The 54,112-nt window shown below is 62.3% G+C and carries 61 protein-coding genes and 1 pseudogene (1 of these 62 only partly in view); 34 read left to right on the top strand and 28 right to left on the bottom strand.

Translation table 11 applies throughout. The features are described 5' to 3' along the window. The first annotated feature begins 144 nt into the window (after positions 1-144). Positions 145-834, top strand: a complete 690-nt coding sequence (locus REH34_RS21855; RefSeq protein ID WP_226503335.1) for a crotonase/enoyl-CoA hydratase family protein — start codon at positions 145-147, stop codon at positions 832-834. On the opposite strand, the gene REH34_RS21850 is transcribed toward REH34_RS21855, so the two are convergent. Then, a complete protein-coding gene (locus REH34_RS21850; protein ID WP_311972134.1) occupies positions 803-1,624 on the bottom strand; it encodes an SDR family oxidoreductase in 822 nt (273 codons plus the stop codon). The genes REH34_RS21855 and REH34_RS21850 overlap by 32 nt on opposite strands. 280 nt (positions 1,625-1,904) lie before the next feature. Here REH34_RS21850 and REH34_RS21845 point away from each other — a divergent pair, with 280 nt between their 5' ends. Continuing rightward, positions 1,905-2,057, top strand: a complete 153-nt coding sequence (locus REH34_RS21845; protein ID WP_226503334.1) for a DUF3309 family protein — start codon at positions 1,905-1,907, stop codon at positions 2,055-2,057. 59 nt (positions 2,058-2,116) lie between these two features. Here the strand turns inward: REH34_RS21845 and REH34_RS21840 are convergent, their stop codons facing one another. The 3 genes from REH34_RS21840 to REH34_RS21830 all read right to left on the bottom strand — a co-directional run bounded on the left by REH34_RS21840 (position 2,117) and on the right by REH34_RS21830 (position 5,107). Continuing rightward, positions 2,117-3,787, bottom strand: a complete 1,671-nt coding sequence (locus REH34_RS21840; RefSeq protein WP_311969139.1) for a cation acetate symporter — start codon at positions 3,785-3,787, stop codon at positions 2,117-2,119. Further along, the gene (locus REH34_RS21835; RefSeq protein WP_226503332.1) at positions 3,784-4,095 is read right to left on the bottom strand and encodes a DUF485 domain-containing protein; all 312 of its coding nucleotides are present in this window, start codon (positions 4,093-4,095) and stop codon (positions 3,784-3,786) included. Before REH34_RS21835 ends, REH34_RS21840 begins: the two co-directional genes overlap by 4 nt. 154 nt (positions 4,096-4,249) lie before the next feature. Continuing rightward, complete coding sequence (locus REH34_RS21830; RefSeq protein WP_311969138.1) at positions 4,250-5,107, bottom strand: glycine betaine ABC transporter substrate-binding protein; 858 nt, start codon at positions 5,105-5,107, stop codon at positions 4,250-4,252. 116 nt (positions 5,108-5,223) lie between these two features. On the opposite strand from REH34_RS21830, the gene REH34_RS21825 reads away from it, so the two are divergent. Further along, positions 5,224-5,391 (top strand): hypothetical protein, encoded by a 168-nt coding sequence (locus REH34_RS21825; RefSeq protein ID WP_226503330.1) that lies wholly within the window; start codon positions 5,224-5,226, stop codon positions 5,389-5,391. A gap of 31 nt (positions 5,392-5,422) precedes the next feature. Then, positions 5,423-6,994, top strand: a complete 1,572-nt coding sequence (locus REH34_RS21820; protein WP_311969136.1) for a glycosyl hydrolase family 17 protein — start codon at positions 5,423-5,425, stop codon at positions 6,992-6,994. A gap of 145 nt (positions 6,995-7,139) precedes the next feature. Here REH34_RS21820 and REH34_RS21815 read toward each other — a convergent pair whose 3' ends face one another. Next, a complete protein-coding gene (locus tag REH34_RS21815) occupies positions 7,140-7,496 on the bottom strand; it encodes a hypothetical protein (protein WP_226503328.1) in 357 nt (118 codons plus the stop codon). A 241-nt stretch (positions 7,497-7,737) separates the two neighbouring features. Here REH34_RS21815 and REH34_RS21810 point away from each other — a divergent pair, with 241 nt between their 5' ends. Together REH34_RS21810 and REH34_RS21805 are read left to right on the top strand one after the other, a co-directional pair. Beyond that, a complete protein-coding gene (locus tag REH34_RS21810) occupies positions 7,738-9,036 on the top strand; it encodes a serine/threonine protein kinase (RefSeq protein ID WP_226503327.1) in 1,299 nt (432 codons plus the stop codon). Then, a complete protein-coding gene (locus tag REH34_RS21805; protein ID WP_226503326.1) occupies positions 9,029-9,805 on the top strand; it encodes a VacJ family lipoprotein in 777 nt (258 codons plus the stop codon). Before REH34_RS21810 ends, REH34_RS21805 begins: the two co-directional genes overlap by 8 nt. A 157-nt stretch (positions 9,806-9,962) precedes the next feature. Here the strand turns inward: REH34_RS21805 and REH34_RS21800 are convergent, their stop codons facing one another. After that, positions 9,963-10,898: a lipid A biosynthesis lauroyl acyltransferase gene (locus tag REH34_RS21800; RefSeq protein WP_226503325.1), complete on the bottom strand. Its 936-nt coding sequence runs from the start codon at positions 10,896-10,898 to the stop codon at positions 9,963-9,965. 123 nt (positions 10,899-11,021) lie between these two features. Between REH34_RS21800 and minC the strand changes: the two genes are divergently transcribed. The 6 genes from minC to REH34_RS21770 all read left to right on the top strand — a co-directional run bounded on the left by minC (position 11,022) and on the right by REH34_RS21770 (position 17,448). Next, positions 11,022-11,744: a septum site-determining protein MinC gene (minC, locus tag REH34_RS21795; protein ID WP_226503324.1), complete on the top strand. Its 723-nt coding sequence runs from the start codon at positions 11,022-11,024 to the stop codon at positions 11,742-11,744. Between the two features lie 148 nt (positions 11,745-11,892). Continuing rightward, on the top strand, positions 11,893-12,708 hold the full coding sequence (minD, locus tag REH34_RS21790) for a septum site-determining protein MinD (RefSeq protein ID WP_226503323.1): 816 nt from the start codon (positions 11,893-11,895) through the stop codon (positions 12,706-12,708). Beyond that, positions 12,705-12,959, top strand: coding sequence for a cell division topological specificity factor MinE (gene minE, locus REH34_RS21785; protein WP_226503322.1), 255 nt, complete (start codon positions 12,705-12,707; stop codon positions 12,957-12,959). The genes minD and minE overlap by 4 nt, the downstream gene beginning before the upstream one ends. Positions 12,960-13,058: 99 nt before the next feature. Continuing rightward, positions 13,059-13,694 (top strand): RluA family pseudouridine synthase, encoded by a 636-nt coding sequence (locus tag REH34_RS21780; protein ID WP_226503321.1) that lies wholly within the window; start codon positions 13,059-13,061, stop codon positions 13,692-13,694. A gap of 161 nt (positions 13,695-13,855) precedes the next feature. After that, on the top strand, positions 13,856-15,145 hold the full coding sequence (locus tag REH34_RS21775; protein WP_311969135.1) for a M18 family aminopeptidase: 1,290 nt from the start codon (positions 13,856-13,858) through the stop codon (positions 15,143-15,145). Between the two features lie 128 nt (positions 15,146-15,273). Further along, positions 15,274-17,448 carry a mechanosensitive ion channel family protein gene (locus REH34_RS21770; RefSeq protein ID WP_311969134.1) on the top strand — a complete coding sequence of 725 codons (2,175 nt, stop codon included), beginning with the start codon at positions 15,274-15,276 and terminating at the stop codon, positions 17,446-17,448. A gap of 128 nt (positions 17,449-17,576) precedes the next feature. On the opposite strand, the gene REH34_RS21765 is transcribed toward REH34_RS21770, so the two are convergent. Further along, complete coding sequence (locus REH34_RS21765; RefSeq protein WP_226503318.1) at positions 17,577-18,290, bottom strand: UTRA domain-containing protein; 714 nt, start codon at positions 18,288-18,290, stop codon at positions 17,577-17,579. Between the two features lie 318 nt (positions 18,291-18,608). Here REH34_RS21765 and REH34_RS21760 point away from each other — a divergent pair, with 318 nt between their 5' ends. The 6 genes from REH34_RS21760 (at position 18,609) to REH34_RS21735 (ending at position 23,973) form a co-directional block, all read left to right on the top strand. Further along, positions 18,609-19,676 carry an ABC transporter substrate-binding protein gene (locus REH34_RS21760; protein ID WP_311969133.1) on the top strand — a complete coding sequence of 356 codons (1,068 nt, stop codon included), beginning with the start codon at positions 18,609-18,611 and terminating at the stop codon, positions 19,674-19,676. Between the two features lie 125 nt (positions 19,677-19,801). Continuing rightward, positions 19,802-20,608, top strand: coding sequence for an alkaline phosphatase family protein (locus REH34_RS21755; RefSeq protein WP_311969132.1), 807 nt, complete (start codon positions 19,802-19,804; stop codon positions 20,606-20,608). After that, complete coding sequence (locus tag REH34_RS21750; protein WP_226503315.1) at positions 20,605-21,444, top strand: ABC transporter permease subunit; 840 nt, start codon at positions 20,605-20,607, stop codon at positions 21,442-21,444. The genes REH34_RS21755 and REH34_RS21750 overlap by 4 nt, the downstream gene beginning before the upstream one ends. Then, the gene (locus REH34_RS21745) at positions 21,431-22,231 is read left to right on the top strand and encodes an ABC transporter permease (RefSeq protein WP_311969131.1); all 801 of its coding nucleotides are present in this window, start codon (positions 21,431-21,433) and stop codon (positions 22,229-22,231) included. Before REH34_RS21750 ends, REH34_RS21745 begins: the two co-directional genes overlap by 14 nt. Then, positions 22,228-23,217 carry an ABC transporter ATP-binding protein gene (locus tag REH34_RS21740; protein ID WP_226503313.1) on the top strand — a complete coding sequence of 330 codons (990 nt, stop codon included), beginning with the start codon at positions 22,228-22,230 and terminating at the stop codon, positions 23,215-23,217. Before REH34_RS21745 ends, REH34_RS21740 begins: the two co-directional genes overlap by 4 nt. A gap of 102 nt (positions 23,218-23,319) precedes the next feature. Continuing rightward, positions 23,320-23,973: an HAD family phosphatase gene (locus REH34_RS21735; RefSeq protein ID WP_226503312.1), complete on the top strand. Its 654-nt coding sequence runs from the start codon at positions 23,320-23,322 to the stop codon at positions 23,971-23,973. An 87-nt stretch (positions 23,974-24,060) separates the two neighbouring features. Here the strand turns inward: REH34_RS21735 and REH34_RS21730 are convergent, their stop codons facing one another. Then, entirely contained in the window at positions 24,061-24,654 is a 594-nt protein-coding gene (locus tag REH34_RS21730; protein ID WP_311969130.1) for a DTW domain-containing protein, read from the bottom strand. 262 nt (positions 24,655-24,916) lie between these two features. On the opposite strand from REH34_RS21730, the gene REH34_RS21725 reads away from it, so the two are divergent. The 3 genes from REH34_RS21725 to REH34_RS21715 all read left to right on the top strand — a co-directional run bounded on the left by REH34_RS21725 (position 24,917) and on the right by REH34_RS21715 (position 26,290). Then, positions 24,917-25,282 (top strand): YajD family HNH nuclease, encoded by a 366-nt coding sequence (locus REH34_RS21725; protein ID WP_226503310.1) that lies wholly within the window; start codon positions 24,917-24,919, stop codon positions 25,280-25,282. An 89-nt stretch (positions 25,283-25,371) separates the two neighbouring features. After that, positions 25,372-25,842 carry an RNA methyltransferase gene (locus tag REH34_RS21720; RefSeq protein WP_226503309.1) on the top strand — a complete coding sequence of 157 codons (471 nt, stop codon included), beginning with the start codon at positions 25,372-25,374 and terminating at the stop codon, positions 25,840-25,842. Between the two features lie 76 nt (positions 25,843-25,918). Beyond that, positions 25,919-26,290 carry a DUF2892 domain-containing protein gene (locus REH34_RS21715; protein ID WP_226503308.1) on the top strand — a complete coding sequence of 124 codons (372 nt, stop codon included), beginning with the start codon at positions 25,919-25,921 and terminating at the stop codon, positions 26,288-26,290. A 71-nt stretch (positions 26,291-26,361) separates the two neighbouring features. On the opposite strand, the gene REH34_RS21710 is transcribed toward REH34_RS21715, so the two are convergent. Beyond that, positions 26,362-26,811, bottom strand: coding sequence for a YcgN family cysteine cluster protein (locus REH34_RS21710; RefSeq protein ID WP_226503307.1), 450 nt, complete (start codon positions 26,809-26,811; stop codon positions 26,362-26,364). Positions 26,812-27,117: 306 nt separating this feature from the next. On the opposite strand from REH34_RS21710, the gene REH34_RS21705 reads away from it, so the two are divergent. Continuing rightward, positions 27,118-27,711, top strand: a complete 594-nt coding sequence (locus REH34_RS21705) for a nitroreductase family protein (protein WP_226503306.1) — start codon at positions 27,118-27,120, stop codon at positions 27,709-27,711. Positions 27,712-27,833: 122 nt separating this feature from the next. On the opposite strand, the gene REH34_RS21700 is transcribed toward REH34_RS21705, so the two are convergent. The 5 genes from REH34_RS21700 to REH34_RS21680 all read right to left on the bottom strand — a co-directional run bounded on the left by REH34_RS21700 (position 27,834) and on the right by REH34_RS21680 (position 31,591). Beyond that, complete coding sequence (locus tag REH34_RS21700; protein ID WP_311969129.1) at positions 27,834-28,766, bottom strand: D-2-hydroxyacid dehydrogenase; 933 nt, start codon at positions 28,764-28,766, stop codon at positions 27,834-27,836. A gap of 200 nt (positions 28,767-28,966) precedes the next feature. Beyond that, positions 28,967-29,260, bottom strand: a complete 294-nt coding sequence (locus REH34_RS21695; protein WP_226503304.1) for a YcgL domain-containing protein — start codon at positions 29,258-29,260, stop codon at positions 28,967-28,969. Then, positions 29,257-30,390, bottom strand: a complete 1,134-nt coding sequence (gene rnd, locus REH34_RS21690) for a ribonuclease D (protein WP_226503303.1) — start codon at positions 30,388-30,390, stop codon at positions 29,257-29,259. The genes REH34_RS21695 and rnd overlap by 4 nt, the downstream gene beginning before the upstream one ends. 71 nt (positions 30,391-30,461) lie before the next feature. Further along, a complete protein-coding gene (locus tag REH34_RS21685) occupies positions 30,462-31,082 on the bottom strand; it encodes a hypothetical protein (RefSeq protein WP_226503302.1) in 621 nt (206 codons plus the stop codon). A gap of 143 nt (positions 31,083-31,225) precedes the next feature. Continuing rightward, the gene (locus tag REH34_RS21680) at positions 31,226-31,591 is read right to left on the bottom strand and encodes a 5-carboxymethyl-2-hydroxymuconate Delta-isomerase (protein WP_226503301.1); all 366 of its coding nucleotides are present in this window, start codon (positions 31,589-31,591) and stop codon (positions 31,226-31,228) included. Between the two features lie 162 nt (positions 31,592-31,753). Here REH34_RS21680 and REH34_RS21675 point away from each other — a divergent pair, with 162 nt between their 5' ends. After that, positions 31,754-32,011: a DUF465 domain-containing protein gene (locus REH34_RS21675; protein WP_311969128.1), complete on the top strand. Its 258-nt coding sequence runs from the start codon at positions 31,754-31,756 to the stop codon at positions 32,009-32,011. A 120-nt stretch (positions 32,012-32,131) separates the two neighbouring features. On the opposite strand, the gene REH34_RS21670 is transcribed toward REH34_RS21675, so the two are convergent. The 7 genes from REH34_RS21670 to rutR all read right to left on the bottom strand — a co-directional run bounded on the left by REH34_RS21670 (position 32,132) and on the right by rutR (position 39,252). Beyond that, complete coding sequence (locus REH34_RS21670; protein WP_311969127.1) at positions 32,132-33,058, bottom strand: ABC transporter permease; 927 nt, start codon at positions 33,056-33,058, stop codon at positions 32,132-32,134. After that, entirely contained in the window at positions 33,058-34,194 is a 1,137-nt protein-coding gene (locus REH34_RS21665) for an ABC transporter permease (protein ID WP_409373346.1), read from the bottom strand. The genes REH34_RS21670 and REH34_RS21665 overlap by 1 nt, the downstream gene beginning before the upstream one ends. A 7-nt stretch (positions 34,195-34,201) precedes the next feature. Next, positions 34,202-35,716, bottom strand: a complete 1,515-nt coding sequence (locus REH34_RS21660) for an ABC transporter ATP-binding protein (protein ID WP_311969126.1) — start codon at positions 35,714-35,716, stop codon at positions 34,202-34,204. Then, entirely contained in the window at positions 35,713-36,804 is a 1,092-nt protein-coding gene (locus tag REH34_RS21655; protein WP_409373157.1) for a BMP family ABC transporter substrate-binding protein, read from the bottom strand. Before REH34_RS21655 ends, REH34_RS21660 begins: the two co-directional genes overlap by 4 nt. Before the next feature lie 46 nt (positions 36,805-36,850). Then, on the bottom strand, positions 36,851-37,237 hold the full coding sequence (locus REH34_RS21650) for a VOC family protein (RefSeq protein ID WP_226503296.1): 387 nt from the start codon (positions 37,235-37,237) through the stop codon (positions 36,851-36,853). Continuing rightward, positions 37,237-38,250 (bottom strand): 2-oxoglutarate and iron-dependent oxygenase domain-containing protein, encoded by a 1,014-nt coding sequence (locus REH34_RS21645; protein ID WP_311969125.1) that lies wholly within the window; start codon positions 38,248-38,250, stop codon positions 37,237-37,239. Before REH34_RS21645 ends, REH34_RS21650 begins: the two co-directional genes overlap by 1 nt. A 243-nt stretch (positions 38,251-38,493) precedes the next feature. Next, positions 38,494-39,252 (bottom strand): HTH-type transcriptional regulator RutR, encoded by a 759-nt coding sequence (gene rutR, locus REH34_RS21640; protein ID WP_409373345.1) that lies wholly within the window; start codon positions 39,250-39,252, stop codon positions 38,494-38,496. A gap of 372 nt (positions 39,253-39,624) precedes the next feature. Between rutR and rutA the strand changes: the two genes are divergently transcribed. The 10 genes from rutA to hutH all read left to right on the top strand — a co-directional run bounded on the left by rutA (position 39,625) and on the right by hutH (position 48,324). Beyond that, entirely contained in the window at positions 39,625-40,707 is a 1,083-nt protein-coding gene (gene rutA / locus REH34_RS21635; protein WP_311969124.1) for a pyrimidine utilization protein A, read from the top strand. Continuing rightward, the gene (rutB, locus tag REH34_RS21630) at positions 40,707-41,432 is read left to right on the top strand and encodes a pyrimidine utilization protein B (RefSeq protein WP_311972131.1); all 726 of its coding nucleotides are present in this window, start codon (positions 40,707-40,709) and stop codon (positions 41,430-41,432) included. The genes rutA and rutB overlap by 1 nt, the downstream gene beginning before the upstream one ends. An 18-nt stretch (positions 41,433-41,450) precedes the next feature. Then, positions 41,451-41,834 (top strand): pyrimidine utilization protein C, encoded by a 384-nt coding sequence (gene rutC, locus REH34_RS21625; protein ID WP_226503293.1) that lies wholly within the window; start codon positions 41,451-41,453, stop codon positions 41,832-41,834. A 51-nt stretch (positions 41,835-41,885) separates the two neighbouring features. Next, positions 41,886-42,665: a pyrimidine utilization protein D gene (rutD, locus tag REH34_RS21620; RefSeq protein WP_311969123.1), complete on the top strand. Its 780-nt coding sequence runs from the start codon at positions 41,886-41,888 to the stop codon at positions 42,663-42,665. Positions 42,666-42,678: 13 nt separating this feature from the next. Continuing rightward, positions 42,679-43,203, top strand: coding sequence for an NADH-dependent FMN reductase RutF (gene rutF / locus REH34_RS21615; RefSeq protein ID WP_311969122.1), 525 nt, complete (start codon positions 42,679-42,681; stop codon positions 43,201-43,203). A 304-nt stretch (positions 43,204-43,507) separates the two neighbouring features. Next, positions 43,508-44,371, top strand: a complete 864-nt coding sequence (locus tag REH34_RS21610) for a transporter substrate-binding domain-containing protein (protein WP_226503290.1) — start codon at positions 43,508-43,510, stop codon at positions 44,369-44,371. A gap of 95 nt (positions 44,372-44,466) precedes the next feature. Then, positions 44,467-45,183, top strand: a complete 717-nt coding sequence (locus tag REH34_RS21605; protein ID WP_226503289.1) for an ABC transporter permease — start codon at positions 44,467-44,469, stop codon at positions 45,181-45,183. Positions 45,184-45,198: 15 nt separating this feature from the next. Beyond that, positions 45,199-45,942: an ABC transporter permease gene (locus REH34_RS21600; protein ID WP_311969121.1), complete on the top strand. Its 744-nt coding sequence runs from the start codon at positions 45,199-45,201 to the stop codon at positions 45,940-45,942. Positions 45,943-45,958: 16 nt separating this feature from the next. Beyond that, entirely contained in the window at positions 45,959-46,750 is a 792-nt protein-coding gene (locus REH34_RS21595; RefSeq protein ID WP_226503287.1) for an ABC transporter ATP-binding protein, read from the top strand. Beyond that, positions 46,747-48,324 (top strand): histidine ammonia-lyase, encoded by a 1,578-nt coding sequence (hutH, locus tag REH34_RS21590; RefSeq protein ID WP_311969120.1) that lies wholly within the window; start codon positions 46,747-46,749, stop codon positions 48,322-48,324. The genes REH34_RS21595 and hutH overlap by 4 nt, the downstream gene beginning before the upstream one ends. A gap of 21 nt (positions 48,325-48,345) precedes the next feature. Here the strand turns inward: hutH and REH34_RS21585 are convergent, their stop codons facing one another. From REH34_RS21585 to REH34_RS21565, 5 genes and pseudogenes are all read right to left on the bottom strand, one after another. Next, positions 48,346-48,489 (bottom strand): hypothetical protein, encoded by a 144-nt coding sequence (locus REH34_RS21585; RefSeq protein WP_311969119.1) that lies wholly within the window; start codon positions 48,487-48,489, stop codon positions 48,346-48,348. Further along, the gene (locus REH34_RS21580) at positions 48,482-48,673 is read right to left on the bottom strand and encodes a hypothetical protein (protein ID WP_311969118.1); all 192 of its coding nucleotides are present in this window, start codon (positions 48,671-48,673) and stop codon (positions 48,482-48,484) included. Before REH34_RS21580 ends, REH34_RS21585 begins: the two co-directional genes overlap by 8 nt. A 119-nt stretch (positions 48,674-48,792) precedes the next feature. Further along, positions 48,793-49,410 carry a flavin reductase family protein gene (locus REH34_RS21575; protein ID WP_311969117.1) on the bottom strand — a complete coding sequence of 206 codons (618 nt, stop codon included), beginning with the start codon at positions 49,408-49,410 and terminating at the stop codon, positions 48,793-48,795. A gap of 176 nt (positions 49,411-49,586) precedes the next feature. Next, positions 49,587-49,799 carry a hypothetical protein gene (locus tag REH34_RS21570; protein ID WP_226503282.1) on the bottom strand — a complete coding sequence of 71 codons (213 nt, stop codon included), beginning with the start codon at positions 49,797-49,799 and terminating at the stop codon, positions 49,587-49,589. Positions 49,800-50,013: 214 nt separating this feature from the next. Further along, positions 50,014-50,190, bottom strand: a pseudogene (locus tag REH34_RS21565) (DUF6021 family protein); the annotation flags it as partial. Between the two features lie 470 nt (positions 50,191-50,660). Between REH34_RS21565 and REH34_RS21560 the strand changes: the two are divergent. Continuing rightward, on the top strand, positions 50,661-51,365 hold the full coding sequence (locus REH34_RS21560; RefSeq protein ID WP_226503281.1) for a hypothetical protein: 705 nt from the start codon (positions 50,661-50,663) through the stop codon (positions 51,363-51,365). A gap of 39 nt (positions 51,366-51,404) precedes the next feature. Here the strand turns inward: REH34_RS21560 and REH34_RS21555 are convergent, their stop codons facing one another. Beyond that, positions 51,405-52,988 carry a lactate dehydrogenase gene (locus REH34_RS21555; protein ID WP_311969116.1) on the bottom strand — a complete coding sequence of 528 codons (1,584 nt, stop codon included), beginning with the start codon at positions 52,986-52,988 and terminating at the stop codon, positions 51,405-51,407. A gap of 157 nt (positions 52,989-53,145) precedes the next feature. Continuing rightward, positions 53,146-54,112: the end of a M10 family metallopeptidase C-terminal domain-containing protein gene (locus REH34_RS21550; protein WP_311969115.1), read on the bottom strand. 1,574 nt of this gene lie beyond the right edge of the window; the window shows 967 of its 2,541 coding nt (coding positions 1,575-2,541); its start codon lies beyond the right edge, outside the window; its stop codon occupies positions 53,146-53,148.

Raw genomic sequence — 54,112 nt, 5'->3', positions numbered from 1 at the left:
GGTTAATACAGATTGGCCTCCTGCCGGGATTTCCCGACACACGCAGGCTAATCCACGAGCGTGACCGCCCAGTCAGTCACGGCGCTTTACGCCAGGCCATTGCGTGGGTAACGTCTGCTGCACTTCATAACAAGGAATCGCGTCATGAGCGAGCTGATCGACTACCGTCTCGAAGACGGCATTGCCACCCTGAGCCTGCATAACGGCAAGGTCAACGCGCTGTCGCCTGAAGTCATCGCCGCCTTTAACCAGGCGCTCGATCAGGCCGAGCAGGACAAAGCTGTGGTGATCGTCACCGGCCAGCCGGGCATTCTGTCGGGCGGTTACGACCTCAAGGTAATGACCAGCGGCCCGCAGCAGGCTCTGGATCTGGTCACCTCGGGCTCGACACTGGCGCGGCGCCTGCTGGCCCACCCCTATCCGGTGATCATCGCCTGCTCCGGCCATGCCGTGGCCAAGGGCGCCTTCCTGCTGCTGTCCGGCGATTACCGCATCGGTGTCGAAGGCCCGTTCCAGATCGGCCTCAACGAAGTGATGATCGGCATGACCATGCACCACGCCGGCATCGAACTGGCCCGCGATCGTCTGCGTCGCTCGGCCTTCCAGCGCGCCGTCATCAACGCCGAGATGTTCGATCCGGCAGCGGCGCTGAATGCCGGATTCTTCGACAAAGTGGTCAAGCCCGAGGCGCTGATGGAAGAAGCGCTGAAAGCGGCGCACCAACTGAAAAAAATCAACATGACGGCGCACCGCAACACCAAGCTCAAGGTCCGCAAGAAACTGCTCGACGGCCTGCAAGAGGCTATTCGGCTGGACCAGCAACTGGGCTTCTAGCGCGCATGCGCGTCGCCATGGTCGCCATCTCGTCATAAAGCGCCTGGGGCTGGCGCTGCTTGAGCTGCCACGCGGCGCGCCCTTGCTCGTGGGGCAGGATCATGAACGCACCGCGGGCAACCTCGGCATACATGTAATCCGCGATGTCCGCCGCCGAGATCGGCGAACTCTCCAGCAACTTGGCCACCTGCGCCTTCATCGTCGGCGTCGGCCCGCGGAACGAATCCAGCAGCGCTGTCTGGAAGAACGACGGGCAGACCACGTGCACGCCCACCTGGGCATCGCGCAACTCCACCAGCAGGCTCTCCGACAACGCCACCACCCCGGCCTTGGCGACGTTGTAGTTGCTCATGCCCGGCCCCTGCATCAGGGCCGCCATGGAGGCGATATTGATGATGCGCCCGTGGCTGCGTTCCAGCAGCGGCAGGAAGGCCTTGCAACCCTTGACCACGCCCATGAGGTTGATCGACAGCTGCCAGTCCCAGTCTTCGAGCGACAGCTCGGCAAAAAAACCGCCCGACGCCACGCCCGCATTGTTGACCAGCACATCGATGCCGCCGAGTTGCTGCTCGCAGCGCTGCGCCAGCGCCACCAACTGGCTGTAGTCGCGCACATCGCAATACTGAGCAAACCCGTCTCCGCCAACGGCGCGGACCTGAACCAGAGTTTCCTGCAACCCCGCTTCGTTCAGGTCGCACAGCGCCAGCTGCCAACCCTCACGGCCCCAGCGCAGGGCGATCTCGCGTCCCAGCCCGGAGCCGGCCCCAGTGATCATCATGCGCATGGGCAGCGCCCTCTTCTTCACTGACTGATGAGTCGAGACTAGCTGCCCGCATGCCGTGGCGAAGCCACTATCAACGGCCTGAATATCCCTCATGTCAGGCGGCGATGCGCCTGAAAGCTGCGCGGGCAGACCCCACCCTCACCGAGTGCGAGGGGGAGACGAACGTCTGCAAAAATATCGTGCAGTAATAAAATGACTTTTTTTCACAGACCAGAGTCGGAGTTGGTAAGCGGTCATGAATGTCCCGACCGACGAACATAACTACAGTCCAAATAAGGAAGTCGCCATGGGCACCATACTTATCGTCATCCTCATCCTGCTGCTGGTGGGCGGTCTGCCTGTGTTCCCGCACTCCAGAAGTTGGGGCTACGGGCCATCGGGTATCATCGGTACCGTCTTGATCATCCTGCTGATCCTGGTATTGCTCGGGAAGATATAGGGTTCAGGCACAATGAAAAAGGCAGCCATCTGGCTGCCTTTTTCATACCTGCGATGTGCTTAGTGAGAAAACGCTCCACTCGCGCCCAGACCTGTCTGCGAACGGACGAACTGCGGGTAGAACTTGGCCCGCTCCTCGTCAGCGGCAGTGGATTTGTCGGTGATCGAGAAGAACCAGATGCCGACAAAGGCAATGATCATCGAGAACAGCGCCGGGTACTCGTAGGGGAAGATCGCCTTGGCGTGACCCAGGATCGACACCCAGATGGTCGGCCCGAGGATCATCAGGCCCACGGCACTGATCAGGCCCATCCAGCCACCGATCATGGCACCCCGCGTGGTGAGCTTCTTCCAATACATCGAGAGCAGCAGCACAGGGAAGTTGCAGCTGGCGGCGATGGAGAACGCCAGGCCGACCATGAACGCGATGTTCTGGCTCTCGAACAGAATACCCAGGCCGATCGCCAGCACCGCGAGAGCGATGGTGGTGATCTTCGAGACGCGGATTTCATCCTTGTCGTTGGCCTTGCCCTTCTTGATCACGCTGGCGTAGAGGTCATGGGACACCGCCGAGGCACCGGCCAGCGTCAGGCCCGCGACGACCGCAAGGATGGTAGCGAAGGCCACCGCCGAGATAAAGCCGAGGAACAGGCTGCCACCCACGGCGTCAGCCAGGTGTATCGCCGCCATGTTGTTGCCGCCCAGCAAGGCGCCCGCAGCATCCTTGAATGCCGGATTGGTGCTGACCAGCAAGATCGCGCCGAAACCGATGATGAAGGTCAGGATGTAGAAGTAGCCAATGAAACCGGTGGCGTAGAGCACGCTCTTGCGCGCTTCCTTGGCGTCGCTGACGGTGAAGAAGCGCATCAGGATATGCGGCAGGCCGGCAGTACCGAACATCAAGGCCAGGCCCAGCGAAAACGCCGAGATCGGATCCTTGACCAAGCCGCCAGGGCTCATGATCGCCTCGCCTTTGGGGTGAACCTTGATGGCCTCGGAAAACAGCGCATTGAAGTCGAAGTTGACGTGCTTCATCACCATCAGCGCCATGAACGACGCACCGGACAGCAACATCACCGCCTTGATGATCTGCACCCAGGTAGTGGCCAGCATGCCGCCGAACAACACGTACAGGCACATCAGGATACCGACCATGATCACCGCCACGTGATAGTCGAGACCAAACAGCAACTGGATCAGCTTGCCGGCACCGACCATCTGCGCGATCAGGTAGAACGCCACCACCACCAGCGAGCCACAGGCCGACAGAGTGCGGATCTCTTTTTGCTTGAGACGATACGAGGCCACGTCGGCGAAGGTGTACTTGCCCAGGTTGCGTAGCCGCTCGGCGATCAGGAACAGAATGATCGGCCAGCCCACCAGAAAGCCGATCGAGTAGATCAGGCCGTCATAACCCGAGGTATAGACCAGTGCGGAAATCCCCAGAAACGACGCCGCCGACATGTAGTCACCGGCGATTGCCAGGCCGTTCTGGAAACCGGTGATCTTGCCGCCCGCCGCATAATAGTCGGCGGCCGACTTGTTGCGTTTGGATGCCCAGTAAGTGATGCACAGGGTGAGACCGACGAACACCACGAACATGATGATCGCGGGAATGTTGAGCGGTTGTTTCTGCACCGCGCCGGTAATGGCATCCGCGGCGGAGGCGACCGGGGCAATGGCGCCAAGCGCCAATGTGGCCAGCAATGTACGGGTCGATGCAGGGATCATTGTTGCGCCTCCTTGAGGATCTCGTTGTTGAGGTCATCGAATTCACCGTTGGCGCGCCGTACATAAATGGCGGTCAGGATGAAAGCGCTGACGATCAAACCGACACCGATGGGGATCCCCCAGGTGATCGACGAGCCTGCACTGATCTTGGTCCCCATGACTTGCGGGCCATAAGCGATCAGGAGGATGAAAGCGGCGTAGAGGCCAAGCATGATCGCTGAAAGAATCCAGGCGAACCGCTCGCGTTTGGAGACCAGCTCCTTGAAGCGCGGGCTGTCTTGTATCTTGCTGTAAATGCTGTCGTTCATTATTTTTGTCCTAGCAGCACAGATTGGTTGGAACGTTGCCACTGTATGCTGGCCATAGGCGCATTCCAGACGACTTTAGTCGTATAGCGAGTATGGACGCTGAAATGAAAAAGGCCACCGCGAAGGGTGGCCTTTCAGGGACGTGGAGCAAAGCTTATTTAGCCGTCCACTGCGCGACGCGATCAGGGTGGGCAGTGACCCAGGCCTTGGCGGCCGCATCGGGCTTCTCGCCGTTCTGGACAGCGAGCATCACGGTGCCGATCTCGTCAGCCGAAGCCCACTGGAATTTCTTCAGGAAAGCGACCACTTCCGGGGCTTTCTTCTCCAGGTCCAGGCTGCCGACGCTGTCGACTGTCTCTGCGGCACCATAAACGCCTTTCGGGTCGTCCAGGAAGCGCAGTTTCCACTTGGCGAACATCCAGTGCGGTACCCAACCGGTGACGGCAATGGATTCGTGCTTGTCTTCGGCACGCGCCAGTTCAGCGGTCATGGCAGCGCCGGAGCTGGCCACCAGCTTGTAGCCGTCCAGACCGTAATCCTTGATGGCCTGATCGGTCTTGATCATCACGCCTGAACCGGCGTCGATACCGACGATCTTCTTCTTGAAGCTGTCATCCGTGGCGAGGTCGGCCACCGATTTGGCCTTGACGTACTCGGGTACGATCAGGCCGATCTTGGCGTCCTTGAAGTTCTGGCCGTAGTCGACGACCTTGTCCTTGTTCTTGGCCCAGTACTCGCCATGGGTCACAGGCAGCCAGGCCGACAGCATCAGGTCGAGCTTGCCGGTGGCCACGCCCTGCCACATGATCCCGGCAGCGACCGGCATCAACTTGGTGTCGTAGCCCAGTTTTTCCTTGATGATTTCGGAAGCCACAAAGGTGGTCGCTACACTGTCGGACCAGCCATCGACATAGCCGATGCTTAACGTAGGCTTGGTATCAGCGCTGGCGAGGCTGGTGCCCATGGCCAGAACCAGAGCGGCACCCGCTCCCAAAAAACGTCGCATTTTCATGTTGCTTCCCCGAAAAGGCTGGGCTCGACAGTATCGAGCACTGAGAATGTTGTGTGTTGGTGCAAGGCGCCTCCATTACGCCCATCGCCGGCCCTCGGCACATCGGCGCTATCTTGATGAGCCCGCCCGACGCACTGATCATCGGCTTCGGGACACAACCATCCTGCTCTGCCAGCGACCTTGACGGGGTGGAAAACGACATCACCGGGCCATTAGGGAAGAAGAAACAAAAAATCGCCCGAACCTTGCATGGCAACGCTCAAGGCAGCCGCAAATACGGGTAACATGCGCCCAGTGTTTCTGCCTGGCGCCATCATGTCCCCCACTGCTCGCTCTGCCCTGCTGCCCTATCTGCTTGCCTGCCTTATCGCCTTCGCGGCCCTCTGTGCCTTTTGGTATAGCTTGGGCAAGCCGGTCACCCTGGCCGATGCCGCCAGCCCCAACCACAAGCTGCAATGCGCGTCCTATACGCCGTTCGACAAGGATCAATCGCCGTTCGACCAGCCGCTCAAGGTACGCCCGGCGCGCATGGATGCCGACCTGGCGTTGCTGGCCACGCGTTTTCAGTGCATACGCACCTATTCCATGACCGGGCTCGAAGCCATCCCCGATCTGGCGCGCAAGCACGGCCTCAAGGTAATGATGGGCGCCTGGGTCAACCGCAATCCGGTCGATACCCAGCTGGAGATCAAAGCGCTGATCGCTTCGGCCAATGCCAACCCTGACGTCGTCACCTCAGTGATCGTCGGCAACGAGGCGCTGCTGCGCAAGGAAGTCACTGGCGCGCAGTTGGTGGCGTTGATTCGGCAGGTCAAGGCCGAGGTCAAGCAGCCGGTCACCTACGCCGATGTCTGGGAGTTCTGGGATCAATACCCGGAGGTCGGCAAGGCGGTGGACTTCCTGACGATCCACTTGCTGCCGTACTGGGAAGACAAGCCCAGCGGTATCGATGACGCCCTGGCCCACGTCGCCAACGTTCATGACGACTTCGCCAAGCGCTTTGCACCGCGCGATATCGTCATCGGCGAGACCGGCTGGCCCAGTGAAGGCCGTCAGCGCCAGACCGCGCTGCCGAGCCGGGTCAACGAGGCGCGCTTCATTCGCAGTTTCGTCGCCATGGCCGAGCAGCGCGGCTGGCACTACAACCTGATCGAAGCCTTCGACCAGCCCTGGAAGCGCGCCAGCGAAGGTGCGGTGGGCGGCTATTGGGGGCTGTTCGATGCCGACCGGCAGAACAAGGGCGTGCTCGAAGGCCCGGTGAGCAATCTGCCGTTCTGGCCGCAATGGCTAGGCGTCGGCGCGTTGCTGGGTTTGCTGGTGCTGGTCATCGCGGGGCGTCCACAAGCCGCCAGCCAGGGCGGTCTATCGGGGCTCAAACCGGCGCTGCTGCCACTGCTGGTGGGCGTTGGCGTCGCCAGCCTGGGTGTCTGGGGTGAACTGATGCGGGTGACGGCGCGGTTTGCCGGGGAATGGGCATGGGCGGCGGTGATGGTGACGCTGAACCTCATCGTGCTGGTGCATGGCGCCCTGGCGGTGGCTTGCCCCACCGGGGCTCGCGCCCGCCTGCTGGCCTGGCTGCAAGCCCGCGCTGGCGCCTGGGCCATGGCCGCCGGTTTCGCCGGTGCGGTGATGATGCTGACCATGGTGTTCGAGCCCCGCTATCGCAGTTTCCCCACGGCGGCGCTGGTGATACCGGCGCTGGTCTATCTATGGCGACCGGTGCGGGTCCGACGCAACGAAACCCTGCTGTTGACGCTGATCATCGCTGCCGGGATCATTCCGCAACTGGCCCGTGAAGGCCTGCAGAACCCTCAGGCGTGGGCATTTGCCCTGGTCAGCGCACTGCTGGCGCTGAGCTTGTGGCGCTGCGTGAAGGTCAGTCGCTAGAACGCGCTGAATCAGTTGGGGCCCCTTCGCGGGCAAGGCTTGCTCCTACAGATGCACGCCTGTGGGGGCAAGCCTTGCTCCTACAGATGCACGCCTGTGGGAGCAAGGCTTGCCCGCGAAGGGGCCATCATCGATGGCGAAAAAATCAGCGCCGAACCAAACGTAATCCCGCGATGACCACCGCAAATACCGACAGGCTGGCGCTATACAGCACCAGCCCTGGCGCGCCGACCACCAGGCCGAGGCCCGCCAGCCACTTGCCCACCCGCCCTGGCAGCACGAAGCCGAGCACGGCGAACCCCAGGGCAGACCAGCCGATCGCGCCCAGATAGATGATCAGGCCAAGGTGCGAGCGCGCCTGGCACTGCCAACGATCGGGATCGTCGACACAGGCCGCCACCCACTGGGTGCTCTCCATCAGCCCATAGCGCACGCCATAGCTGAGCAGAACCCACAGCAACAACAGGGCCAGGCCAATCCACAGGGGCATCCGACGGGACATGCACTACTCCAGGCTGAGAAAATCGTCGCACAGCATAATCACCTTGAGCAGCCTTGCAAGCAAAAGCCGCTGGAACGCTGTCAGCGCCCTGCCTATTCGGTGTATCGTGCGCGCGGGGGTCGTACCCGCGCCCCCCCTTTTCTTGCACTAAATATTGCAACGCTTGGCAACTTGCCATTAGCCAGATGGTCTGAGCCTGCGTACATCAAAATCAGCATCTGCCGTTCCAGGGAATTAATTCATGCTCCGATCATTGCGCTTCGCTGCCTTGCTGGGCGGTCTCATAATGAGTGCGTCTGCGTTGGCGAAGGATGTCGATCCTGCCACCTATGGCTATCCGCTGCACAACCCGTTCGAGGCAACGATCGCCTCGACGCCGCCTGACCTGCGCCCCAAGCTGCCGGCCGACAGCGACATCGATCAGGACGATTACACCCTCAACCTGCGCCCTGAGCGCGAGCAGATCCTGCCCGACAACTTCTGGGCCGTGAAAAAACTGCGCTACCGCCTGGCCAAGCAGGACCACCCTGCACCGTTGATCTTCCTGATCGCCGGTACCGGTGCCCCGTATACCAGCAGCCTCAACGAGTTTCTCAAGAAGCTGTTCTACCAGGCCGGCTACAACGTGGTGCAACTGTCGTCGCCCACCAGCTATGACTTCATGAGCGCCGCCTCGCGGTTCGCCACCCCCGGCGTCACCAGCGAAGACGCCGAAGACCTGTACCGTGTCATGCAGGCCGTGCGTGCCCAGCACCCCAAGCTGGCCGTGACCGATTACTACCTCACTGGCTACAGCCTGGGCGCACTGGATGCGGCCTTCGTCAGCAAGCTCGACGAGACGCGCCGCAGCTTCAACTTCAAGAAAGTCCTGCTGCTCAATCCGCCGGTCAACCTGTACACGTCGATCTCCAACCTCGACAAGCTGGTACAGACGCAGGTCAAAGGCATCAACAACAGCACCACGTTCTATGAACTGATGCTGGCCAAACTGACCCGTTACTTCCAGGACAAAGGCTACATCGACCTCAACGATGCGTTGATCTACGACTTCCAGAACTCCAAGGAGCACCTCTCCAACGAGCAACTGGCGATGTTGATCGGCACGTCGTTCCGCTTCTCGGCGGCCGATATCGCCTTTACCTCCGACCTGATCAACCGTCGCGGCCTGATTACCCCGCCCAAGACCAAGATCACCGAAGGCACCAGCCTGACGCCCTACATGCGTAAAGCCTTGCAGTGCGACTTCAACTGCTACCTGACCGATCAGGTCATCCCCATGTGGCGTGCCCGCACCGATGGCGGCAGCGTGTTGCAACTGGTCAACCAGGTCAGCCTGTACGCCCTCAAGGACTACCTGCACGACAACAACAAACTCGCCGTTTTCCACAATGCCGACGACGTGATCCTCGGCCCTGGCGACCTCGGCTTCCTGCGCACTACCTTTGGCGATCGCCTGACGGTTTTCCCGTACGGCGGCCATTGCGGCAACATCAACTACCGCGTCAACAGCGACGCTATTCTGGAGTTCTTCCGTGGCTAGAAAATTCCTCTTCGCCGCGACGCTGCTTTGCGCAGGCCTGGCACACGCTGACGACGCACCGCGCACGACCGATGCAGACGGCTTTACCGAACCGAACAAGGCGCTCAAGTTCAACCCCGGTCTGGACCAACGCGAGTTCGAGCGTTCGACCATGACCGCACTGAACGTGTATGACCCGCTGGAATCGATGAACCGTCGCCTGTACCACTTCAACTACAAGCTCGACGAGTGGGTACTGCTGCCGGCGGTCAATGGCTATACCTACATCACGCCACGGTTCCTGCGCACCGGTGTGAGCAACTTCTTCAACAACGTCGGCGACGTCGGCAACCTGCTCAACAGCCTGTTGCAGTTCAAGGGTGGCCGCTCGCTGGACACCACTGGCCGCGTGCTGCTGAACACCACCGTAGGCATCTTCGGCCTGTGGGACCCAGCGACCGCCGTGGGCCTCAAACGCCAGCCGGAAGACTTCGGGCAGACCCTGGGCTACTACGGCGTACCGGCCGGTCCTTACCTGGTGCTGCCAGCGTTCGGCCCCTCGAACGTGCGTGACACCACCGGCTTGATCTTCGACTTCGCGGCTGAATCGCAGATCAACTTCCTCAATGTCTCGCAGGTCAGCAGTGACCACCCGGAGCTCTATGTACTGCGCACGGTTGACCGCCGCTACCAGACCAACTTCCGGTACGGTTCGCTGAATACCCCGTTCGAATACGAAAAAGTGCGTTACATCTACACCGAGTCGCGCAAGTTGCAGATCGCCGACTGATCAAACGGCTGTAACTGAAAAGGCCGGACCTGTGTACACAGGCCCGGCCTTTTTTGTGTGGGTCTGGCGGCCCCTTCGCGAGCAAGCTTTGCTCCCACAGTGTTAGCTGATCTTGAGTCGTCAACCTGTGGGAGCAAGGCTTGCCCGCGAACGCTTTTTAGCGCTTGCGCTTGTCGTACAGCTTCTCGGATCCGGGCGGACGCGACTTGAAGCGTCGATGAGCCCACAGGTACTGCTGAGGGCACTCGCGTATCACTTCTTCAACCCACTGGTTGATCCGCACACAATCCGCCAGTTCGCTTTCCCCCGGAATACCCTCCATCGGCGGATGAATCACCAGGCGGTAGCCACTGCCATCGCGCAGACGCTGTTGCGTGAAGGGGATGACCCGCGCCTTGCCCAAGCGTGCAAAATTGCTGGTGGCCGTGACCGTCGCGGCCTCGATGCCGAACAGCGGCGCAAACACGCTCTGCTTGGCGCCGTAGTCTTGATCCGGCGCGTACCAGATCGCTCGGCCCTTGCGCAGCAGCTTGATCATCCCTCGCACATCCTCACGCTCCACCGCCAGGGCATCGAGGTTGTGGCGCTCGCGCCCACGGCGCTGGATGTAATCGAACAGCGGATTCTTGTGCTCGCGGTACATGCCATCGATGGTGTGGCGCTGGCCCAGCAGCGCCGCGCCGATCTCCAGGGTGGTGAAGTGGCAGGCCATGAGAATTGCCCCCTGCCCGTCCGCCTGGGCATCGCGCAGATGTTCGAGCCCTTCGATGTGGGCAAGGCGCGCCAGACGGGCCTTTGGCCACCACCAGGCCATGGCCATTTCGAAGAAAGCGATGCCGGTCGATTGCAGATTTTCTTTCAACATCCGTTGCCTTTCGACCAACGGTATTTCCGGGAAGCACAGTTCCAGATTGCGCGCCGCCACATTGCGCCGCTCGGCCGACACCAGCAGCATGATCCGCCCCAGGCAACGGCCCAGGCGCAGCAACGTGCGGTACGGCAGCTGCACCACCAGCCACAACAGGCCAAGCCCCAGCCATAGCGGCCAAAAACGCGGGTGAAGAAAATAACGCTGAAAACGCGGGCGATCCATTAACAATTCCGGAGCTGGGAGCGGGCCGCGCATTCTACATCGGTTCATCGCGGGTTGCGGCATGAAGGCGTTCTCGCTATAAGTCTCGGCACTTTTTTCGTAACAAGGCGCGACTTGCCGACCATGAGCCAAACAGAATTCCAAGACTCGACACCCGTGTTCCAGTTGAAAGGCAGCATGCTGGCCATCACGGTGCTCGAGTTGGCGCAGAACAATCTCGAAGGACTGGATCGCCAGTTGGCGGCCAAAGTGGCCCAGGCACCCAATTTCTTCAGTAACACGCCGCTGGTGCTGGCACTCGACAAATTGCCGCCCGGCGAAGGGGCCATCGACCTTCCCGGGTTGATGCGCGTGTGCCGCCAACATGGCCTGCGTACCCTGGCCATCCGCGCCAGCCGCATCGAGGACATCGCCGCCGCTATCGCCATCGACCTGCCCGTGCTGCCGCCATCCGGCGCCCGCGAGCGGCCGCTGGACGAACCGCCGGCGCCGAAAAAACCGCCCGAGCCGGTGATCATGCCGACCAAGGTCATCACCACACCGGTACGTGGCGGTCAGCAGATCTATGCCCAGGGCGGCGACCTGGTGGTCGTGTCCTCGGTGAGCTCCGGGGCGGAACTTCTCGCCGATGGCAATATCCATGTCTACGGCCCAATGCGCGGCCGCGCGCTGGCGGGGATCAAGGGCGATACCAAGGCGCGGATTTTCTGCCAGCATCTTGGCGCCGAATTGCTGTCGATCGCCGGGCAATACAAGGTCTCCGAGGACCTGCGCCGCGATCCGCTGTGGGGTTCGCCGGTTCAAGTCAGCTTGACCGGAGATGTGTTGAACATCACCCGTCTTTAACGGATACTGCGGCCTTTTTACGCATAATCAAAAGCGCAGTGGCATCAGCCTGGTTCGATCGGATATGCCGTCCGGCGCCGCTGCCCAAGTGCTTTTTCAAGTCATGTTTTCGGGACTAGCAATCCTTTTTCTCTAGGGGTGATACACCTTGTCCAAGATTCTCGTCGTTACATCCGGCAAAGGTGGTGTGGGTAAGACCACCTCCAGCGCCGCCATTGGTACTGGCCTGGCCCTGCGCGGCCACAAGACTGTCATCGTCGACTTCGACGTCGGCCTGCGTAACCTCGACCTGATCATGGGCTGCGAACGCCGTGTGGTGTATGACTTCGTCAACGTGGTCAATGACGAAGCCACTCTCAGCCAGGCCCTGATCAAAGACAAACGCCTCGAGAACCTGTATGTCCTGGCCGCCAGCCAGACGCGCGACAAAGACGCGCTGACCCTCGAAGGTGTCGAGAAGGTGCTGAATCAGCTCAAGGCCGACTTCGAATTCGTCATCTGCGACTCGCCGGCCGGTATCGAGAAAGGTGCGAGCCTGGCCATGTACTTCGCCGACGAAGCCATCGTCGTGACCAACCCCGAAGTGTCCTCGGTACGTGACTCGGACCGCATGCTGGGCCTGTTGGCCAGCAAGTCTCGTCGCGCCGAAAAAGGCGAGGATCCCATCAAGGAACACCTGCTGCTGACCCGCTACAATCCGGATCGCGTCAGCAAAGGCGAGATGCTCGGTGTCGAAGACGTCAAGGACATCCTGGCCATTCGCCTGCTCGGCGTGATCCCTGAATCGCAAGCGGTACTCAAGGCGTCCAACTCGGGTGTGCCGGTGATTCTCGATGATCAAAGCGATGCAGGCCAGGCGTACAGCGACGCCGTGGATCGCCTGCTGGGCAAGGAAGTCGAGCATCGATTCCTCGATGTGAAAAAGAAGGGCTGGATCGAGCGTTTGTTCGGAGGTCGTGAATGAATATTTTTGACTTCTTTCGGGACCGCAAAAAGGGTAATACCGCGTCGGTAGCGAAAGAGCGTCTGCAGATCATCGTGGCGCACGAGCGTGGCCAACGGACAACGCCGGACTACCTGCCAGCCTTGCAAAAGGAACTGGTAGAAGTGATCCGCAAATACGTGAACATCGAAAACGATCAGGTGCAGGTCGCCCTGGAAAGCCAAGGCAGCTGCTCGATCCTGGAACTCAACATCACCCTGCCCGATCGCTAAGCGACCCGGACCAGGCCACGGCGGCTCCGAGCCTCGATCCCGATCGAGTACTCGCGAGTCGCCGTTGCTGTTTTAGCGCCCTGTAGAGATATCAAAAGCATGCCGCTGTCGAACATCCGCATCATCCACGAGGACCCGGCGTTTCTGGTGGTCAACAAGCCGACCCTGTTGCTGTCGGTGCCGGGTCGGGCCGACGACAACAAGGACTGCCTGATCACCCGCCTGCAGGAAAACGGCTACCCCGAAGCGCTGATCGTGCATCGGCTGGATTGGGAAACCTCGGGCATCATCCTGCTGGCGCGCAACCCGGACAGCCACCGCGAACTGTCGCGCCAGTTTCATGACCGCGAAACCGAAAAAGCCTACGCCGCGCTGTGCTGGGGCCAACCCGAGCTGGACAGCGGCAGCATCGACCTGCCGCTGCGTTACGACCCGCCGACCAAGCCCCGCCACGTGGTGGACCATGAATTCGGTAAGCATGCGCTGACGTTCTGGCGTGTGATCGAGCGCTTGGGCACTCACAGCCGAGTAGAACTGACTCCGATTACCGGCCGCTCGCACCAGTTGCGGGTGCATATGCTGTCGATCGGCCATCCCCTGCTGGGCGATGGCCTGTATGCCGAAGGCGAGGCGCTGACGGCCTACCCGCGCCTGTGCCTGCACGCGGCGATGCTGGGGTTCACTCATCCGGTGACCGGCGAGCGCTTGCGCTTCGAGTGCCCCGCGCCGTTCTAGGGGTTCTGCGTCGGCCTGCAGGGCCTCTTCGCGGGCAAGCCTTGCTCCCACCTGAGCCGTACACCTGTGGGAGCAGAGCTTGCTCGCGAAGAGGCCGGTACAGACGCAGCAAGCGCCGCCTCAATACGTTAAACTCGCGCCATTGCTGTCTGGAGCGAACCATGCACGACATTTTGAACCAAGGCCTGATCGAATTCCTCAAGGCCTCGCCGACGCCTTTCCATGCCACCGCCAGCCTGGTGCAGCGCCTCGAAGCCGCCGGCTATCACCACCTCGACGAGCGTGACAGCTGGCAGACCGTGCCCGGCGGGCGCTACTACGTGACCCGCAACGATTCCTCGATCATCGCCATCCGCCTGGGCCGCAACTCGCCTCTGATCAGCGGTATCCGCCTGGTCGGCGCGCACACCGACAGCCCCTGCCTGCGGGTCAAGCCGCAGCCCGAACTGCAACGTCAGGGCTTTTTCCAGCTGGGCGTCGAAGTCTACGGCGGCGCCTTGCTGACGCCCTGGTTCGACCGCGACCTGTCGCTGGCCGGCCGAGTGACCTTCCGCCGCGACGGCAAGGTCGAAAGCCAGCTGATCGACTTCAAGACACCCATTGCGATCATTCCCAACCTGGCCATCCACCTCAACCGCGAGGCCAATGACGGCTGGGCGATCAACAAGCAGACCGAATTGCCGCCGATCCTCGCCCAGGTGGCCGGTGACGAGCGTGTCGATTTCCGCGCCATCCTTACCGAGCAATTGGCGCGCGAACACGGCCTCAACGCCGATGTGGTGCTGGACTACGAGCTGAGCTTCTACGACACGCAATCCGCGGCAGTCGTTGGCCTGCACGGCGAGTTCATCGCCGGCGCCCGCCTGGATAACCTGCTGTCGTGCTATGCCGGCCTGCAGGCGCTGCTCAATGCCGAAGGCGAAGAGACCTGCGTGCTGATCTGCACCGACCACGAAGAAGTCGGCTCCGCCTCGGCCTGTGGCGCCGATGGCCCGATGCTCGAACAAACCCTGGGTCGCCTGCTGCCCGACGGTGACGACTATGTGCGCACCATTCAGCGCTCGTTGCTGGTGTCGGCCGATAACGCCCACGGCATACACCCCAATTACGCCGACAAGCACGATGGCAACCACGGCCCGAAACTCAATGCCGGACCGGTGATCAAGGTCAACAGCAACCAGCGCTATGCCACCAACAGCGAGACGGCGGGCTTTTTCCGCCACCTGTGCATGGCCGAAGAAGTGCCGGTGCAGAGCTTCGTGGTGCGCAGCGACATGGGCTGTGGTTCGACCATCGGCCCGATAACCGCCAGCCATCTGGGCGTACGTACCGTGGACATCGGCCTGCCGACCTTCGCCATGCATTCGATCCGCGAACTGGCCGGGAGCCAGGATCTGGCGCATCTGGTCAAGGTGCTTGGCGCGTTTTACGCCAGCCGCGAGTTGCCATAAGGCTCACGGGGGCCGTTCGCGGGCAAGCCTTGCTCCCACCCGGTAGGAACAAGGCTTGCCCGCGAAGAGGCCGCGACAGACAGCACAAAATACCAGCTGCCCACCCCTCACATAGGTTAACCACCTTCATGGCTGCATGCCGGCGCCTGCTGACCCTATCCCTCCTCCTGCTGTCCTGCCTGCTATGCCTGCCGCCTGCCCAGGCCGCTGGCCTGCCGAGCCTGCTGGGGAGCTCGCAGAAAACCCAACCCCAGGCCACTGAACCCCTGGCCCAGTCCCTGGACGAAGTGATCAAGGGCCTGGAAAACGATCAGCAACGCACGCAGTTGCTTGCCGATCTGAAAAAGCTGCGCGACAGCACGCTCAAGGCCCAACCGCCTGCCGAAGAAGGCGTGCTGGGCCTGATCGGCACGACCCTGCATCAGATCGAACAGCAGTTTTCCGGCGACGAAAGCCCATTCTCGCGCTGGGGTGACGAAATTACCCTGGCCGGCGAAGAGCTGCGGGCCCTGGCCCTGCCACTGAGCGAATGGCCGCCGATCATCGCCGGTTTCGTGGTGGTGATCGCCATCTGGAGCCTGCTGGCCTACAGCCTGATCTGGCTGAGCCAGCGCATCCGCCAACGCTTCGGGCTCAGTGCCGAACTGCCACGCCATCCGCGCACGGTCGACCTGCTGCGCTTCGCCTTGCGCAAGCTGGGGCCGTGGCTGGTGGCGCTGCTGATCACCATCTTCGTCGGCTACGCCCTGCCCACTTCGCTGGGCAAGAGCCTGGCCATGGTCCTGGCCTACGCACTGGTGGTCGGCACCTGTTTCTCGGCGATCTGCGTCATTGCCTTCTCTCTGCTCGACGGCCCGCATCGGCATCGCGCGCTGGACATCCTGCGCCACCGCGCCTTCCGTCCGCTGTGGCTGATCGGCAGCTTCGCCGCTTTTGGCGAAGCCTTCAGCGATCCACGCCTGGTCACCGCCCTGGGGGTGCATCTGGCGCACAGCGCGGCGACCCTTGCCAACGTCATGGCGGCGCTGTCCAGCGGGCTGTTCATCCTGCGTTTTCGCCGGCCCATCGCCCACCTGATCTGCAACCAGAGCCTGGCACGACGCATCAGTCGCCGCGCGCTGACCGACACCATCGAGGTGCTCGGCACCTACTGGTATCTGCCGGCATTGGTGCTGGTGGCAGTGTCGCTGTTCGCCACGTTCTTCTCCGCCGGCGACGCCAGCACCGCGCTGCGCCAAGCGCTGATCTGCACGGTGTTGCTGGTGCTGTGCATGGTCATCAACGGCCTGGTGCGCCGCCACTCCTTGCGCCCGGCCAAAGGCCACAAGCGCCACGCGCTGTACTCCGAACGCCTGAAAGGCTTTGGCTACACTCTCGCGCATCTGGTGATCTGGCTGGTGTTCATCGAGCTCGGGCTGCGGGTGTGGGGCTTGTCGATCATTCGCTTTTCCGAAGGCGACGGCCACGATATCAGCGTGCGTCTGTTCGGCCTGGCCGGCACCCTGATTCTCGCCTGGCTGGTGTGGATTCTGGCCGACACCGGCATCCACGTCGCCCTCACCCGCTCGCGCAAGGGCCTGGCCAACACCCGCGCGCAGACCATGATGCCGCTGATCCGCAACGTGCTGTTCGTGGCGATTTTTATCATTGCCGCCATCGTCGCCCTGGCCAACATGGGCATGAACGTCACGCCGCTGCTGGCCGGTGCCGGTGTCATCGGTCTGGCGATCGGCTTCGGTGCGCAATCGCTGGTGGCGGACCTGATCACCGGGCTGTTCATCATCATCGAAGACTCGCTGGCCATCGATGATTACGTCGACGTCGGCGGTCACCTGGGGACCGTCGAAGGCCTGACCATTCGTACCGTGCGCCTGCGCGACATCGACGGCATCGTGCACACCATCCCGTTCAGCGAGATCAAAAGCATCAAGAACTACTCGCGCGAATTCGGCTACGCGATCTTTCGCGTAGCGGTGCCGCACAGCATGGGCATCGACGACGCAATCAAGATCATGCGCGACGTGGCGCAGAAGATGCGCAGCGATCCGTTGCAGCGCCGCAATATCTGGTCGCCGCTGGAGTTTCAGGGCGTCGAGAGTTTCGAGTCCGGCACGGCGATCTTGCGCGCGCGCTTCAAGACCGCGCCGATCAAGCAGTGGGAAGTGTCACGGGCGTTCAACCTGGCGCTCAAGCGCCAACTGGATGCGGACGGCCTGGACCTGGCGACCCCGCGTTTGAGTGTGCAAGTGGTGACGGCGGCGAGTGGCGAGGCGGTGAAAGACAACGATCAGCCGGCGCAATAGGTGTATCGATCCGACTGGCCTGTTCGCGGGCAAGCCTTGCCCACAGGCGTAGCACTCAGGTGCAGCCGACACTGTGGGAGCAAAGCTTGCTCGCGATGAGGCCGGTAAATGCATCGCAGGTTCAAAGTTCACCCCACTTCGACCTGCACCCGAATCGCATCGTGACGCCAGTACTCGACATCGCAATCGATCACCCGCCCTTGGCGATCTTCGTTGACGCGCAGGATGCGCAAGCCCGGGCTACCCTCTGAAACCTTGAGTGCGGCCGCAGCCTCGCCATACAGCGCCGTGGGCGCCATCTCGAAACGCACGCGGCCGTATTCGATGTCGTAGTGCCGGGCATAGAGTTCGGTCAGCGGCAGGCTCAGGTCGTGCTCGAGGATATCCGGAAAGTACTGCGCATCCAGATGATGTTCGACATACAGCACCAGGCGCCCGTCGATGCGTCGCGCCCGGCTGATGCGCACCACACTCGATAGCGGCGAAAGGCCCAGGCAGTCGCAGACCATCGCCGGGGCCGGCACGCGCTGGGCCGACAACAGCTGCGTAGAGGGCTCGCGCCCCTGAGCCCGGACCATCGCATGGAAGTGGCTGCGCTCGACCAGATCGTAATCGAGCCGCGGTGGCGAGATGAACCACCCGCGGCGCTCCTCGCGATAGATCATCCCGCGCGCCTCCAGCTGCACCAGCGCCTCGCGCAGGGTGATGCGCGTGGTGTCGAAGACTTCACTGAGCTTGCGTTCGGCTGGCAGCTTGCAGCCCGAGGAGAGCAAGCCGTGCTCAATCTGCTCTTGCAAGGCCTGGCAGATGGCGGTGACCGCTCGAGGTGCACTCGCGCTCATGGCTGCTCCTTTCTGGTCTAGTCCAGTGCGTCGATATAGCCATCACTGTAAACGGCAACGTTTGCGAAGACTAGGCGCAATCCGTGAACGGCAGATGACAAGTCTGCTCACACATGCACTGCACATTCGACGCAGACCACGTAAATCAAGGCGTGAATCATGGTCTACGCTAGTCCCAGGAGCGGGCCGCGCGCAGTCAAAAACGTCGGCGGACATAAAAATGTCATGGCCAGCGCCTACATTGGCTCGGGTATTGCTGACCTAGACCAAACGCTTCGTCTCAGTCGTATCAAAACGACGTCCTTCAAGGAGTTTCGGATGAAAAAGCTGTTCCTCGCCTCACTGCTGGGTTCGACCATCGCTTTATCCAACCTCGCCATGGCCGCTGACTCCGACGTGGCAGCCCTCGAAGCCGCCGCCAAGGCCGAAGGCGCTGTCAACAGTGTCGGCATGCCCGACAACTGGGCCAACTGGAAGGGCACCTGGGACGACCTGGCCAGCAAGTTCGGGCTCAAGCACATCGACACCGACATGAGCTCGGCTCAGGAAGTGGCCAAGTTCGATGCCGAGAAGGACAACGCCAGCGCCGATATTGGCGACGTCGGTGCCGCTTTCGGCCCCATCGCCACCGCCAAGGGCGTGACCCAGCCGTACAAGCCGAGCACCTGGGCGCAAGTGCCTGACTGGGCCAAGGACAAGGACGGTCACTGGGCGCTGGCTTACACCGGCACCATCGCCTTCATTATCAACAAGCAGTTGGTCAAGGAAGGCGACGAGCCGCACAGCTGGGCCGACCTGAGCAAAGGCAAATACAAGGTCGCCATCGGTGACGTCAGCACGGCAGCCCAAGCCGCCAACGGCGTGCTCTCGGCGGCGCTGGCCCGTGGCGGAGACGAAACCAACCTGGCTCCTGGCCTGCAATTGTTCACCGAGCTGGCCAAGCAAGGCCGCCTGTCGCTGGCCAACCCGACCATTCAGACGCTGGAAAAAGGCGAGGTCGAAGTGGGTGTGGTCTGGGACTTCAACGGCCTGAGCTACCGCGAAAAGATCGACCCCAAGCGCTTCGATGTGTTGATCCCATCTGACGGCTCGGTGATTTCCGGCTACACCACCCTTATCAACAAATACGCCAAGCACCCCAATGCCGCCAAGCTGGCCCGCGAGTACATCTTCAGCGATGCCGGCCAGATCAACCTGGCGCGCGGCAATGCGCGGCCGATTCGCGCCGAGCACATCACCCTGCCGGACGACGTGAAGGCCAAGTTGCTGCCAAACGAGCAGTACAAGAACGTCAAGCCGATCAAGAACCCTGAGGCGTGGGAGAAGAGCTCCAAGGCGCTGCCACAGCAGTGGAACGAGCAAGTGATCGTCGAGATGCAGCAGTAAGCTGCCGCTGTGAGCCCGCGCGAGCGGGCTCTGTCCTGGTGGTGCGGGCATGAAGCTCGCGCCGGTAGTGCCCTGGGCTTGCGCAGGATCGACGCCTGCCAAGGGCGATTTTCGGGAACAGCCCCATGCCGCACAAAGTCATTCTGGTTGTACTCGACGGCCTCAACTACAGCGTGGCCGAGCATGCCATGGGCCATCTGCAGGCCTATGTCGGCAGCGCCAAGGCGGCGCTCTACAAACTCCAATGTGAATTGCCGGCACTGTCGCGACCGCTTTACGAATGCATCCTGACCGGCGTGCCGCCCATCGACAGCGGCATCGTGCACAACAATGTCTCGCGCCTGTCGGTCGAGCAGAGCGTCTTTCATTATGCCCGCGCGGGCGGATTGCGCACTGCGGCGGCGGCCTATCACTGGGTCAGCGAGCTGTACAACCGCACGCCCTTCGTGGCTGCGCGTGATCGCCATACCGAAGCACCCGAACTGCCCATCCAGCATGGCCACTTCTATTACGCCGACCACTATCCGGACTCGCACCTGTTTGCCGATGGCGAAAGCCTGCGCGTGCGCCACGATCCAGATTTGCTATTGATCCACCCCATGAACATCGACGACGCCGGCCATAAGCACGGCCTCGACAGCGCGCAGTACCGCAACAGCGCGCGGACCGCCGACATCCTGCTGGCCGACTACCTGCGCACCTGGCTGGACAGCGGCTATCAGGTGTTGATCACCGCCGACCACGGCATGAACAACGATCGCTCGCATAACGGCCTGCTGCCCGAGGAGCGTGAAGTACCACTGTTCGTCCTCGGCAGCGCGTTCAGCATGGATCCGGCCGCCCAACCGCAGCAGACCGAACTGTGCGGCACCGTCTGCCAGCTGCTGGGCGTGCCGTACGAAAAACCTTATTGCCGGGAGCTGCTCAAGTGACTGCCCTACGCGGTAAATGGCTGGCGCTGTTGTGCCTGCTGCCCTTCGCCCTCTTTTTCATCATTTTCCAGATCGCGCCCCTGGTTTGGGTGGGCGTCCACAGCCTGCAGATCGACAGCGGCTGGAGCCTGGACAACTTCACCAAGGCCTTCACGTCGCGCTTCTACCGCCAGGCCATGCAGTTCAGCCTGGAGATCAGCCTGTACTCCAGCGTGTTCGGCCTGCTGATTGCGCTGATCGGCAGCTATTCCCTGGGCCGGGTCGATTCAAGGCTGCGCAATTTCGTCAATTCGTTCGCCAACATGACCAGCAACTTCGCCGGCGTGCCCCTGGCGTTCGCGTTCATCATCCTGCTGGGGTTCAACGGCGCCATCACGATGCTGCTCAAGCAGAGCGGGCTGATCAGCGATTTCAATCTGTATTCCAAGACCGGGCTGATCATCACCTACACCTACTTCCAGATTCCGCTGGGTGTGTTGCTGCTGTACCCGGCCTTCGATGCGTTGCGCGAAGACTGGCGTGAATCCGCCGCGCTGCTGGGCGCCAGCGACTGGCAGTACTGGCGCCATATCGGCCTGCCGGTGCTGACCCCGGCGCTGCTCGGCACCTTCGTGATCCTGCTGGCCAACGCCTTGGGCGCCTACGCCACGGTGTATGCGCTGACCACCGGCAATTTCAACGTGCTGCCAATTCGTATCGCGGCCATGGTGGCCGGCGATATTTCCCTGGACCCGAACCTGGCGAGCGCCTTGGCGATCATCCTCGTCGGCATGATGACCCTGGTCACCGTGGTCCACCAATGGATATTGCGCAGGAGCTACCATGTCGCGCGCTGAAGCCACCGCTTCCAGCCTCTATCACCGGGTGGTGGTGTGGCTGCTGTTCTTGATCCTGGTGCTGCCATTGGCCGGGACCTTTTTGTATTCCATCGCCACCAGTTGGTCGGCGACCTTGCTGCCTAGCGGCCTGACGTTCGACTGGTACCGCCAGCTGTGGGCCGATCCACGCTTCCTGAATGCCTTCGGCCATTCGCTGATCGTCTGCGTCGGCGCGCTGATCTTCGCCACAGTGCTGATCCTGCCGCTGCTGTTCGTGGTGCATTACCACTTCCCCAAGCTCGACGGCGTGATGAACGTGCTGATCCTGCTGCCGTTCGCGGTGCCGCCGGTGGTGTCCTCGGTGGGCTTGCTGCAGCTCTACGGCTCGGGCCCGCTGGCGATGACCGGCACGCCGTGGATCCTGATCGGCTGCTACTTCACCGTGGCGCTGCCGTTCATGTACCGGGCGATCACCAACAACTTGCAGGCCATCAACCTGCGCGACCTGATGGATGCCGCCCACCTGCTCGGCGCCAGCACCTGGCAGGCAGCGCTGTTCGTGGTGCTGCCCAACTTGCGCAAGGGCCTGATGATCGCCCTGCTGCTGTCGTTCTCGTTTCTGTTCGGCGAATTCGTGTTCGCCAACCTGCTGGTGGGTACTCAATACGAAACCCTGCAGGTGTACCTCAACAACATGCGCAACAGCAGCGGGCACTTCAACAGCGCGCTGGTGATCTCGTATTTCTTCTTCGTGCTGGTGCTCACCTGGGTGGCCACCCTTCTGAACAAGGACAAAGACCGATGAGCTTCGTCAAGGTCGAGAACCTGCAAAAGCAGTTCACCGATACCCCGGTATTCAAGGACATCAACTTCACCATCGAGCAGGGCGAGTTCATCACCCTGCTGGGCCCCTCGGGCTGCGGTAAGTCCACCCTGCTGCGCTGCATCGCCGGCCTGACTGCTGTCGACAGCGGCAAGATCTTCCTGAAGGGCCGCGATCTGGTGCCATTGAGCCCGCAGCAGCGCGATATCGGCATGGTGTTCCAGAGCTACGCGCTGTTCCCCAACATGACCGTGCAGCAGAACGTCGCCTTCGGCCTGCGCATGAAGAAGGTCAAAGGTGAAGAAAGCACGCGCCGTGTGGCTGAGGTGCTCAAGCTGGTCGAGCTCGACACCTTCGCCAACCGCTACCCCCACCAGCTCTCTGGTGGTCAGAACCAGCGCGTTGCCCTGGCTCGATCGCTGGTCACCCGTCCCAGCCTGCTGCTGCTCGACGAGCCGCTGTCAGCGCTGGACGCGAGGATTCGCAAGCACCTGCGCGAGCAGATCCGCGCCATCCAGCAAGAGCTGGGGCTGACGACTATTTTCGTCACCCACGATCAGGAAGAAGCCCTGGTGATGTCCGACCGGATTTTCTTGATGAACAAAGGCAACATCGTCCAGAGCGGTGATGCCCAGAGCCTCTACACCGCGCCAGCGGATGCGTTCGCGGCGGGTTTCATCGGTAATTACAATCTGCTCGATGCCGACACCGCCAGCCGCCTGCTGCAGCGCCCGGTGCACACCCGCTTGGCGATCCGCCCGGAAGCCATCGCCTTGAGCGCCGACGGCGCTCAGGAAGGCGAGATCTGCGGCCACAGCCTGCTGGGCAACGTCATCCGCTACCGCGTCGAGGCCCGTGGCGTGGAGTTGCTGGTTGACGTGCTGAACCGCTCGGCCAGCGACCTGTACCCCAACGGCCAGCGTGTGAGCCTGACTATCGCCCCGGAGGCGCTGTGTGCGGTAGCCTGACGGCCCTGCGGACGCTTGACGCGCTGCGCGTGCGCGGCAACATGGACTCACTCGGCACTGTGGTGTCGGCTCACTGAATTGAGACAAAGGAGCATTGCGGCAATGGCCTTAGCGATTTTCGACCTGGACGAAACCCTCATCCATGGCGACTGCGCCACCTTGTGGAGCGCGCAGATGGGGCGCCTGGGCTGGGTCGATCCCGAGCCCTTCATGCAACGCAACGACGAACTGATGGACGCCTACGCACGTGGCGAACTGGCCATGGAAGAGTTCATGGCCTTCACCCTGGAGCCCATGGCCGGGCGAACGCCTGAAGAGGTCGAGTATCTGGTGGAGCCGTGGGTCGAGGACGTGATCGAGCCGATCATCTTCAGCGAAGGCACGCGCACCATCGCCGCGCACCGGGCCAAGGGCGACCGGATCCTGATCATTTCGGCCTCGGGCACCCATCTGGTCAGGCCGATCGCCGCACGTATCGGTGTCGAGGACGTGCTGGGCATCGAACTGCAAGTGACTCACGGCGTGTACAGCGGCCAGACTGAAGGCGTGCTGACCTACCGCGAAGGCAAGGTCACGCGCCTCAAGCAGTGGCTCCACGACGAAGGCGAAACGTTGGAGGGGGCGAGTTTTTACTCCGACTCGCGCAACGACCTGCCACTGCTGCTGGAAGTCGCCTATCCCCACGTGATAAACCCTGACCCGGCGCTGCTGGCCCATGCCGAACAGGCCGGCTGGCCGATCCATCGCTGGAGTTGATCACACTCCCTGTGGGAGCGCGTTCTGCTCGCAAAGGTTCAAGGTCATCGACGCCGGACGCTCCCACGGGAGGCCGCTCACGTTGCTTCAGCGCTCGTGGTTACGTGAAAAGGTCTCGGCACCCATGGCTTCGATCTGCCCTTCGATCAAGCGTTCGAACGGCGCCAGCAACGGCGCGAACGACTGCGGTGACTCCAGGGTTTCGAGCGCCTGGGTGATCGCCTCCAGGGTCGATAACGCCCCAGGGGCAGGTGCCTTGCGCAACCGATAGCGCGAGGTGGCACCCGGGGCCAACGTCACCCGTGGCAAGCTCGCCAGCAGCGGATTGAGATGCAGCAGCTTGCGCGCCTTGCGCCAGGTGCCATCCGGCACCACCAGCAGCCAAGGCTGAATGTCGTCGGCATTGTGGCTGATTACCTCGGCCTCTTCGCCGGGGAACAGCAGCCGCGCCTGATAACCGGGGTGATTCAGCCAGGCCGCCAGATCATCGAACACCTCGCCCACGACCAATTGCGCCTGCTGCAAGCCCAAGGCTGCCAGCCGCGCAGTATTCAAGGCATGATCGACTTCGCTCGGATGCTGCAGGATCAACACCTTCGTGCGACTAGGCAGGCTGGGGATCAATGCGCACAGGCAATGGCTTTGCGGGCGCTGGCAGCGCTCGCAGCGGGCTCGGGACATAGGTTGCAGTGCTTTCAAGTAATCGGATGGGCATTATAGCTCTGTCGGCTGCACCACCGCTTTCGCGGGCGAGCCTTGCCCACAGCATTGACCGGACCTGAGCCTTGCCCTGTGGGAGCAAGGCTTGCCCGGGAAAGCGCCAGTGGCGGCACCATCAAGTTGACGCGCTGACATATCTGCAAACCACTCGACCCACGCTTCCCTCTGCACAAAAAGCGCTAGAATGCCCACCTGACTGTCATTATCCCTTTGAGGTGAACCCATGAGTTCGTCCACCCCCCACACTGCCAAGCTCGACCGCATCCTCGCCGACGCCAAACGCGACAAAGAGATGGGCTATCGCGACAAGGCGCTGAAAATGTACCCCCACGTGTGTGGCCGCTGCTCACGGGAATTCGCTGGCAAGCGCCTGAGTGAGCTGACGGTTCACCACCGCGATCACAACCACGACAACAACCCGCAGGATGGCAGCAACTGGGAGCTGTTGTGCCTGTTCTGTCACGACAACGAGCACTCGCGCTATACCGATCAGCAATACTTCGCCGACGGCTCGCTGCAGTCGCCCAAAGCCGCCAAGGTCACCCACAACCCCTTCGCCGCCCTCGCCGACCTGATGAAAAAAGACTAGCGTCCACCCACGCGCGCCAACCGCTGGCGCTCGGCATCCCGGCAGCAAGCGCTTATACTTCGCGTTTTTTGGCAGAAGGTCACAGACACGTGGCGAACAAACGTTACAGCTGCATTGGTCTGTTCAACCCCAAATCACCAGAAAACGTCGGCTCGGTAATGCGCGCTGCCGGCTGCTATGGGGTCAATTCGGTGTTCTACACCGGCCAACGCTACGAGCGCGCCCGGGATTTCGTTACCGACACCAAGCGGGTGCACTACGACATCCCGCTGATCGGCATCGACGATCTGCAAAAGATCATCCCGCTGGGCTGCACACCGGTGGCGGTCGAGCTCGTGGACGGCGCCCGGCCACTGCCGGAGTACACCCATCCGGATCGCGCCATCTACATTTTCGGCCCTGAAGACGGCAGCCTCGACCAGAGCGTGCGCGACTGGTGCGAAGACACCATCTACATTCCCACCACCGGCTGCATGAACCTCGCGGCTACTGTGAATGTGGTGCTTTACGACCGTCTGGCCAAGGGCCTCAACACCCGTTCAGGGCCAAAATTCAAGTAAGCCGATGGAACAGCCGCCGGGTTTGATAGTCAGCTTAGTATCCGCCCCTTCCGGGGCCTCGATCTGGAGAGTGATCATGAGCGACAGTAAAACCCTGAATCTGGTCAAGAGCGCCCCCCTGCAACCTGCGCCCGAGCATAACGTGCAGGGCTGGGAGCGCGCGGGCTCCATCCTCGTGGGTGTGGCATCGGTGGTCAAAGGGGTGCGACGCGGCGGCGTATTCGGCCTGGTCCAGCTGGCCATCGGCGGCGTCGCCCTGGCGCGGGGCTTCACCGGCCACAGCCGCATCAAAAGCGTGATCGAGAAAAGCCGTGAAGACATGGACGGCGTTCGTGCGCAGATCGAACGCGCTGGCGCTCAGCTGTCCAAACTCAAGGACAATGCCGTGGCAGCGACCGAGTCGGCTACCATTACTGGCAACGATTCGCTGAAATCGCCCAAGGCCTGATCGGGTCTTGCTGCAACGAGGGGCCCTGCGGCGCCCCTCGGTCCACCCGCCAAGCGCTTATCCCACCCGCCTCATCCCGCCCGAAAGATCAGATAGTCTTCCCAGTCGTCCTCAGGCACGCTGCCTTCCGGCTGCATGCGCCCCGACTGCGAGATCCGCTGCTTGTGCACTTGCTCGCGATCACCGCACACCAGGTGATGCCAGAGTGGCAAGTCCTTGCGCTCGCTGACCAGACGATAGCCACAGGTGGGCGGCAACCACTTGAACTCGTCGGCCTGGCCTGGCGTCAGCTGGATGCAGTCAGGCACGAACGCTTTGCGCTGCGGGTAGTTGGTGCACTGGCAGGTTTTCAGGTCGAGGAGTTTGCAGGCGATGCTGGTGTAGAAGACGCTGTGGTCGTCCTCGTCCTCGAGTTTTTGCAGGCAGCACAGGCCACAGCCATCGCACAACGACTCCCACTCAGCCGTATCGAGCTGATAGAGGGTCTTGCGGATCCAGAAGGGTTCGACTTTCGCGGCCATGATGCAGATCTCGAGTAAGAGTATGAAGCGCCGGCCAGTCTATTGTGCGGCGGGCGCAGGTCAAGTGCCAGTGACCGATGGCGCTTGTGTGCAAGGTTACTGGCCCCCTTCGCGGGCAGGCCTTGCACCCGCAGATGTACCACTCAGGTTCGGCTTGCACTGTGGGGGCAACGTTTGCCCGCAAAAGAGCCCTGCGACCGGCACGATCAGGAGCGATAGTTACTTGTCAGCCACGCGCTATCGCAGTAATTTTGCGGACCGGATATTTTCGTACTCATTCATTCCATCCTTTATCAGGAACGCCAGATGAGCTCTACGCCACGTATCGCCGAACACGAAATCCACGAGCACTTCATCAACCGCTGGTCGCCACGCGCCTTCACCCCCGAGGCCATCGACGAGAAAACCCTGCTGAGTTTTTTCGAAGCCGCCCGCTGGTCGCCATCGGCCTATAACTCGCAGCCTTGGCGTTTTCTCTACGCGCGCCGTGATACGCCGAACTGGGAGCGCTTCCTGGGCCTGCTCAACGAATTCAACCGCGGGTGGGCGCAGCACGCCTCGGCACTGGTGATCGTCGTTTCCAAGACCACCTTTACCGCTCCCGGCGCCACCGAAGAGTCGCCAGCGCTGTGGCACACCTTCGACACTGGCGCGGCTTGGGCCCACCTGGCGTTGCAGGCCAGCATCAGCGGCTGGCACACCCACGCCATGGCCGGTTTCGACCAGGACAAAACCCGCGAAGAGCTGAAGGTGCCAGAAGGTTACGACCTGCACGCCGCCGTGGCCATCGGCAAGCTGGGCGACAAGTCGACCCTGGCTGAATACCTGCAAGCTCGTGAAACGCCAAGCCCGCGCCTGCCCCTGAGCAAGCTGGCAGCGGAAGGCGATTTCAGCCTGTAAACAATGGCCTGGCTTGCACAGATCCCTGTGGGATCAGCCCCGCTCGGGAAGGCGTCAGACTAGACACCGCAGCGCCTGATTCGCGAGCAAGGCTCGCTCCCACAGAGATCCAGCACGCGGGTTCAATACCCGCGATCGAAGTCCACTTCCCCGCGTAACGGCTGCTCAGCCTGGTACGCGCGCAGATTCTCCACGAACAACCCTACCATCGCGCGTGGCGAGGTCGGGGCGGCGCTGTGGCCGGTCAGCAGCAACCCCCAGGCGGTCCAGAACGGGTGCTGTTGCGGCAGTGGCTCCTGGCGGCAGACATCGATCACCGCGCCGGCCAGATGGCCGACCTTCAATGCTTCGACCAGATCCGCATCGACCACGGACACGCCACGACCCACATTGATGAACAACGCCTGCGGATTGAACTGGGCGAACAGCGCCGCGTTGTACAGGTCGTGAGTCTGCTCGGTGTTGGGCAGCAGATTGATCACATAGTCGGCCTGAGCCACCATCCGCGGAAGATCGGCCAATGGCGCGATCTCGACGAACGGCGCCTGCTCCCGGGCACCACTGGCGATGCCGTACAGCTCGACGCCGAACGGCTGCAAAAAACGCGCAATGCTGGCGCCGATGTCGCCCACTCCGACGATCAGCACCTTGCGGCCCTGGATGCTGGCATTGAGGCGCCCGTCCCACTTGCGCTCGACCTGGCTGACCAAGCGGGCCAGCACTTCACGCTCATGGCCCAGCAGATAGGTGAGGACATATTCAGCCATGACCTGGCCGAAAATACCGACCGCGCGCGTCAGACGATACTGTCGCGGCAAGCCATGGGCCAGCAGCGGCGTGATCCCCGCCCAGGTGCTCTGCAGCCAGGCGGGTTTATGGCCCTGACGCAGCAGCGAAGCCATGAGGTCGGGTTGCCCCAGCCATACCGAGCAATCACTGGCGAGACGCGAGAGCGCGGCAGAGTCACCGCTGGTGAGGACGTCGAGGTCCGGGGCAGCCTCTTGCAACAGCCGTGCGTAGAGGGCATGTTCCTGTTCTGCGATCAGAACGCGCATGATGTTTAAAACCTTGAAGAATCAGAACGGCAGCGCGCGCAGGATACACGCGCGCAATGCCGCTTACAGTGAAATTGTTGAGAACTTGCCAGCCATGCCGGCCCCTTCGCGGGCAAGCCCGGCTCCCACCCTGTGGGAGCAGAGCTCGCTCGCGAAGGGGCCATTCGCATCATCCCGAAGAGGTGGGAACAACGCCGATCTCACATCGGGTCGTTGCGGCGCAGCAGTTCTTCGGGCAGGTGCTCGATGTACTCGTCTTCGGCCGGCGGCATCTGCAGGTGATAGCCCTGGGTGTCGAGGTGTTCGAGCACCAGGTTGATGTCCTCGCGGGCCAGGGCGCGCTCGGGGCTCAACACCAGATCGAACGCGTGCACCGGTTTGCCGAATACCGTCAGCAGGCCTTCGGGAATGCGCTCCAGAGCGTCGCTCTTGAGGACATAGAGGTACATTTCGTTCTTGCGCGGGCTTTTGTAGATGGAACAGATGCGTTTCAAGGCTGATCTCCAGCGTTGGCCAGGCTGTCGAGCAGCGCCTGGCCCATACGTTCACGGCGCCAGCCGCGCAGCGAATCGGGCAGTTGGTAAGGTCCCGCGGGGTAGCCGCTCTTGAGCAGGGCTTCGAGGGTTTTCTTGCGCAGCATCAGTTCAGGGGCGATGTTCAAGCGCTCGCCTTCTGCCTGGCCGATGGCACGCAGTCGCTTGAGGATGGCCGAGGCCTCGATGGGCAGCGGCTCGGGCAAGGGTTCAGGCCATTGCTCTGGAGGTAGCTGCGCGGCGTCCTTGATCAGGCGCAGGATGAACTCGCCGTCATGACGCACGCTGCGCGGGTGCATGTCTTCGATCTTGCCCAGCGCCGACAGGTTGTCGGGCTGGGTCTTGGCCAGCGGCCACAAGGAGTTTTCACGCAGAATACGGTTGCGCGGCACGTCACGGGCACGGGCCTCGCGCTCGCGCCAGGTGTAGAGTTCGCGCAAGACCGCCAGTTGCTGCGGGGCCAGTTTCCAGGCCAGCTTGCCCTCGCGGTACACCTCGCGCGGGTCGATTTCGCGGCGCAATTGCGCAACCAGTTCGGCTCCGTCTTCCAGCACCCAGGCGTATTTTTCGTCAGACAGTTGCGGTCGCAGGCTGCGGAAGACTTCGGCCAGGTGCACCGCGTCTTCGGCGGCGTAACTGACCTGGGTGTCGGACAGCGGGCGCTGCAGCCAGTCGGAGCGGGTCTCGCCCTTGGGCAGTTCGATGTCGAGCACCGCCTGCACCAAGCGCGAATAGCCCATCGAAAAACCCAGGTTGAGGTAGCCGGCGGCCAGTTGGGTGTCGAACAGGGGTGCGGGCAGGCTGCCGGTCAGGCGCAGCAGGACTTCGAGGTCTTCGCTGCACGCGTGCAGGACCTTGATCACTGCGGGGTTTTCCAGCAGTTGCGCCAGGGGCTGCCACTGGCTGACAGTCAACGGGTCGATGAGATAAGCACTCTGGCCGTCGCCGACCTGGATCAAACCGGCGATCGGGTAAAACGTGTCGACCCGCATGAATTCGGTGTCGACGGCTACGAATGGCAGGCTCTGCCACAGGGCGCAATGCCGGGCGAGGCTGTCGTTGTCGCGGATCCAGTGAATGTCGATAGACACAAGGCTCTCCCTTGAATAATGGCGCGCAGTATATATCGATGCGAGAGCCTGCTGGGGCATTAACTCGGCAATCAGGACTCCGGCGGTTCACGCCAGGGCGGCGTCAGGTGCGGACGCTCGGCGCCGGACAGCGAAATGGCGAAGTGGTTGAGCAGGTGTTCGGCGGTGTACTTGGGCAACGACGCGGCGATCATCATCAGCATCAAGCCGGCCGCCAGGGCCGGCGTCGCCAGTCGGCGCACCTCGAACTGTTCGAGGCGGCGCAGGAACAACCAGGCCCCCACCGAGCCGACCAGCGCACCGGCCACCGCTTCAGACAACGGATGAATGACCGGTGCCACGCATTTGACCGCGAACCACCAGGTCCACAGCGTAGCGCCCACCGCGACCGGCCACCGCCAGCGTGGATCGATCTGCCGCGCCAGCAGGCTGAGGGAGACGATGACCACCAGCGAGGTGTTCATCGCGTGGCCGCTGAGCACAGCGATATCCAGGGTCTCGAAACCGATGCCCCAGCCCTTGAAGGCAATCTTGCTGACGCCCACCAAGGTATAGGCGATGGCCAGGGTCAGCAGCCATTCCAGGCCGACGCGCCGGCAACTGGCCACCCACAACCATACCGCCACGACGATGGCTGCGGGAAACATCACGGTGATGCCACCGTATTGACCAATCTGCCAGCCGAAATCCACTGACTATTCCTCTTGCATAGGTTGTCGATGCCACGGGCGTCTTCGCGGGCAAGCCGGGCTTCCCCAAATATACGGCGCAGGCACCGTGCACTGTGGGAGCAACCCCTGCTCGCGAAGACGCCCTTGAAACGTGCACATCACCTTCAGGACTGCAGCCGCTCCTTGCCATAACTCTCGCGCTGCATATCGACGATCTCCACCCCGAACTGAATGTCGACACCTTTGGGCCAAACCGCCGCCTCTTTCAGCACCGCGATCAGGGCATCGGACAGGTGCTTCTTGGTCTCTGGCGAGCGCCCGGCCAGCAACGCCAGCTTGGCGTACAAAAAGCCGCGTTCGCCCGGCGCAGTCCCTACTCTGAAAGTCTGCAGTTCCAGGGCGCGGCTCTTGATATCGGCTTCGTTGGCGATCTGCCCGGTGGCCATCAATGCGTGATTGAGGCGCAGCAACAAGGCGTCGACATCGGGCAGCGGCAGGTTGCGGGTGTATTCGAGGTGAAGATGCGGCATGGCGGTCCCTGCATTCGAAGGTGTGAGATGGTTGGAGTGACGTTGGTCACAGCATACACAACCCCAAGGGAACGATCCGAGTGAAATACGGGGTCCAACGCTCAATCGTGACTATTCTCAGGTGGCGATATCCCCCTCAACCATCCCGTGGAGGTAAACGAGATGCCAGTGAAGCACAATCTGTTCGAAGACCTGAAACTCAGCAAGGAAGAGGTCGCCAAGCACAGGCAGACCGATGCCCTGCTCAACAGTCTGCTCGGCGAATACGACAGCATCGATGCCGAGGTGGTACAGGCCGAGGCCAACGCGGCAGCGGACGACACGGTCCGGAAGCTCAAGGAAAAGCGCTTGCTGATCAAGGACAGGATCGTTCAGCGACTGGAGAATCCAGGTACTCGTGGGGCGGCGAAGAACCTCTAGCGGCGGATGTGTGTTGGATTTACCGGCCTCTTCGCGGGCAAGCCTTGCTCCCACAATGCACACAGCTCCAGGGCCGTACACGTGTGGGAACAGGGCTTACCCGCGAAAGGGCCCGCGGCTTCAACGCCGTTCTTCGCGAATGAACGGCTCGCCCAGCGCCCCTGGCTGACTGCCCGACTGGCGCTTGCCCATGGCCACCCAGATCATCACCAGCAAGGTCACCGCATAGGGCGTCATCTGCACGAAATACTGCGGCAAGCGCACGCCAGTGGCGGCCAGCTGCGGAATCAACGCCTCGATGCAGCCGAACAGAATCGCGCCCGCCAGCGCCCGCCATGGCGACCAGCGCGCGAAAATCACCAGCGATACCGCGATCCAGCCCCGGCCGCCGGTCATGTCGGCGATCCACATCTTGGTGCTCAGCACCGAAATATAACCCCCCGCCAAACCGATCAGCGCGCCGCCCGCCAGAATCGCCGCCAACCGGTAATTGAACACCGAAATCCCCGCCGCGTCGGCCGCCTGGGGATTCTCGCCCACGGCCCGCAAGCGCAGCCCGCCCTGAGTGCGCTCCAGAAACGCCACCACTGCCAAAAAGATCAGCCCCGTGAGGTACACCACCGGGTTCTGCACGAACAACTTGCCCACCAGCGGCAGCTCCGACAGTGGCCAGAGATGCACCGCCGCCAGGCCACTGACCGGGTGGTTGGTCCACTCCAGCAAGGTGCCGAGCAAGCCGGTCAGGCCCTGACAGAAAAACACCAGCGCCAGCCCCGCGATCACCTGGTTGATGCGCAACACGATCACCATCAACGCGAACAGCAGCGATACCACGCTGGCCGCGAGCATGGCTATCAGCAGCGAAATCATCGGCGTGCCGAATTTCATCTGCGCACCGATCCCGGCCAGCGCGCCGACCAGCATCAGCCCTTCGGCACCCAACGCCAGCACCCCGGCCCGCTCGGTGATGATCAAACCCAGCGCAGCCAAAGCGAACGGCACGGCGAAATCCGGCGAGTTGCCCAACCAGTTGGCGATCAGGTCCATCACAGTTCTCCGCTTGGGGCGTCACTGCCCTGGATACGCCGCATGCGGTGGCGAATGAAAAAGTCCGACGAGGCCACGCAGATCACCAGGATCGCCTGGATCAGTTGCACCATCGAAAACGGAATCTGATAGAACACCTGCAGGCTGCGCCCGGTGACGAACAGCATGGCCACCAGCAGTGCAACGAGGGTCGCCGCCAGCGGGTTGTTGCGCGCCAGAAAGGCAATCAAAATCCCGGAAAAACCGTAGCCCTGATAGAACGCCTGAGTCAGGCGCCCTTCCTGCCCAGCCGTGACCATGAACCCGGCGATGCCCGCCAGCGCCCCGGACAACAACACCGTGCCGACGATCATCTTGCGCACCGGCACGCCGACCGCGCCGGCGACCCGCGGGTTGGCGTCGACGAAGCGCAGGTACAGCCCGGCCCGCGAGATCCCGATGAACCAAAGCGCCAGCAGCGTGACTACCAAGGCCAGGACGATGGCGGCATTGAAGCCATCGAACAGATCCGGCAGGCGCTCGAAAGCCCGGTAGGGCGGCGAATACGGAAAGTTGTCGCGCGGGTCCTTCCAGCTGCCGTACAGCAGGTGCAGGAGGAAGTTGGCGGCGATGTAGTTGAGCATCAGCGTCGAGATGATCTCGTTGACCTTCAAGCGCAACTTCAGCAGCACCGGCGCTAGCGTCCAGAGCATGCCGCAAAGCATTGCCACCACCAGCATCAGCGGCAGGCGCAGGCTGTCCGGGCCGATGTCGAACAACGACACCGCCGTGGCGCCAATCCCGCCCCAGATCATCTGCCCTTCAAGGCCCAGGTTCCAGAAGCGCGCGCGAAACGCCATGCAGCCGGCGAGGCCGACCATGATCATCGGTGCCGCCTGAAACAGCACCGCCTTGAAGTTCTGCGGATCGAGCACCGTGAGCACCACGAACTCGTCGAGCAACTGCGCGGCCGGCACGCCGGCGCCGATCAGGATCGCCGCACAGATCGCCAGGCCGACCACCAGCGCCAGAGCGATGATCAGCGCCTGCCAGCCCCAGCCCAGTTGCTGGCGAATTTCCAGGGTGTAGCGCCGCGCCAGCCAGGGCTGACGCGCACCTGCAGCGGCCGGGGCGCCCGTATCGGGAGAAGCAGCCATCGTTGTCTCAGTCATGACTCACCATGGCCCGACCAATCGCCTGGCGATCGGCAGGGCGTTCGAATTGCGCGACGATACGGCCGCCGTTCATGACCCCGATGCGGTCGGCCAGGGCCAGCACTTCATCGAGGTCTTCGCTGATCACCAACACCGCCGCGCCAGCATCGCGGGCGGCGCGCAAACGCCCGTGCACCGCTTGCGTGGCGCGCACATCCAGGCCACGGCTGGGGCTGTGCACCAGCACCAACTGCGGCTCGCGGCTGAACTCGCGGGCGATCACCAGTTTTTGCGCATTGCCGCCCGACAACAGCGCGGCCTTTTGCTTGAGCGAGCGCACGCCCTGCACGTCGAAAGCTTCGATCGCGGCCGCAGCGTCCTCCTGCAACCGTTTACCGCGCAGAAAGGCAAAGGGCCCATAGCGCCCGCTGTGGATCTGGCCGATGCCGAAGTTTTCCGCCACCGACAGGCTGCCGGCCAGTGCCGCACCGTAGCGGTCGGCGGGAATCGAGGCGATGCCCAAAGCCCGGCGCGACTCGCTGCTGGCGGTGCGCAGGTCACCAAAGCCCTGCAAAAGGATTTCGCCCTCGGTCGCCTGCGCCAGGCCCATCAACGCATTGGCCAATTCGCTCTGGCCGTTGCCGCCGACCCCGGCGATCCCGTAGATCTGCCCGGCGTGCAGGGTCATGTCGATACCGCGCAAGGGCCCCTGCCCGGCTGGGGAGCGCAGATCACGCACCACCAGGCGCGCTTCGCCGGGGCTGGCGGCCTGATATTCGGCGGTAGGCGCGGACTCACCGACGGTCAGGCGCACCAGTTGCTCGATCGAAACGCCTTGCGGGGCGAGCGTCTGCACCGTCCGACCGCCGCGCATCACCGTAACGCGGTCGGCATAGCGTTTGACGTCGGCCATCTTGTGCGTCACCAACACCACTGCCGCGCCTTGGCGAGCGAACGACTGCACGGTCGCCAGCAGGCGTTCGGCCTCCTGATCGGTGAGCACGGCGGTGGGCTCGTCGAGAATCAGAATGCGCGCCCCGGCCATCAACACCTTGAGGATTTCCACACGCTGCTGCTCGGCGACCGACAAGGTCTCGACGATCTGCCGCGGGTCGATGGCGAAGCCCAGTTCCGCCGCCTTGGCGGTGATCTGTGCTTCGAGGTGTTTGAGGCGCTTGCTGTAGCTGCCAGCGCCGGGCTCGGCCGGCAAGCCGAGGATGATGTTCTGGGCCACGGTAAAGGGCCGCACCAGCTTGAAATGCTGGTGCACCATGCCGATCCGATGCCCGCTGGCATCGCTCGGGCCCTTGAGCCGCACCAGGTTGTCGTTGATCAACAGCGACCCGCTTTCCGGTGCATACAGACCGGCAGCGATGTTCATCAGCGAGGACTTGCCCGCGCCGTTCTCGCCGAGCAACGCATGCACCTCGCCCCAGCAGGCGGTAAAACTGGCATCGCTCAGCGCCTGGAAGCCATCGAACGACTTGTTGATGCCGGTCAGCTGAATCGCGTTGATCTGGCTCATTGCTGGGAGATCACTCCCTTGACGAACCAGTCCATCTTCCACAGGTCCGGATCGGCCAGGTGCTGACCGGCGGCGATGCGTTCCTTGCCATCACGGTCGCTCATCGGCCCGCTGTAGATCAGCAGTTCGCCCTTGAGCAGCTTGTCGCGCGCGGCCATGATTTTCGCCTGATCGGCGGCGGAGATCTTGTCGCCGGGTTTGAGCGTGATGTCGGTACCGCCCTGCTGCATAGACAGCAGCGCGCCATTGGCCGGCGGCATCCAGTTGCCGGCGATGATCTTTTTCAATTCCGGGCCGAGGAAGCGATCCCACACCCACTCCGACGAGCACACCGTGGCCTTGGGGGCGAACTCGCTGAGGTCGCGGTGATGGCCGGTGCCGAGCACGCCGCGTTCCTGAGCGACGATCTGCGGTGTCGGGGTGTCGACGTGCTGGCCGATCACATCGGCGCCGCTGTCGATCAGCGCCATGCTCGCGGCGCGCTCCTTGACCGGGTCGTTCCAGGCACCCGTGAAAATCACGTTGACGGTGGCCTTGGGGTTGATCTGCAAGGCGCCCAGTTCGTAGGCGTTGACGGTCCAGTTGACCTGGCCGAAGGGGTTGGCGGCAACGAAGCCCAGCTTGCCGGTTTTCGACGCGGCGCCGGCGGCCATGCCACACAGGTACTGGCTCTCGTAAGTGCGGCCGTAGAAGGATTCGAGGTTCGGCGCATTGGTGGTACCCGAGCCGTTGAGGAAGGCCACTTTCGGGTATTTTTTTGCCAGTTCCAGGAAGGTGTCGGAGTAGCCGAACGCAGTGCCGATGATGACGTTGGCGCCACGGGCGATCAGGCGGTCGACCACGGGGGTGATGGCGGCGGCGTTTTCCGGGACGCTTTCGACGTACTGGATCTTGGTGTCGAGGTCTTTTTCCAGCTTGACCCGAGCTTCGTCGAACGCCTGGGTCCACCCGCCGTCGTTGCGCGGGCTGATGTACACCATGGCGATCTTCGCTGGTTTTTCCAGGGTCAGGCCTTCCGCCATCGCGCCACTGGCCACCCCAAGGCCGATTGCAACCGCCACAGCATTTTTACGAAATCCGTTGAGCATCGAGTCTATTTCCTGATGGTTGGACAGCGAAGGCAATTACCGGCATTCAACCCATGAAGTTGATGCGGAATACGTTTTGTTCGGGATCGAGCAACACCGCCTGATACCAGTGGTAGTAAGTCTGGTAAGGCGCCTTGACCAACGTCGCGCCACTGGCCACGGCCAGGGGTACCAGGCGATCCACTTCGGCCTGGCTGGCGACGTCGATGTTGAGCAGGAACCTGGCGCCGGTGCTGCCGGCGAACTGTTCCAGACCCAACAATGCATAAGCCTGGGGAGCATTGAAGCCGATACACGACTTGCCCGTGTCGAGGCCGCGAAAGATCGGCGAACGGATCGCCTGGATCTCCTCGAAGCCGAACAGCTGCGCATAAAAACCGCTCAGCGCTTCGATGTCCTGGGCGAAAACATTGACGTACGAGAGGGTATTCATCACGCCACCTTGCTGCCGCCGAAAGTAGTCTGCTTGACGAACTTCGCCAGCAAGTGATCGCCCGAGGTCACCGCCGCATGACGCGGTACGCTACCCGCGGGCAGGCAACCGGGGAGGCATTCGATCAGGGTGTCGTAGTTGGGCTGGTGAAAGAACACCAGCGACTGGCGGCGGTTGTCGGTGGCGCTGGCCAGCGGCGGATTGACCACGCGGTGCAGCGTGGAGATCCACTCGTCGTTGGTCCACTGCATCATCAGGTCGCCGATATTGACCACAAAGCCGTCGGCCACATAGGGCACGTCGACCCACTCGCCCTGGCGGTTGCGCACTTGCAGGCCACCCAGGGCGTTGTCCGGGCGCACGATGGTCAGGCTGCCGTAATCGGTGTGGGCACTGGCGCGCATCTGCCCGGCCTCGACCTCGGTCTTGATGTCCGGATAACTGAGGCTGCGGAACATGCTGATGTGGCGGTCGATCTTGTCGTCGAAAAAATGCTCGTCGAGCTCGAGCGCCAAGGCGAACAGGCGCATGAGCGACTGCGCCAGTTCGCTCATGGCGCTGAAGTATTCGCGATAGGCACGCTGGAAACCCGGCAGCAAATGCTCGGCCGGCCACACGTTGGGGGCGAAATGCGGGCCCGCGACGGCGTTGTGGTAGTAGTCATCGGCGGGCACGTCGCTGGGGCCGATGGAGAAGGATTCCTTGAGGTCGCCTGGCGCGCTTTCTTCCAGCGAGTACGACAGACTTTCTTCGGCGACTGCACTGTAACCGCGCACCATCTCGGGGCTGGGGCGATCGACCTTGCGCTTTTCAGCCAGGGGCATGTCGAAGAACGCGCGGGTTTGCGCGGACACCCGCTGGATCAACTCGGCCGGGATCTGGTGCTCGGTGATCACCAGAAAACCGATGTCCTTGCACGCCTGGCGCACGGCCTGTGCCACGGCGGCCTTGCCCTCAGGCTGGCCGGAGAAGTATGGAGCGAGATCGATGATGGGCACGTATTGCAGGGTCATTCGACAATCCTCTCTCTTGATGCAACGTGGACGATGCACCGGGACACCCGGCAGAGTTGGTGTCCGGAGAAAAGCAGAAACTGTGCCACTCTCTAAATAGTGATCTGTATCAGATGGTTAGTTATTTTGGCGGATCAAATGGTCTGAAATAGAGCACTTGGTTTGTGCATGGGAGCACGAAAAGCGGGCGGTGTTTGTATCGAGGTTGCCCGCACCGGCCCCTTCGCCGCCAATCTCCCTGATTCAGCGCGGCCGAATACCGTTCAGAATCAAACCCTGCAGATTGCCCAGCACCTCATTGAAGAACAGCGGATCGTCCAGCGTCTTGCCCGTCACCGCGTCGATCTGCGCGCGGAAGTCAGCGTAATGCTGGGTCGTCGCCCACAGCGAAAATATCAAGTGATGCGGCTCGACCGGCGCCAGCTTGCCGGCATCTATCCACGCCTGAATCACCGCCACTTTAGCTTCGACGATATCGCGCAGCGGCTGCTCCAGCTCGGTCAGCAACAACGGCGCGCCTTGGATGATCTCCAGGCAGAACAGCCGCGATTCGGCCGGATGATCGCGAGACAACTCCAGCTTGACGCGGATGTACTCGCTGATCGCCTGGACCGGATCCTGGTCGACGCTGAAGCCGCGCAACGGCAGCAGCCAGACTTCCAGCAACTGGCGCAGCACACTGATGTAGAGCTCTTCCTTGCTGCTGAAGTAATACAGCAGGTTGGTCTTCGACACGTCGGCCATGCTGGCGACCTGGTCGAGGCTGGTGCCGTGCAGACCGAAGCGGGAAAAGATCTCCAGCGCGGCCTCCAGAATGGCTGTGCGCTTGCCCTCGACCAGCCGCATGCGCCGGCTCACCGTGGTGGCGCTGGGTTCGCGCGGGGTCTTTGCGACCTTGGCTGAAGCGGCGGGCCTGGCTTTCGCGGCGGGCTTGGCAGTGCGTGAGGCAGGCGTCTTGGGTTTGGGCGCAGGGGGTTTGGGCGCAGGCGCGCTTTTAGCCACGCCGGACTTGATCTTGCGAGTGCCGGCTTTGCCAGCATCCGATGCCTTGGCAGGGGTTTCGTTATTCACGTCGATGACCATTTCCAGCTGGAATACCCGCGCACTCTAACCCGAGCGCAGCGGCGGCGACATCCTCGGGCTGGTATTGATACCCATCACGCCCAAATTGCCCCATTGCTGTGCAGCATGCACAAACCAAGTGCTCTAGTTCAGACCAAATGGTCCGAAATAAACCTAAAGATTATACAAGCCGTTGTTTAATAACAGATTTAGAAAACTGGCCTGCTTAATGCTTTGTGTCTCTCGTCAATCGCCTGCTGCACCAGAGGCGCCTTAACTCGAACGAAGCACCGTATCAAAGAGGCCACGCACATGGACATTGGCATTTTCATCCCGATCGGCAACAACGGTTGGCTGATCTCGGAAAACGCACCGCAATACATGCCCAGTTTCGAACTCAACAAGCAGATCGTGCAAAAGGCCGAGCACTACGGCTTTGAATTCGCCCTGTCGATGATCAAGTTGCGCGGCTTTGGGGGCAAGACCGGGTTCTGGGAGCACAACCTTGAATCCTTCACCCTGATGGCCGGCCTGGCAGCGGTCACCAGCCGCATCCAGTTGTTCGCCACCGCCGCCACCCTGACCCTGCCGCCGGCGATCGTCGCGCGCATGGCGGCGACCATCGACTCCATCTCCAACGGCCGCTTCGGCGTCAACCTGGTGACCGGCTGGCAAAAGCCCGAGTACGAGCAGATGGGCCTGTGGCCCGGCGACGAGTTCTTCTCGACGCGCTATGACTACCTCGCCGAATACACTCAGGTGCTGCGCGACCTGTGGACCACCGGGCACAGCAACCTGAAGGGCAAGTACTTCACCATGGACGACTGCCGCGTCAGCCCGCAGCCCCAGGCCGACATGAAGATCATCTGCGCTGGCCAGAGCGAAACCGGCATGGCCTTCTCGTCGCAGTACGCGGACTACAACTTCTGCTTCGGCAAGGGCGTCAACACCCCCACCGCCTTCGCCCCGACCGCTGCCAAGCTGGTCGAAGCCAATGCCAGGACCGGGCGTAACGTCACCGCCTGCGCGTTGTTCATGATCATCGCCGACGACACCGATGACGCCGCCCGCGAGCGCTGGGAATTCATCAAGGCCGGTGCCGATCAGGAAGCCATCGCCTGGCTCGGCGAGAAAGGCGCCGCCGATCAGAGCCCGGGGTCGAACATGCGCCAGATGGCCGACCCGACCTCAGCGGTGAACATCAACATGGGCACCCTGGTGGGCTCATGGGCCTCGGTGGCACGCATGCTCGATGAGGTCGCCACGGTGCCCGGCACCCAGGGCGTGATGCTGGTGTTCGACGACTTCATCAAGGGCGTCGAGGACTTCGGCAGCAAGATCCAGCCCCTGATGCACTCGCGCCAACACATCAATACCTTGCAGGAGTCCGCATGATGAACGCCCCCGTTTCCGGTTACAGCCTGCCCCAGGACAGCCAGCCCTCCCGCACCCTGCCCGCCCGCCCGGAGGCCCTGAGCCTGAAGGCCAGCGAAACCGCGCTGGTGGTGGTCGACATGCAGAATGCCTATTCCAGCCTGGGTGGCTATCTGGACCTGGCCGGTTTCGACGTCAGCACCACGGGCCCAGTGATCGCCAATATCCAGAAAGCCCTGACCACCGCTCGCGCTGCCGGCATGCCGGTGGTGTTCTTCCAGAACGGCTGGGACCCGGAATACGTCGAGGCCGGCGGCCCCGGCTCGCCCAACTGGCACAAGTCCAACGCGCTGAAAACCATGCGCTCGCGCCCTGAGCTTCACGGCACGTTACTGGCCAAGGGCGGCTGGGACTATGAGTTGGTGGACGAGCTCAAGCCGCAGCCCGGCGACATGGTGGTGCCCAAGACCCGCTACAGCGGCTTTTTCAACACCAACTTCGACAGCCTGATGCGCAGCCGCGGCATTCGCAATCTGGTGTTCACCGGCATCGCCACCAACGTGTGCGTGGAATCGACCCTGCGCGATGGGTTTTTCCTCGAGTACTTCGGCGTGGTGCTCGCCGATGCCACCCACCAGGCTGGCCCGGCATTTGCTCAACAGGCCGCGCTGTTCAACATCGAGACCTTCTTCGGCTGGGTCGCCAGCGTCGATGACTTCTGCGCCACCTTTACCCCTCAAGACTGATCATCAAGGAGTGTGACCATGAGCAAGAAAGCAATCATCCCTGCCGGCACCGGCGTTCCCATCGCCCCGTTCGTGCCGGGTTCCATGGCCGACGGCATTCTGTACGTGTCTGGCACCCTGCCCTTCGACAAGGACAACAACGTGGTGCATGTAGGCGATGCCACCGGCCAGACCCGCCACGTGCTGGAGACCATCAAAGGGGTAATCGAGACCGCCGGCGGCACGATGGACGACGTCACCTTCAACATGATCATGCTCCGCGACTGGGCCGACTATCCGAAGATCAACGCGGTGTACGCCGAGTACTTCGCCGGCGAAAAGCCCGCGCGCTACTGCATCCAATGCGGCCTGGTCAAACCCGAGGCGCTGATCGAAATCGCCAGCATTGCCCATATCGGCTAAAGCGCCCTCTTCCACCTGGACGGGCCCTGAGGGCCCGCACTGGAGCCTTGCATGTATCACGAAATTCTCGGTCGCCAAGACGCCGCTGCGCCGACCCTGGTGCTCAGCTCGGGCCTGGGTGGCTCGGCACGTTTCTGGGGCCCGCAACTGCCTGTGCTGACCGATCACTATCGCGTGGTGGTCTACGATCAGGCCGGCAGCGGCCGCAGCCCGGCAACATTGGCGGATGATTATTCGATCGCCGATATGGCCCGCGAACTGCTGACGCTGCTCGATGGCATCGAAGTGCAGCGCTGCCATTTCATCGGTCACGCGTTGGGTGGACTGGTCGGCCTGGAGCTGGCCCTGCAGCGCCCACAGTTGCTGCAAAGCCAGGTGCTGATCAACGCCTGGAGCAGCCCCAATCCGCACAGTGCACGCTGCTTTGCGGTGCGCAAGAACCTGCTGCGCGACAGCGGCCCGGCGGCCTATGTGCAGGCCCAGGCGCTGTTTTTGTATCCCGCCGACTGGATCGCCGCCAACAGCGCGCAATTGGCCGAGGACGATGCCCATGCCCTGGCGCACTTCCCCGAGCCACAGAATTTGCTCAAGCGCATTGCCGCGTTGCAGGGCTTCGATGTCGAAGCGCACTTGAGCACCATTCAGACCCCGACCCTGCTGATTGCCAACCGCGACGACATGCTCGTGCCATGGCAGCGCTCCCAGCATCTGGCGGATGCTTTGCCTAACGGTGAACTGGCACTGCTCGAATACGGCGGCCATGCCTCCAGCGTCAGCGATCCAGCCACTTTCAATCGCGTTCTACTGGACTATCTCACGCGTCAGGCGTGAGGGGAGCCTTGTCATGCAAGCGTCAGAATCAACGCCGTTTATTCAGGAAGTCGTAACCCGCGACGATTTTCGTCACGCCATGGCCGGCCTGGCAGCAGCGGTCAATGTCATCACCAGCGATGGCCCTGGCGGACGCGCGGGCTTTACCGCCACGGCGGTGTGCAGCGTCACCGACGATCCGCCTACCTTGCTGGTGTGCCTGAACCGCTCGGCCTCGGTGCATGCGGCGTTCAGCGCCAACGCTACGCTGTGTGTGAATACCTTGGCCCACGGTCAACACGAGCTGTCCAATCTGTTCGGCGGCAAGACGGACATGACCGAGCGTTTCGCCGCCGCGCAGTGGCACACCTGGGTAACCGGGGCGCCAGTGCTGGAGGGTGCGGCAGCGTCGTTCGATTGCCGCGTCAGCAAGACGGTAAGCGTGGGCACCCACGACATCCTGTTCTGCGAGGTGGTGGCGCTGGAACGTCAGGGCGAGGCTGCGGGACTGGTGTATTTCGATCGCCAGTACCATGGGGTGACTGCCCGGCCGGTTTGAGGACCGACGCGGATTGGGCGCCGACTCGGCGGCAACTCTGCGTCGAAGTAGCGCCGACCTAGCACCGGCTTAGCGCACCAGCAGGTAACACTTGGTCATAAAGCCGCTCCGAAAGTGCACACGCGCGCAGCTTCAGCATTGCGCAGGCAAGGCCTCGCAGCGCGGCAAAACAATGTGAAACAACGAGTTAGGAGTTTGTCCAACGCCCGGGCGATTCTGGCCTTTTAATTGCTAGTACTTGTATGTACAAGCATAGGGGACTCAGTCATCCCCTACAACCAGACCAATAATCAGGGCGGGACACATGACACATTCCAGCAAAACCGGTTGGTTTACAGCAGCTACCCTGGGCGCCGCGCTGATGGCGTTCCTGCCGATGGCGCAGGCCAAGGACTGGACCAGCGTCAACATCGCCACCGAAGGCTCCTACGAGCCGTGGAACCTGACCCTGCCCGGTGGCAAGATCAGCGGCTTCGAGCCGGAATTGATGGATATTCTCTGCCAGCGCATGAAGCTCAAATGCAACATCGCGGTGCAGAACTGGGACGGCATGATCGCCAGCCTCAACGCCGGCAAGTTCGATGTGCTGATGGACGCCATTGTCATCACTGACGAGCGCAAGCAGGTGATGGACTTCTCCATCCCCTACGCCAGCACCCCGGCCAGCTTCGTTGCCCTCGATGCCAAGGCTCTCCCCGGCACACCGGGCGAGGCCGCCGCCCTGACCCTGGGTACCGACAGTGCCAAGACCAGCGCTGCGATGGCCAGCGTCAAGGCAGCGCTCAAAGGCAAGACCATCGGCATCGCTTCGGGCACCGTCTACACGCCGTTTATCGACGAGCAGTTCAAGGACATCGCCACCGTGCGCGAATACGGTTCGTCCGCCGAGGCGGTGCTCGACTTGCAAGCCGGTCGTATCGACGTGGTGTTCGACGACGTGACCTTCCTCAACTCGCTGATGGCCAAGGACGAGAACAAAGGCCTGGCCTACACCGGTCCGGAAATCAAAGGGCCGATCTTCGGCGACGGCGAAGCCCTGGGCTTTCGCAAGCAGGACGCCGACCTCAAGGCTCGGTTCGACGCGGCCCTCAAGGACGCCCTGGCCGACGGGACGGTGAAGAAGCTCAGCGAGAAGTGGTTCAAGGTCGACCTGACACCCAAGTCCTGAGTCGCCCTGGCGCCTCGCCAGCCGTGTGCTGGCGAGGCAGTTCCTCGGCTCGCCCACGTTTGGGTGCATAGCCAGCGCCCTGAGAGGCAACCCTGATGAATATCCTGCAACTGCTCAGCTTCGGTGATACCGGTTGGGGCATGGCCCTGCTCAAGGCCGCCGGCATGACCATCCTGCTGACGTTCGCCGCGCTGCTGGTCGGCGCGGTGTTCGGCAGCCTCGTGGCTGCCGCCAAGCTGTCACGGCGGCGCAGCCTGCGCTGGCTGGGCGACCTGTATTCGATCCTGTTCCGCGGCATTCCCGAGTTGCTGGTGATCTATCTGTTCTATTTTGGCGGCGCCAGCGTGGTGTCGGCGGTGGGGCATTGGTTTGGCGGCGAAGGCTATATCAATGTGCCGCCGTTCCTGGTCGGCGCCCTGGCGGTGGGGCTGATCTCCGGGTCATACCAGGCCGAAGTGTTTCGCGGTGCGTATCTGGCAGTGGCCAAGGGCGAGCTGGAGGCTGCCTTGGCGATCGGCATGAGCACGGCGATGCGCTTTCGCCGGGTGCTGGTGCCGCAGGTCATGCGCTACGCATTACCGGGCCTGGGCAATGTGCTGCAGATGAGCCTCAAGGACTCGGCGCTGATTTCGGTGATCGGCCTGGTGGAGCTGATGCGCGCCAGCCAGGTGGCTGCCGGTTCGACGCGCCAGTACTTCACCTTTTACATCGTCGGGGCGGTGCTCTACCTGATCCTGACGGGCCTTTCGGGTCGGCTGTTCGGCTTTGCCGAAGCCCGCGTACGACGCACCCAGCGTCGCCAGATCCCCTGACTGCGGACGCCTGCCATGATCGATTTCACCTTTCTTGCCGACACCATGCTCAAGCTGCTGGCGGCATTGCCGACCACGCTGACGTTGTTCTTCACTTCGCTGGCGCTGGGCCTGACCTTGTCGCTGGGTATCGTCAGCCTGCGGGTCAGCCGCTGGCCGCTGCTCAGTTACCCGGCACGCTTCTACATCATGCTGTTTCGCGGCACGCCGCTGCTGATCCAGATGTTCCTCATCTACTACGGCCTGGGGCAGTTCCCGGCCATCCGTGACAGTTTCGCCTGGGTGGTGCTGCGCTCGCCCTATGGCTGTGCAGTGGTGTCGCTGGCGCTGTGCACCGCCGGCTACACCGCTGAGATCATCCGCGGCGGCCTGCTTAGCGTACCTCACGGCCAGATCGAAGCAGGGCTGGCCATCGGCATGTCGCGCTGGACGCTGCTGCGCCGGATCATCGCCCCGGTGACACTGCGCCAGGCCCTGCCGGCGTATTCCACCGAGGCCGTGTTGCTGGTCAAGTCCACCGCATTGGCGAGTCTGGTAACGGTGTGGGATGTGACTGGCGTGGCCCAGCAAATCATCCAGCGCACCTACCGGACCATGGAAGTATTCGCCTGCGCGGCGGTGATCTACCTGCTGCTCAATTTCCTGATCGTGCGGGCCATTGGCTGGCTCGAGCATCGCCTGACGCCGCATCTGCGCGAGCGCCCGCATGGCCCGAGCGCCGCGCTCGCCACCGAAACCGCCAGCCCCTCCCCCGAATAAATCACCTGGAGCCCTCATGAATACGCCTTCATCGGCCGCATTGTCGGTCGCCAACCTGCAAAAATCCTTTGGCCAGGTGCAGGTGCTCAAGGGCATCTCGCTGGAAGCGCACAAGGGTGACGTGGTGTCGATCCTGGGCGCCAGCGGCTCGGGCAAGAGTACCTTCCTGCGCTGTATCAATCTGCTCGAAACCCCGGACGAAGGCAGCATCAGCCTCGACGGCGAATTGATCGAAATGAAACGCCAGCGCGACGGCCGCCAAGTGCCCGGCAACAAGCGCCAGGTCGAGCGCATGCGCAGCCAGTTGGGCATGGTGTTCCAGAGCTTCAACCTGTGGTCGCACATGACCGTGCTGCAGAACGTCATGGAAGGCCCGCTGCGGGTGCTCAAGCGTTCGGCGGCCGAGTGCCGTGAAGAAGCCGAGCAACTGTTGCACAAGGTCGGGCTGTTCGACCGCCGCGACTATTACCCGGCGCACCTTTCCGGCGGCCAGCAGCAGCGCGTGGCCATTGCCCGGGCGCTGGCCATGAACCCGCAGGTAATGCTGTTCGATGAGCCCACCTCGGCCCTCGACCCGGAACTGGTCGGCGAGGTGCTGCGGGTCATGCGCTCGCTGGCCGAAGAAGGCCGCACCATGCTGGTGGTCACCCATGAGATGGGCTTCGCTCGCCACGTTTCCAACCGCGTGGTGTTCATGGCCAACGGCGTGATCGATGCCCAAGGCAGCCCGGCAGAATTGTTCGAAGGCCTGCCCACCGAGCGCTTTCGCCAGTTCGTTTCCAGCCATCAACAGAGGAACGCCGAATGAGCGCGGTTCCCCTTGCTACGGATCCTAACGTGACCCTCCAGGACCCCACTTCCGCGCGTCCGGCTGCCAACAGCGCGCATTGCCCGCCGGTGCACCGCGGCGATCAGCCTCTTGATTGGCGCCAGGTCGTGGCCGTGGCGCGGCACGGCGCGCGGCTGGAACTGGCCGACAGCGTGTGGGCGCAGATCGCCAATGCCCGCGCCATCGTCGACCATATCGTCGAGCGCGGCGAGCGTGCCTACGGCATCAGCACCGGCCTGGGCGCCCTCAGCGATATCGCCTTGCAAGGCCCGCAGTTGGCCAAACTGTCGCGCAACACCCTGCTCAGCCACGCCTGCGGGGTCGGCCCGGTGCTGAAAGTCGAGCAGACCCGCGCGATCATCTGCGCCGCCATCAACAACTATGCTCACGGCCGCTCTGGCATCAGCCCGGCGGTGGTGCAACGTCTGCTGGACCTGCTCAACCACGACATCACCCCCTGCGTGCCGTCCCAGGGCTCGGTCGGCTACCTCACCCATATGGCCCATATCGGCATCGCCCTGCTCGGCATCGGCCAGGTGTCCCACGGCGGCCTGCTGATGAGCGCCGCCCAGGCGCTGGATCAGACGGGCCTCGCGGTGGTCGAACTGCAAGCCAAGGACGGCCTCAGCCTGGTCAACGGCACGCCCTGCATGACCGGCCTGGCCAGCCTGGCATTGGCCGATGCCAGCAACCTGGCGCAATGGGCGGATATCATCGGCGCCATGAGCTTCGAGGCTCTGCGCGGGCAGATCGACGCCTTCGACGAGGCCGTGCTGTCGCTCAAGGTGCATCCCGGCGTGCAGACCGTCGGCCAAAACCTGCGCACCCTGCTGGCGGGCAGCGAAGTCATCGCCAACAGCCGCGGGATTCGCACCCAAGACGCCATGAGCATTCGCTCCATCCCTCAGATTCATGGCGCATGCCGTGATCAGTTCAAACACGCCGAGCGGCAGATCGATGCCGAACTGGCCTCGGTCACCGACAATCCGCTGGTGGTCGGTACTCCAGAGGCGTATCGCGTGCTGTCCCAGGCCAATCCCCACGGCGAATCGCTGGCCATGGCGGCGGACCTGATGTGCATTGCGGTCGCGGAGTTGGCAGGCGTGGCCGAGCGCCGTCTGGATCGGCTGATCAACCCGTTGGTCAGTGGCCTGCCGGCGTTTCTGGTGAGCCAGCCGGGGGTCAATTCGGGGATGATGATCACCCAGTATGTGGCGGCCGCGCTGGTCGGGGAAAATCGCCATTTGGCACAGCCGGCGGTGGTCGACAACTTCGTCACCTCGGCCCTGCAGGAAGACCACTTGAGCCTGGGCACCGGTGCCACGCTGAAGCTGCTCAAGGTCATCGACAACACCACTCAGGTGCTGGCCATCGAGTATTTGCTGGCGGCGCAGGCGTTCGAGTTTCTTCAGCCGCAGCGTTTGGGGACGGGAACCGACCGGGCCTGGCGACTGTTACGCAACGAGGTGCCGGCCTATGACGAGGATCGCTGGCTTGCACCCGACATCGAACGGGCCGCGCAGATGGTGCGGCGGCCGGCGTTTGAGTGGTGAATATCGAGCGGGGATGAGAGATCAGCCTGCTTCGGTGATCTCGCTGCCAGCTGAGACTGAATAGGCGACGACACCGATAACGTCGTTCTCGTTGTCCATCAACTTGGTGTAGATGAAATTGTAATCGCCCTCGCCGTTCGAGAAATCCGGTACCGAATCAGCCACGACGCAGCTTTAGCACCGCTTCGCGGAATGCTGCCTGGATTTGCTCCTCTGTTTTTTCCTTCCAGCCAATAGCGACTTTAAGCTCGAGGGACAAACCCGGCGCACTCGAGCCATTTTTGTGTTCCATCATTTTTTTTGCCGCGCGCTCTACAACCTCGCGATCGAAGAAAGAATGGGTAGACATGAAAAGCGGCCTGTAGTGATGATTAATTCCGTTTGACGTCGCGGAGCATAGCGCTGAGGCCTCCAACATGCGGTATTGGACAGCCTTGGTTACAAAATTCTCTGTACCGTCCGGCCCGTTCAGGCTCCGCTGGGAGGCAACGGCGGCTGCTCACTGCCCTGCACCGCCTCGCCAATCACCAGGAAATGCCCACCGGCGATATGGTGCAGGGTGCGCAGCTCATCGTGGCCGGTAAAGTCCCAGTGGCCCTCCTTGAACACCCGCGAATCGGCATGGGCGGCGACGACTTCGCCGAGGAACAGGTCGTAGGTCTCCTGATTGTGCGGCTCAGGGATCAGTCGGCATTCGAGCCAGGCCACGCAGCCTTCCAGCAACGGCGCATCGATCACCGCGCCGGCAAATGTCTGCAGACCGTAGCGCTCGAACTTGTCGCCATCGCCGGCTTCATCCAGCGCCAAGCCGGACACCGAGCCGACGGTTTCGACCAGATTGGCCTGGGTCACCACCGGTACCTGCAGCACAAAGGTGCCCGAGGCTTCCAGCAGCTTGCGGGTCCAGGTCGACTTGTCGAGCACCACCGCGACCTTGGGCGGGTCGAAATCGATGGGCACCGACCAGGCGGCCGCCATGATATTGCGCGCGCCGTCATGGGCAGCGCTGACCAGTACGGTCGGGCCATGGTTGAGCAATCGATAGGCTTTGGCGAGGGGAACGGGAAGGCGATGGGGGTCGGTCATGGGCAGCCTGCGGAGAAAAAACACGAGTATAACCGCAGTCAACGAGGTGATGTTTTGGGCCTCTTCGCGAGCAAGCCTTGCTACCACTGGTGGATGAAGATGAAACATTAAACACCGTGGGAGCAAGGCTTGCCCGCGAAGAGGCCGGTACAGTCAGCGCAAAATCATCAAACGCTTCAGTACCACAAACCCTCCAGTAATCGGTGCCCTGCCGGCGTCAGGCTGACGCGATGCATCATCATGCCATCAGGTTCGCAGGTCTTCTGGTCCGCCAGAAAACCCGCCAGGATAAGCGCGGTGACAGTCTGAGAAGTCCTGCCGGTGATCTGCATCTCCCCGGATGCGATGGTGGACAGCAAGCAACGGTTTTCGGTCTTGTAATCGATCATGACGATTTCCCTTATGGTTGGGACTCTTGTTGTTTTCAGCCTGAGTGTAGAACAGGCTGCGTCCGTGTACAGCCCTGGGCCGGCATCGCCAGGCGTCTGGGCTGCGGCTCGCGGCGCCAGGCAGCGGTTTTCGTGGGCTGCGTGGCATATACCGGTTATCGCCAAGACACAAACAAGGGTCGTCGGGACTTGATCTTGTAACAATGACGGCCGCTTACGGCTTGTTATAAGGCGGGTATTCATCGTCATTGACGCGCTTCTTCACTTGCATGCCGGGGGCATCATCAGGAATCTGTGCGGGCCCGACCGGATCGACCTGGGGATCGGCCACATCCGGCGAATCCGGGTCAAAACCTAGATCTTTCTGCGTCTGGCTTTGGGTCTGGCCGGGGCTCTGGCTCTGGCTCTGTGTCTGACTCTCGCCTTGGCCTTGGCCTTGGCCTTGGCTTTGGCTAAAGCCAGGCGCCGGGCTTGTAGCCGAGGCTGGAGCCTCGTGCTGAGTACGGGCCGGCTCGGCATCGGGAATCCCGCGCTGAGTGCCCGGCGCGGGGGTCAGGTCCGGCTCGATGCCTTCGGGTGGTACCTCGTTGAGGTCCTGGGATACGTCGTCTACCGGGCGATGTTCTTGCTTGTGCGTAGCCATACAATCCTCACTCGATCATGGGTTCATGAAGTTGTGAGTGGCAAAGGCGGCACAAAGTGCAGCGCAATGGATGGGCGGTGCCCACTGGTCTCGGCCAGTGCCCTGCGACCACCGCCACCATTGCACTCCTGGCCAGAAGCGAATTTAATGCCTGCCCGGCACCGTCGCGACCCGGCATCGCGACCTTGCACGCCCTTCACCCGATACATGGATCGACAATGCAAAGCACGAACACCGAGACCGCTGCACACGCCCTGGCGCCCAAAGACGAATACGAACACGCGATCAATCGCTCCGAGCATCTGCCACAGGCCAAGAACATCAGCGAGATGGTGCTCGATGCCTTCAATACCAGTGGCGAAAGCGAGAAGATCCGTGAACTGCGGGCCGCCATCCGCAAGGCGATGGACGATACCGACGACGATCGCGCCCATGAGCTGATGGGCGAACTCAAGCAGATCAAGGACATCGAGCAAGCCAACGCCACGGCCCTGGAAGACCTGAGCAGCCGTTTCTCGATTTCGCAGATCCTGCACAATTTCCGTAACGATCCGGCGTTCGAGAACATCATCTACGGCCTGGCCCTGAAGGTGCTCAACCACACCCACCTGGCCATGAAAGAGCCCGGCGGCAAGGCCAAGGCCTCGCGCCCGAAAAAAGAGATGGAAGTCTTCACCCTCAGCAACGGTGAGGTCAGCCTGCCGTTCCCGATCCGCGTCGGGCGCCCGGCAGCCAATCTCAGCCAGGATGGCGAAGCGTTCGCGCTGCTGGGTTTCAGCATCGAAATGGACGAAGAAGAGAAAGAAGTGCTCGTGCCTGCGGTGTTTACCGACAGCCATGGCGTCGAACATGTGGCCACGCGCAAGAGCATTGCCACCGCGATTCAGGAACAGACCGCGTTCGCCGGTTGCACCCTGGCTTGACACGCCGCACCGGGGCCCTGTGCCCCGGCGCATACGCTGTCAATTTGACGTAGCGATGTCCAACGCACCCAGCACGCGCTCGTGAATGCCGTTGATGGCGGCCTTGTATGCCGGGCCATTGCCACTGCCACCAAAGCCCGAGGCTTTGTCCTGCTTGAGGGCATCCTCCAGCAAGTCCTTGACACTGCTCGCCTGCGCCACCTGCTTGGGTGTGGTGACGGTCGACTGCAACTGCCCGAGCACATAGGTAAGCGCGGTCTTGGACTGCGTGGACGACTGCGACAGTGCCGCCGAAATGATTGCGTTCTTGCTGTAGGCGATGCTCGACGAGCTGCTGGCGCTGTCGGCAATCTTGAAATAGGTGTAGTTCTGCGAGTCTTTGTCCAGGGTCAGGTTCAAGCTGGTGCCCGGGTATAGCGCCTGGTGATAGCTGGCACTGAGCTGCGACTGCTGCTGCTGATCGATGCTGCGATTGGCCTGCGCGCCCTTGGCCTGGGTCGACTGCGACACGGTGTAGGCGAAGGTGTCCACCTCGTTGGTGCGCATCGGGTTGACCGACTGCGCGTGCTGGCTGATGGACGCGCTGAAATCCGCAAGGCCGGTCAACATCGCATGGTCGGTATCGTTCAACACCGCCCCGCTCGTGGTAGCCGCCGCGCTACCGACATTGGTATTGAAGGTGGTGAACGCGTCCTTGAACATGCCCATCAACTCTTCGTCGCCGTGACCGCGGGCACGGGCTGAATCGAACTTCGTCAGGTAGGTCTGCAACGCCTTGGCTTGCTGCGCGGCGTTGCCCAGAATCGCGGTGTTGCGGGTGTCGACGCTCAAGTTGAGATCGCCCACCACACCGGTCATGCTGACGCTGCGTTTATTGGCGTCGGCCGAAAAACTCAGCGTCTGGATATCACCGCCCGCCAGCTTGGCCGTGAAGTCCACGGAGGTCAGCGCACTCTTGTCGAACTGGGTCAGCCCGTCCAGATTCAGCTTGGGCGGCTTGGCCCCCAGGCCATCGATGGCGCTCTGAAAACCATCTGCCAGCTTGCTCACGGCCGCCAGTTCACTGTCGTTGAGCTTGCCACCCGTCACGCTGACCTGCGCCCCCAGGCCCGTGTCGCTGCTGCTCAGGCTCAGCGTCACCGTGGCGCCGCTGGCGGTCTTGATGGTCAGGCTCACGGCGTTTTCGGCATTGGCATGCAGGTTGGACTGCAGGGCGGTCAGCGCCGAAGCAGAAGGCGTGGCATTACCGGTCGGCTGCAGCACCGACTGCGAAAAACCGCTACCGCTGTTGGCGAACTGCGTCAACAGTGCCGCGCCGAGGCCCTTGAAGCGCGTCGATGCGTCCTGCGAGTTCAGGTTGCCGGCAATGGTGCTGGTGACCTTGTTCTGCGTGGTGTTTTCCCACATCAGAGCGGGCGGCGCATCAGCCAGCGTGCCCCGGGAGGAGTACAGGTCCACTGCCGTGGTGATGGCGTTGCCCAGGGATACCACCGCCGCGGGTGAATCCGCGGCTGTGGTCGCCGTGGTGGAGATCAGGGTCGTGGCCGCCGGCACACTGGTGATCGGCGTGATGGCGGTGAGGCTGGTCGTCAGGGGCAGGCTGGCAGATGTAATGGCCGTCATGAGATTTGTCCATTCTCTATATGAATGTATCGGGTCCTGTACATTTAACGGCCGGGGGTGGGAAAGCTTGAGGGGATTAGAGGGTGGTAATGCCGAGAAAGTGTGCAGTCGTGACCAGTGAACCCCGCATCATTGAGTGAGCGGGGTTGTGCCTTGATCACCCAACAGCATGATCGGCATGAGTAGCCACACCCACCACCTCGATCGGCGCGACATCCGCCGACACATCGCGATCCGCGAAGCCCATGTTGTTGTACCGCAGGTTCTGGGTCTGATCGCCGCTCAGGGCGATCTGGAAAAACCGCCCCTGGTCGTCGCCCTGCAGGTCGCGGACATAGGTGCGGTCAAGGGCGGCGTTGTAGTCGATCTTCAAGGTGCCGTTGAAGCCATCGCCGATATCGGTGTAGCCCAGTGCGCTGACGGAGAGGCTGTCGTAGCCCTGATTGAAATCGGTGATCAGGTCGGTATGGCTCTGGTCAGCGGTGCGGTAGCTGTCCTCGACGCTCTGGAACACGAAGTAATCACTACCGCTGCCGCCGGTAAGTTTGTCAGCGCCATGGCCACCGAGCAGGAAATCGCTATTGGCGCCCCCCTGCAGCACATCGTCACCGTCCAGCCCATAGAGACGGTCCGCGTCTGCCGAGCCGATGAGCCTGTCGCTCGCCGCCGTGCCGGTGGTCAAGATCTGCCCCGGATAGGTGCTGGTTTCTTGCGGGCTGTCAGCCCGGGCGAACTCGACAGCGTTGGCGCCCAGGTCAAGCACATGGTCGCCGTTCAGGGCGACCTGGAAACGATTGCCGGCGCTGTCCAGCTCTTTTGAGCTGAGGCGAGTGATGTCGTTGGCGCTGTCGTAGGTCAGGCTCAGTGTGGTGCCGTAACCATCGCCGAAACCGGTGAACCCCAAGGCAGAGACGTCGATCTGGTCGTGGTCGGCACTGTTGAAGTCGACGATCAGGTCGCGGCCCTGATCCTTCCCGGCGGCATCGACCTGGCTGTCGGTCAGGTGGTTATAGACGAAGGTATCCGCGCCCTGACCGCCGATCAGCCGATCGGCACCGCCACCGCCGTCCAGGCGATCATCGTCGCCGCGGCCCGAAAGCACGTCGCGGCCATCGCCGCCTACC

The sequence above is a fragment of the Pseudomonas baltica genome, assembly GCF_031880315.1.
In the GTDB taxonomy this organism is placed as follows: Bacteria; Pseudomonadota; Gammaproteobacteria; order Pseudomonadales; family Pseudomonadaceae; genus Aquipseudomonas.
This window is presented reverse-complemented; position numbering and strand designations above follow the sequence as displayed.

Excerpts from the sequence above, each read along its gene's own strand:
- REH34_RS21855 (WP_226503335.1), top strand. The coding sequence starts at position 145 with ATGAGCGAGCTGATCGACTACCGTCTCGAAGACGGCATTGCCACCCTG.
- REH34_RS21845 (WP_226503334.1), top strand. The coding sequence starts at position 1,905 with ATGGGCACCATACTTATCGTCATCCTCATCCTGCTGCTGGTGGGCGGT.
- REH34_RS21840 (WP_311969139.1), bottom strand. The coding sequence starts at position 3,787 with ATGATCCCTGCATCGACCCGTACATTGCTGGCCACATTGGCGCTTGGC.
- REH34_RS21835 (WP_226503332.1), bottom strand. The coding sequence starts at position 4,095 with ATGAACGACAGCATTTACAGCAAGATACAAGACAGCCCGCGCTTCAAG.
- REH34_RS21830 (WP_311969138.1), bottom strand. The coding sequence starts at position 5,107 with ATGAAAATGCGACGTTTTTTGGGAGCGGGTGCCGCTCTGGTTCTGGCC.
- REH34_RS21825 (WP_226503330.1), top strand. The coding sequence starts at position 5,224 with ATGAGCCCGCCCGACGCACTGATCATCGGCTTCGGGACACAACCATCC.
- REH34_RS21820 (WP_311969136.1), top strand. The coding sequence starts at position 5,423 with ATGTCCCCCACTGCTCGCTCTGCCCTGCTGCCCTATCTGCTTGCCTGC.
- REH34_RS21815 (WP_226503328.1), bottom strand. The coding sequence starts at position 7,496 with ATGTCCCGTCGGATGCCCCTGTGGATTGGCCTGGCCCTGTTGTTGCTG.
- REH34_RS21810 (WP_226503327.1), top strand. The coding sequence starts at position 7,738 with ATGCTCCGATCATTGCGCTTCGCTGCCTTGCTGGGCGGTCTCATAATG.
- REH34_RS21800 (WP_226503325.1), bottom strand. The coding sequence starts at position 10,898 with ATGGATCGCCCGCGTTTTCAGCGTTATTTTCTTCACCCGCGTTTTTGG.
- minC (WP_226503324.1), top strand. The coding sequence starts at position 11,022 with ATGAGCCAAACAGAATTCCAAGACTCGACACCCGTGTTCCAGTTGAAA.
- minE (WP_226503322.1), top strand. The coding sequence starts at position 12,705 with ATGAATATTTTTGACTTCTTTCGGGACCGCAAAAAGGGTAATACCGCG.
- REH34_RS21780 (WP_226503321.1), top strand. The coding sequence starts at position 13,059 with ATGCCGCTGTCGAACATCCGCATCATCCACGAGGACCCGGCGTTTCTG.
- REH34_RS21775 (WP_311969135.1), top strand. The coding sequence starts at position 13,856 with ATGCACGACATTTTGAACCAAGGCCTGATCGAATTCCTCAAGGCCTCG.
- REH34_RS21770 (WP_311969134.1), top strand. The coding sequence starts at position 15,274 with ATGGCTGCATGCCGGCGCCTGCTGACCCTATCCCTCCTCCTGCTGTCC.
- REH34_RS21765 (WP_226503318.1), bottom strand. The coding sequence starts at position 18,290 with ATGAGCGCGAGTGCACCTCGAGCGGTCACCGCCATCTGCCAGGCCTTG.
- REH34_RS21760 (WP_311969133.1), top strand. The coding sequence starts at position 18,609 with ATGAAAAAGCTGTTCCTCGCCTCACTGCTGGGTTCGACCATCGCTTTA.
- REH34_RS21755 (WP_311969132.1), top strand. The coding sequence starts at position 19,802 with ATGCCGCACAAAGTCATTCTGGTTGTACTCGACGGCCTCAACTACAGC.
- REH34_RS21745 (WP_311969131.1), top strand. The coding sequence starts at position 21,431 with ATGTCGCGCGCTGAAGCCACCGCTTCCAGCCTCTATCACCGGGTGGTG.
- REH34_RS21740 (WP_226503313.1), top strand. The coding sequence starts at position 22,228 with ATGAGCTTCGTCAAGGTCGAGAACCTGCAAAAGCAGTTCACCGATACC.
- REH34_RS21735 (WP_226503312.1), top strand. The coding sequence starts at position 23,320 with ATGGCCTTAGCGATTTTCGACCTGGACGAAACCCTCATCCATGGCGAC.
- REH34_RS21730 (WP_311969130.1), bottom strand. The coding sequence starts at position 24,654 with ATGTCCCGAGCCCGCTGCGAGCGCTGCCAGCGCCCGCAAAGCCATTGC.
- REH34_RS21725 (WP_226503310.1), top strand. The coding sequence starts at position 24,917 with ATGAGTTCGTCCACCCCCCACACTGCCAAGCTCGACCGCATCCTCGCC.
- REH34_RS21715 (WP_226503308.1), top strand. The coding sequence starts at position 25,919 with ATGAGCGACAGTAAAACCCTGAATCTGGTCAAGAGCGCCCCCCTGCAA.
- REH34_RS21710 (WP_226503307.1), bottom strand. The coding sequence starts at position 26,811 with ATGGCCGCGAAAGTCGAACCCTTCTGGATCCGCAAGACCCTCTATCAG.
- REH34_RS21705 (WP_226503306.1), top strand. The coding sequence starts at position 27,118 with ATGAGCTCTACGCCACGTATCGCCGAACACGAAATCCACGAGCACTTC.
- REH34_RS21700 (WP_311969129.1), bottom strand. The coding sequence starts at position 28,766 with ATGCGCGTTCTGATCGCAGAACAGGAACATGCCCTCTACGCACGGCTG.
- REH34_RS21680 (WP_226503301.1), bottom strand. The coding sequence starts at position 31,591 with ATGCCGCATCTTCACCTCGAATACACCCGCAACCTGCCGCTGCCCGAT.
- REH34_RS21675 (WP_311969128.1), top strand. The coding sequence starts at position 31,754 with ATGCCAGTGAAGCACAATCTGTTCGAAGACCTGAAACTCAGCAAGGAA.
- REH34_RS21670 (WP_311969127.1), bottom strand. The coding sequence starts at position 33,058 with ATGGACCTGATCGCCAACTGGTTGGGCAACTCGCCGGATTTCGCCGTG.
- REH34_RS21665 (WP_409373346.1), bottom strand. The coding sequence starts at position 34,194 with ATGGCTGCTTCTCCCGATACGGGCGCCCCGGCCGCTGCAGGTGCGCGT.
- REH34_RS21660 (WP_311969126.1), bottom strand. The coding sequence starts at position 35,716 with ATGAGCCAGATCAACGCGATTCAGCTGACCGGCATCAACAAGTCGTTC.
- REH34_RS21655 (WP_409373157.1), bottom strand. The coding sequence starts at position 36,804 with ATGCTCAACGGATTTCGTAAAAATGCTGTGGCGGTTGCAATCGGCCTT.
- REH34_RS21650 (WP_226503296.1), bottom strand. The coding sequence starts at position 37,237 with ATGAATACCCTCTCGTACGTCAATGTTTTCGCCCAGGACATCGAAGCG.
- REH34_RS21645 (WP_311969125.1), bottom strand. The coding sequence starts at position 38,250 with ATGACCCTGCAATACGTGCCCATCATCGATCTCGCTCCATACTTCTCC.
- rutA (WP_311969124.1), top strand. The coding sequence starts at position 39,625 with ATGGACATTGGCATTTTCATCCCGATCGGCAACAACGGTTGGCTGATC.
- rutB (WP_311972131.1), top strand. The coding sequence starts at position 40,707 with ATGAACGCCCCCGTTTCCGGTTACAGCCTGCCCCAGGACAGCCAGCCC.
- rutC (WP_226503293.1), top strand. The coding sequence starts at position 41,451 with ATGAGCAAGAAAGCAATCATCCCTGCCGGCACCGGCGTTCCCATCGCC.
- rutD (WP_311969123.1), top strand. The coding sequence starts at position 41,886 with ATGTATCACGAAATTCTCGGTCGCCAAGACGCCGCTGCGCCGACCCTG.
- rutF (WP_311969122.1), top strand. The coding sequence starts at position 42,679 with ATGCAAGCGTCAGAATCAACGCCGTTTATTCAGGAAGTCGTAACCCGC.
- REH34_RS21610 (WP_226503290.1), top strand. The coding sequence starts at position 43,508 with ATGACACATTCCAGCAAAACCGGTTGGTTTACAGCAGCTACCCTGGGC.
- REH34_RS21605 (WP_226503289.1), top strand. The coding sequence starts at position 44,467 with ATGAATATCCTGCAACTGCTCAGCTTCGGTGATACCGGTTGGGGCATG.
- REH34_RS21600 (WP_311969121.1), top strand. The coding sequence starts at position 45,199 with ATGATCGATTTCACCTTTCTTGCCGACACCATGCTCAAGCTGCTGGCG.
- REH34_RS21595 (WP_226503287.1), top strand. The coding sequence starts at position 45,959 with ATGAATACGCCTTCATCGGCCGCATTGTCGGTCGCCAACCTGCAAAAA.
- hutH (WP_311969120.1), top strand. The coding sequence starts at position 46,747 with ATGAGCGCGGTTCCCCTTGCTACGGATCCTAACGTGACCCTCCAGGAC.
- REH34_RS21580 (WP_311969118.1), bottom strand. The coding sequence starts at position 48,673 with ATGTCTACCCATTCTTTCTTCGATCGCGAGGTTGTAGAGCGCGCGGCA.
- REH34_RS21575 (WP_311969117.1), bottom strand. The coding sequence starts at position 49,410 with ATGACCGACCCCCATCGCCTTCCCGTTCCCCTCGCCAAAGCCTATCGA.
- REH34_RS21570 (WP_226503282.1), bottom strand. The coding sequence starts at position 49,799 with ATGATCGATTACAAGACCGAAAACCGTTGCTTGCTGTCCACCATCGCA.
- REH34_RS21560 (WP_226503281.1), top strand. The coding sequence starts at position 50,661 with ATGCAAAGCACGAACACCGAGACCGCTGCACACGCCCTGGCGCCCAAA.
- REH34_RS21555 (WP_311969116.1), bottom strand. The coding sequence starts at position 52,988 with ATGACGGCCATTACATCTGCCAGCCTGCCCCTGACGACCAGCCTCACC.